Raw genomic sequence first — 57,671 nt, forward strand, 5'->3', positions numbered from 1 at the left:
TAATGGGCGGAATAACTGCAACGAGTATCATCAAAAAAAAATACCCACAAATAAAAATTCTCATGCTAACCACTTTCTCAGATGATGCCTATATTTTAGAAGCATTAAGAAATGGAGCAAGTGGTTATGTATTGAAGGATATGAATGTAGTGGATTTGGCTAAGGTTATCCATCAATGCAATAGTGGACAAATAATCATCCCGCAATCTATTCAGCCCATGCTTATGCAATTATTGCAAAAAACGGAAAGAAACGAAGATCCCTTGTCAGCAATCAGAGAAAAGCTACAATCGAGAAATATTCACCTTACGAAAGCGGAAGCAGATGTACTAAAAGAAATATTAAATGGTAAATCAAATAAGGAGATTTCAGATTCCTTGTTTCTTTCCATAGGAACGATCAAAAATTATACGAGTAAGCTTTATCGAAAGCTTGGAGTGTCGAGTCGTGCAGAGGCAATTATTTTAGTGAAAAACCTATAGCAACCTATACGCTTTAAGGGATTAACAACAACAAGGTTTATGGAATGGCAGCTATGTACTTAAAGCGTTCGTGCTTTTATGTTTTTGACTTCACCAGTGTTTCTTTTAATTGACTATATGTTTTCAGAAAAATGGCTACATCCTTTTTTGAAACTCCCTGAATTTTGGCTAAATAAATAAGCCTTAACCACTCTTGGTCGATTCGTTTTGACTCTAACGAAGGTTGTTTCGATTCCCTTTCCATTTTAACCACTCCATTACGAAAGATAAATTTCATCCTCATCATATCTTTTCTTTCCACTTTAAGAAAGATAACGAAAGTCATTTATTTTATAGAAAAGTCATCTATTCGTCATGAGACATTCGGTTTAATTGAGGAGTCAATTAATATCCAAAAGAACACCTCTTTATGCATATTCATGGATATTTATACAATTACTAAAGCGGATATAAAGAATAAAAAGCTGAAACGATAGCGAAATGATTAAATTTAATTAGGAGTATCTTATGGAAAGCTTTCGAATTTTTTATTCTTTTTTGGAAACATTATTGCATGAAAATACAAAATAGAGTATAATTATAAAATATCACATACGGAAAATTGTATAGGAGGATAACAATCGTGAATGTAGCAATTATTGGTGGAACAGGATATGGTGCGGTTGAATTAATTCGATTTTTATATAATCATCCCAATGTTACATTAACTACTATTATTTCGCATTCCAATAGTGGGACTTCCTTTTCTGAAGTATATCCACATTTATCTGATCTTGTAAATGTAGAGATGGAATCGTTTGATGAAGATCAACTAGCGAAAGAGGTGGATTTAGTCTTTTTTGCTACTCCATCCAATGTTAGCAAACACCAGATTCCTAAATTAATAGATAAAGGGATCAAATGTATTGATTTATCTGGAGACTTTCGCTTAGAAGACCATGAATTATACGAGCAATATTACGGAGAGGAAATGGCAGAAGCTAAATATATAGATCAAGCAGTTTATGGACTAAGTGAAATAAACAATGAGAGCATTAAAGGTGCTAGCTTAATTGCTAATCCTGGCTGTTATCCTACTGCTACGACGTTAGGTTTAATACCGGTTTTAGCAAATGATATGGTCGAACGGAAAAATATAATAATTGATGCCAAAACAGGCGTTTCAGGAGCAGGTAGAAGCTTATCATTGAATACTCATTTTTCAGAAATGAATGAAAATTTCAAAGCCTATAAGATTGGTAATCACAAACATATTCCCGAGATTGAACAAGTATTATCAAAAGCGGCCGAAGAGGAAATTCAAATCACCTTTACTCCTCATATTGTCCCGATGACTCGAGGAATCATGAGTACAATGTATGTTGATTTAAAGGAAAAACAATCGACTAATCAATTGATTGCATTATATGAAGATTTTTACAAGTATCATCCTTTTGTTCGGATAAGGAAAGAGGGAGTTTTTCCACAAACGAAAGAAGTTTATGGTAGCAATTATTGTGATATAGGATTATATGCTGATCAAAGGACAGGAAAGCTTATTATTGTATCTGTGATCGATAATTTAGTCAAAGGTGCATCAGGCCAAGCAATTCAAAATATGAACATAATGAACGGATGGGAAGAAACGACTGGATTAACTCAGTTGCCGATTTATCCATAAGGAGTGGAGAACGAATGTATAACGTACAACAGGAGAATTTTAAGGTATTAGAAAATGGAAATATAGCCACAGCTAAAGGATTTCATGCAGGCGGTTTGCACTGTGGTATACGGAAACAAAAGATCGATTTTGGATGGTTTTATTCTGATGTACCAGCCCAAGCAGCTGGTGTATATACGACCAATGTATTCCAGGCAGCACCGCTTAAAGTAACACAAGAAAGTATTGCAAAAGAAAATAAGCTACAAGCAGTTGTCGTGAATTCTGGAATTGCCAATGCTTGTACAGGTGAACAAGGTCTAACGGATGCCTATGATATGCGGAAGCTTTTCGCTGAAACAGTTGGTGTGGAAGAACATTTAGCAGCCGTCGCTTCTACAGGCTTAATCGGAGAGCTTTTGCCAATGGAGAAAATTCAAACGGGTATTAGTCAAATTCATACAGCCGAACATCAAGGTGCGGAAAAATTCGAAACAGCTATTCTAACAACGGATACACATGAAAAAGGAATCGCCATCGAATTAGAAATAGATGGAGAGAAAGTAGTTATCGGTGGTGCGGCAAAGGGTTCTGGTATGATACATCCAAATATGGCGACAATGCTAGGTTTTGTAACAACGGATGCAAACATTTCGTCAGAGCAATTATCGACTACACTAAAAAAGATTACTAATCAATCGTTTAATATGATCACAGTAGATGGAGATACAAGCACGAATGATATGGTTTTAGTTTTAGCCAATGGCAAAGCAGGTAATCAGCCATTAACAAACGCCCATTCAGATTGGGAGACTTTTTACTCCGGATTAAAGTTTGTTTGTGAGTATTTAGCAAAAGAAATTGCGAGAGATGGGGAAGGTGCGAGTAAGTTAGTCGAGGTAAACGTGGATGGCTCCTTCTCAGATGAATCTGCTCAGGCTATTGCAAAATCGATTATTTCTTCTAATCTTGTAAAAACCGCTCTACACGGTGCTGATGCTAATTGGGGGAGAATTATTACGGCTATAGGCTATAGTGGTCAGTCATTAAATCCTGATAAGGTAAGCATTTATTTAGGAGATATCCTAGTTGTAGAAAACGGTATTCCCCACCGGTTTGATGAAGAAGAGGCCAAAAATTATTTGCTAAAGGATGAGGTGAAAATCCTAGCAAAACTAGGAGACGGAAACGGTAAAGCAACTGCTTGGGGCTGTGATTTGTCCTATGAATATGTCAGAATTAATGCTTCTTATCGAACATAAGGAGGAAAGAAAACGTGAATAAAAAATACGTCGTGATTAAATGTGGTGGCAGTGTATTAGAAAAGCTGCCTCATTCTTTTTATCAAAATGTTGTCGATTTACAAAAGCAAGGCGAATGGCAGCCAATCATTGTTCACGGTGGAGGACCACTTATCTCTAAGCTACTAAAACAAACAGGTGTCCCTACTACATTTGTCAATGGTTTAAGGGTGACAACGCAAGAGGTGCTTGATGTAGTAGAAATGGCGCTGAGTGGTTCTATCAACAAACAGATTGTTAGAAAGCTAGTAGAAGCAGAGGGCAAGGCATTTGGCATCAGTGGTATCGATGGAGGACTGTTAACAGCAAAGCCGGTAGACAATAAGGAGGATATGGGCTTTGTTGGTGAGGTTACGAATGTGAATACCATGATCATCAAGGATTTAGTAGAAAAAGGATTTATACCAATTATTTCTCCGATTGGAATCGATGAGTCAGGTGAGCGTTTTAATATTAATGCCGATATGGCTGCATCTGCGGTTGCCCAGAGCTTAGGTGCAAAGCTTTGTTATATAAGTGATATTCCAGGAATCTACGAAGAAAAAAATGGACAAAAGCATATTTTTCATCAATTGGATCAAGTAAAAGCCAATCAACTCATAGACTTAGGGGTCATAGCAGGTGGCATGATTCCAAAAGTACAGTCAGCGATTAAGGCCTTACATCAACATGTCTTGGAAGTCTCTATTATAGATGGGATAGAACCAGATGGATTATGGCAGTTTATGCAAGGAAAAGAAATTGGTACTAGAATTCTATTAAATAAGGAGGGAAAGAGTCATGTCTGAGAAGGTAGAATTGAACCCAGTTATGAGTACATACGGCCGTTTTCCAATCACATTAGTGAAAGGGAAGGGGAGCTATGTATGGGATAAGGAAGGGAAAAAATATTTAGATTATTCATCAGGTATAGCGACATGTAACTTAGGACACGTTCCTGATGTAGTAGAAAAGGCTGTTCAAGAGCAATTAGGACACCTTTGGCACTGTTCTAATTTATACCATATTCCGTCACAAGACAAGCTCGCACAATTGCTTGTCGCAAATAGTTGTGGAGATCAAGTATTTTTTTGTAATAGTGGTGCAGAGGCAAATGAAGCAGCATTAAAAATTGCTAAAAAATATGCAAAGGATCAATTTCTTAAAGAGATACCACAGATTGTGACATTTAAAAATTCCTTCCATGGACGAACGATGGCCACGTTATCTGCAACAGGTCAGGAGAAAATACATCAAGGCTTTACTCCTTTAACACCAGGCTTTTCTTTCCTGCCTTTTAATGATTGGGATGCACTGGAGCAGTTAACATCGATGAACCCAGATGCTGTTCTCATAGAATTAGTTCAGGGAGAGGGTGGAGTTTTACCTGCCGATAAAGAATGGTTGAAGCAATTGGCAAAGGTATGCTATGATCAACAAATTCTACTTATGGTAGATGAAATTCAAACAGGAATGGGACGAACGGGTACTCTTTTTGCATATGAACAGTATGAAATCGAACCAGATGTGATTAGCTTAGCAAAAGGGCTTGGATCAGGTATTCCAATTGGGGCAATTATTGCCAAGGAGCATGTGGCGAAGGCCTTCAGTCCTGGAACTCATGGTAGTACATTTGGAGGAAATCCGATTGCTACAACGGCGGGAGTTGCAACAGTGACGGAGCTAACGACTACAAACGTTTTGAATGAGGCGAACGAAATGGCTCATGATATTTGGACAGGGTTAGAGAAAATCGCAGCTAAATCCAATACAATCAAACAATTACGTGGTATGGGATTACTAATTGGACTAGAACTAGACCAACCAGCAATTGATTATGTCAATAAAGCTCGGGAAGATTATCAATTACTAGTCATTGTAGCAGGACCGAATGTTTTACGTATTTTACCTCCATTAACGACAACGAGAGAAGAAGTGGATCAATTTTTAGCAATTATGAAGCAGCTGTTTATATAATATGGCATTGAAAAGGAACGCTATCGTAGCAGCATAAACTTAAGTGATAGCGTTCTAGGTGTAACAGAATGGATGAATTGCATGAAGGATAACGGCTCGGCAATTGCCGAGTTTTCTTTATTATGATAAAATAATTCAGAATTCTAAGAGCAAATGCGGTAGAATAGTAATAAATAAAGAATGAATGGAGTAAAGAGGGATCATTAATGAAGACATATATGAAAGAAAAAATAGACACTTTTCGTCAGGAACACAAAAATCGTGCAAGACTGTTAATTAATTGTCCTGATCAGCCAGGTATTGTGGCGGCAGTTTCACAATTTCTTTATGAGCACAATGCTAATATTATTGAGTCCAATCAATATTCGACAGACCCGGACCGTGGTGAATTCTTTATGCGGATCGAGTTTGAAATACCGGAGCTGAAAAGCCAAATAAAAAATTTGGAAGAAGAGTTTCAAGCAATTAGAAAGCAATTCGACATGGAAGCAACCTTTAAATATGTAGATCAATTAAAGAAGGTAGCTATTTTTGTTTCCAAAGAGCCCCATTGCTTATTAGAGCTTTTATGGGAATGGCAAAGTGGTGATATGATAGCGGATATTGGACTAGTCATCAGTAATCACGAGACATCTAGAGAAATTGTAGAATCTTTAGGCATACCGTATTACTATATTCCAGCAAACAAAGATATCCGTGAGCAAGTCGAGCAAAAACAAATTGAGCTACTGAGAGAATATAATGTGGACTTAATCATTCTCGCTCGATATATGCAAATTTTGACACCACATTTTGTTGGAACCTTTAAAAACCAAATTATTAACATCCACCATTCCTTTTTACCTGCTTTCATCGGTGCCAAACCGTATGAGAGAGCATATAATCGTGGAGTTAAATTAATTGGGGCGACTTCTCATTATGTAACCAATGATTTAGATGAAGGTCCAATAATCGAACAGGATATTAGTCGTGTAGATCATCGAGATAATGCAGAGGCAATGAAGAAAATAGGCCAATCAGTAGAGCGTAGCGTCTTAGCGAGAGCGGTCAAATGGCATTTGGATGATCGCATTATTGTATATGGAAACAAAACCATCGTATTTTAACAGGGAAAGCATGTGACTCTTATGTGAGCCATATGCTTTTCTTTTATGTTCTGTTACCGAAATATCCTCCTTGCATAGAATATGGTGGAGGTGTTTTCGGTGAATCGTTTTATGAATGTATTGAAAAAAGGTAACCAAGTTTACGTAGAGGCAATGTATCCTACTTGCTTTAAAATATATAAGGACCGTCAGTTTCTAATGGCTACAGATCAAAATCGCATCATCTCATTTGAAGTGGAGGATTATGTCAAGTCGATAACGATACTTGGCTATTATAATGATCTGATCGTCAGAGAGGATTACTTTCTATCAGATGATAGGGAGCTTGATCGAGATCGCGATTTTCGACCTGGAGATATATTAGTAGCAAGCGATAATGTCAAGAAGGAGTTATCAGGATATATGGGGCATAGTGCTCTCGTAGTGAATGAAAAAGAGGTCGTAGAAGCAGTAGGAGGACATCCAGCTATCACGAAAGATCCGATAAAAGACTTTTTACGGAAACACCCAATTCACGCACAATTTCGTCCTAAAAATAAAGAGGTCGGGGAGAAGGTGACCGAATTTGCTCTTCAATATTACGAAAAATACCAGGAAAATTTAGATCAAGGGATTAAAAAACCGATTTTTTCTTTTCAATTATCTCAAAATCTAGATGATTTATGGGAATTTACTTATTGTTCTAAGCTGATCTGGCTTTGCTATCATTATGGGGCAGGATACACATTTGAAAATGATGACTTATGGTTTTCTCCAGAGGATTTGTATCATAATTTAATAGATAATGAAGCATTTGAATTAGTTTACAGACATCCAGATCTTCAATTTTTAATCGATACTTAGTAGAGAATGACGCAGAAATTTGGGTTATTTCATGGTTAGACTCATAATAAAAATACTTCATTCCATTGATGTGTCCTTCAATGGAGTGAAGTAATCGGTATTTTTATACTATTTTCAACAAAATTAAACACCTATTTTTCAAAAATGTATTGCTTTAAAAATTCATTGCGAAACTTTCCGACTGGATCATACTTCCTAACTAGCTGTCTAAATGCTGGCAGTTGTTTATAACGTGTTTGCAGCTTTGTTGGGTCCATTGTGAACAGCTTCCCCCAATGTGGTCTTGGTTGGAATGGTTCGAGTACTGCTTCTATTTTCGGTAGTACTAGCTTCACTTCATTCCAAAGATCCTTCCATGTAAAATGGATCCCAATCGAATCCTGCTTATAGTTCATACTCATCCAAAGGTCGTCAGCTTTAATACTTCGAAGCTCTGAAACCAATAATAATGGGGCAATTTCATCACGCAGTCCATTCAGTTTTTTCATTGCATCACTTATATGATGACGTGATAATATATACTCACTTTGTAGTTCTTTACCACTACTTGGAGTAAAGTTCATTTTGAAATGTGCTAAACGGTCGTGCCATGGTCCTAGAACACCTAATTGCTCGGTACAATGCTCAGCCCCATGACCAGAGATTGGATGGAGATTCACGTTGGCGAGCTCTGCGCCATAGAAATCTGTATTTAACTCGACAGCATCTTGTTCAGTGATTGTCTGTTTAAGCCAGACTTGGTTAAATCGTTCCTCCTGCCAGTCAGTAAATAAACTAACACTGTAGGCGCTAGCATAAATTTCATCATAATATTGATAAAATTCGTGAAAGGATAGATTTTGATAGACCACTTGTCTCACTTGAAAATCTGGTATTAAATCAAGTGTAAGCTTTGTAATAATACCAAATGCACCAAGACTTACGGACAAGCCTCTCATCTCCTCTTCATGCTCTTCTCGTGTTAACGTAATGATTTCTCCATTTCCATTAACGAATTCAATACCAGATACAATTGTAGCGAGATTTCCATTTTTATCACCAGATCCATGGGTTGCTGTGGCACAAGCCCCCGCCACGGAAATGTGAGGCAATGAAGCAAGGTTATGTAATGCCAGCCCAGTTTCACCAAGATATTGACAGACATCACTATACTTCATTCCTGCTTCGACGGTTATTTTTTGCTTCTCTTTATCAAAATCTATCACCCTATTTAATTGTTCAAGTGAAACGATATGCTCGTTAGAATCCGCAATATGATTAAACGAGTGACGAGACCCTACTACTTTTAATCGGTTACATTTTTTTACTAACTGTTGTATTTCTTCGACACTTTCAGGTATATGCCAATTGTTTGCGTGATAGGTGTAATTACCTGCCCAATTGCGTTGTTTTGTCATTTTGTAAAGCTCCTTTTTCATACAATGCTTGTAGAATATTCAACTTGACCGTACAAAGTCGTCGCTAATAGAATAGCACAGAATGTAGAAAAAAAGTAGTGAAGGATGCCAGAGGGGCCGGGATCCCCCTGCACCCTAGTCTCTATAGATCTTTAATACCTGATCATTAGGTAGATGCAAGGTGACCTCTAATGGATTACTATCTGTTGGTATTGCATCATACGTTATTTCAAATGTCGTTCCTGTTATATTGGTACTGTAACCATTGCTTAACAAATTTATTTTTTCTCCGTTTACGATCAATTCCATTTGTTCAAAATTTAAGCTTTCTATCAGCTCCTTATCACCTTTTCCTTTAATGATCGTAGAAGTTGGGGAAGCTTCTATTGTTTGAAAAGTTAACAGTGCCTCATTTAGGATAACTTTCTCATTAATGGTTTGCTTAATCGTGTGTCCCATTGCTTTTTCTGGATTATAAGAGAAAGTGAGTGTTTCGGTTGTTTCGTGAAAATGTACGGTTAATTCCTTCGCAAAGCCGTTAGGAGTCTCAAAGCTATGTGTCCCTCTTATTACCTTTTCATCTTCACTGACTTCCCCCATACCACTTTCATGGGATGCGTTTGTCAAAAATCCTGTGATATTGATTGGCTGGTGATCATATTCGGTATTTTTTACGATAGAGCCGGGACTTTCTAATGTGTAGAACATAATTAATTGATTCTCATCAACGATAATACCATCTATGGTAAAAGTAGTACCATCTTCAAAAGTAATACTTTTATTAATGGTCTGCCCCATGCCTGAATCATTTAGTTGCTGTAATGTATTGGAAATAACAGGATCATAGCCAATGATTTTTTTACCGTAATAGGCAAGGCTTTGGTAATTATAGCCGATAAGAATACTTATAATAATAAGTGCTGCAAGCCTTCGCCAAATTTTACCTGAACGTCGTTGCTTTTGATTTGGAAGATGATCGAGTCTGTTACGCAAGCGTGATTCCAATTCCTTTGGTGCATGAACTTTTTGTAATTGCTCCTTTTCTCGCTCAAATTGTTGTTTCATTCTACCCATCTTGCTCACCTCGATATAAATGATGTAATTTCTTTAAACCATAATAAATTCTAGATTTCACCGTCCCTATGGATGTATTGGTTATCGAACCAATTGTTTTCAAATCCAGGTCATGCAAATACTTGAGTCGAATCACTTCTGCTTGCTGTGGAGTTAACTTTGCAAGCAGATGATCTAGGTCAATCTGGGTGTCTGTTAATTCAAATGCATGATGGGATGTTGCAAATTTGTCTAGTTCTTTATCATCTAAAAATTCCATTCTTTTTCTTTTTCGGAAAGTATCATAACAACACCTTACAAGGATGGTTTTACTCCAGCTATAGAAGGATTCGCGTTTTTGCAATGTATGAATTTTTTCATAAAGAATTACAATCATATCCTCCATCACATCAAGGGCGTCATGTTCATTTTTCATATAGGACCATGCAAGGCGGTAATAGTCGTCTTGTTTTGCTAGAATTAGTTGTAAAAGTGCTTCTTTATTGCCGTTTTGTGCTTTCTTCACAAGCTTGACTGTCAAGTTGTTGCCCCCTTTCTCTAGATAAGAGATCTGAATAGGGAAAAAAGTTCATATCATTTTTCCTGAAATTAGTTTACCATGTAAGGACACATTGAAATGGCCAGTTTTTCAATAAAATCATTGTAAAAAAAGAAAATCCTTTGGTGAATTCTTGATATCGTACACTTTTATCTGTGTTTTTTGAAAATATTACTCCATGATTGTCATCATGTTATGTAGTATAATTGGTATATCGAATATGTAAAAATTTACGGAAAGGAGAAGAAGTATTATGGAAAATAGTGAGGGTAAGATGATTATTCAGGCCATTAGGGAATTGTCAGTCAAAGTAGATCAAATTAGTGGCTTTAATCAACAATTAACAGAAAAAATGGACAAGACCCAAAAGTCCTTGGATCAACTAACAGAGCGAGTGGACGAGACCCAAAAATCATTGGATCAACTAACAGAGCGAGTAGATGATAACCAAAAGTCCTTGGATCAACTGACAGAGCGAGTAGATGATAACCAAAAGTCCTTGGATCAACTGACAGAGCGAGTGGATGATAATCAAAAGTCATTGGATCAACTGACAGAGCGAGTAGATGAGAATCAAAAGTCATTACAACAATTAACAGAGAAAGTTGACCAAAATCATACTGCATTATCAAAACGGATGGATAGTATGGAAGAGAAAATGGACTATATTCAACACAAACTGATCGAACATGATCAAGATATTTATACATTAAAGCGAAAGGTGAGATAGGGTATAAAAATAGAACTAGTCCGCAATGTGAAAATAGATGGCTGAATTAGTTATCAAACAACGAAACCCCCATCACTCGACATTTATTTACCTTTCATAACATCCTTCAGTTTGCTTTTATCTTTATTCGCAACAAACTCGTCAAAGGCAACTTAATCTTATCCAACCCTGATTTGAACTTTTACTTGAATGAAACCTTTTCCATTTTCATGACGTATAGAGAAGGGAGAGGAGCTTAAACCATATGAAAAAGACCATAATATTACTTGCATTTGTTTTTTCTATTTTTTTACTACCTCAGGATGTTTATGCTGTGGATTTTTCCATTACAAACACAGAGATTAACGCTTACTTACAGGAGAATGGTGATGTACAGGTCCAAGAGCAGCACACCTATCGTTTTGAAGGTGATTTTAATGGCATTACACGCTCCATAATTCCAAAAGAACAAACAAAAATAGAAGGCTTTCAAGCATTTGAAAATGGTAAGCCTTTAGAGGTTGAATTAGAAGAGAACGTTTATAAAGTCTATCGAAGTGGTTCCGATCAGAAGATTTTGATTGATCTCACTTATACGATAACTAATGGAGTGGAAGTGTACACAGACTTGGCACAATTTTACTGGCCATTTTTTGACACTAGCAATGAATCAACATATCAAAACATGGACATTTATATCCACCCGCCTCAAGCTTCGGAAGAGGTAATTGCATTGGGTTATGATGAGGCATATGCTACATCGGTTATAGCTTCAGATGGTGTGGTCCATTTTGCTATGGGTGAAGTAGAAAGTGGGACGAAAGGAGATATAAGAGTAGCATATGATCCTAATCTGTTCCCTGCTGCAAGCCTCTTAGCCGATAAAACGATTCGAGATGATATTCTAGCTGATCAGGCCGAACTTGAGCAAGAAAGACAGAACTATGAGAATAGGCAGGAGTTGTTAAATCGTATTTCTCCTTATATCATAGGTGGGTTATCTATCTATTTATTGTTACTTGTAGTAGTAGCATGGAGAAAGAAGAACAGTAGATTATTAGAAATAGAACGTGTCTCTTTATCATCGCAATACTTGCCAAATCAAGAAATGAGTTTACCAGCCACCATGCTATATATGAGAAATATGTCTCCTAGTAGTGAGCTCATCTCAGCTTCATTGATGGATCTAGTAAGAAAAGGATATGTCAAAAAAGATGGTGAAAGTAAATTTGTTATCGTAGATTCTAATACAGATTTTCCACATGAGAGCATATTGATCGAATGGTTATTCCATAAAATAGGCGAAAACGGGGTATTTACCTTATCCGATCTTTCTGCCTATACAAAGGTGAAAGGGAACCATTCCACTTACAGCAGTGACTTTGCCAAATGGATTCAAGCAGTAAAAGAAGAGGTTAAACAGAGCCACTTAGTTGAAAAGAAAAAAGGCTTAAGATGGACAATAGGTATAGTCAGTCTGTTAACAATGCTTTTTGCGATCATACTAGGTGTTCATTCGCTTTTTATGTGGATGTTTTTCTCGATCATCTTAGCATTCGCGTTGTTGCTCTTTGCGATCATTTATCAACCTAAAACCCTTCGAGGTCATCGGATTAGACAGCAATCGAAAAAAATCAGCCTCAATTACGACAATATCAGTGAAAAAGACTGGAATGACTGGATGACTGATGAGCAAATGCAATCATTTATTTACGCGATAGGTACAGGGAACAAGTCGATGCAGAAAAAATTTGAACAACTTAGCAAGAGCTTGTCTTTACCTTCTACTACGGATCACAGCATGCAATCACATGATGTGATGATGTTTATCCTCATTGCAAGCACCTTAACCAATCAATTTGACAAAGCGGATTCCACCGTTTCTGCCTCTACTAGCAGTGGGAGTGTTACTGGTGGAGGAACAGGCGTAGGTGGTGGCGGTGGAGGTTCAGGTGCTTTTTAATAGCAAAAAAGGTTTCAGTTGCTAATAGTTGAACTGCCCCCTGTCAAGTAGACAGGTAAATAAACAAAATATTTTGTGCCATGTATGGTTTCCATGCATGGCTTTTTTATGCTGGAATTCTTAACCCCATCTTCAACGTCACGCGCTTTGTATTATAAAATTCAATATAAGCCTCAATATCTTTTTCTAATTCCTCAAATGTGTTATGAGTGGTTAGTCGATACATCTCTTCCTTGATGATCCCCCAAAAGTTTTCCATCGGACCGTTATCAATGCATTTACCAACACGCGACATGCTTTGGGTAATCTGGTGTTCTTCCACAAAACGTTTAAATCCATGGGACGTATATTGAAAGCCGCGATCACTATGAAATAATGTTTTCGCTGGTATAATGGTATCTTTAATCTGAGTAATCGTATCTCGTACTAAGGCATTGTTATTATGTCGGGATAATTTATAGGCTACAATTTTATTTTCACCATAATCTAAGACGGCACTTAAATAAGCTTTCGAATGAACTCCGTACTTAAATTCAGTGACATCTGTTAATAAGACCTCCATCGCGTTATACTCTGCTTGAAATTCTCTATTTAGGACATTTTCAGCCACGTGTTGCGGTTTATGTGGTCTATAGTTGTAACGTTTCCGACGGATAACGGCTTTTAAGCCTACTAAGCGCATCAAGCGGTACACACATTTATGATTCACTTGAGCGTTAAGGAAGTGGTTGAGATAGATCGTGATTCGACGATAACCATAAATCCCTTTATGTTCGTCATATATCTTTTGAATGCAAGCGCTCAAGTGTCTTAAGCGCTTCTCTGTTTTTGTTGGTTTCCGATGGAACCACTTATAATAACCCGAGCGACTCACACCTAATGCTTCACAAAGTATGGTTATTTTGAATCCCTTTTTTTCGAGTTTTTTAATGGTTTGGTATTCGGCCTCATGCCGCGTTTGCGTAACATCAACTCTCTTTCCTCTTCTTCTAACTTTTTTAACGCAGTATTCTCTGTTTCAAGGTACTCATTTCGTGCTTTTAATGCCTCAATTTCCGTTCGTAACTTTTCTTCATCTGTTTGGATCTTGTCTGGCTTTCCGCGACCTCGTCCATCTACCAGCCCGTCAGGGCCATGCTCTTTGTACTTTTGAACCCATGAATAAACATTATTATAAGAAACTTGATATTTTTTAGCTGTTTCCTTATACAATAAACCAGTATTTAAACAATCTTTGACGATTTCAATTCTCTCTTCTTGTGTCGTTTTTCGACTCTTCATCGTATACACCTCGGGTTTGGGAGAATAACTCCTATTCTTTTCCCCTCTAGTATACTTGATGATCCAACTTCTTACAGTATCAGGATTTGGAATATTATATTTCCGAGCTAATTGTTTAAAGGGTATACATTCTACGAGGTACTCGTTAATAACGGACTGTTTAAACTCTTCACTGTAATGATTATTTCTTGATGTCGTTTGAATTCCTTTTAGACCATGATTTTGGTATCTCAGCACCTTTTGACGAAAGGCCGATTCACTTAATAATAAACCAAATGTTTCACGTAATTCTTTAATACTTATTCCATCTTTCAGATACATTTGAATATACCATTCCAACTCTTCAGCTGTATGCTTACTATTTAAACGCATAAAAATCCCCCTAAAGTAGTTTTACTTTTTTAAGTGTCTACTTTAGGGGGAGCATATGAAGTGGTGACTGAAACCTTTATTTATTGTTATTGGAAACAAACGGTCTAGTGACAAAAGGTGGCGAAGAATTACAATCACACCAACTAATTTTATAATTTTTTTCTGAAATTCGTATTTCTTTATTGAATGTACGTACGAATTATATTATCATAAAGATAAACCTTTTCACACATACGTACAAGAAAGAGAAAAAAGGAATAGATCAGATAAGGAAGGTGAAGGAATTTGCTAGAAGAGCTGAAACAACAGGTTTTAGAAGCGAATAAGGATTTACCTAAATATGGACTTGTTACCTTTACTTGGGGTAATGTAAGCGGTTTCGATAAGGATTCCGGTCTTATGGTGATCAAGCCTAGTGGAGTTGACTATGATGAATTGAAAGCAAATGACCTTGTCGTATTGGACTTGGATGGGAATATTGTCGAAGGCGAGTTGAATCCTTCTTCTGATACACCTACTCATCGATTGCTGTATCAAAAGTTTTCTGGAATCGGAGGAGTAGTTCATACTCATTCACCTTGGGCGACTAGTTGGTCTCAAGCTGGAAAGGGTATTCCTGCGTTAGGAACAACACAGGCTGATTACTTTTATGGGGAAATTCCATGTACAAGACGAATGACAGAACAGGAAGTCACAGGAGAGTATGAATGGGAGACAGGTAAGGTGATTGCCGAAACCTTTGAGAATATCAATCCATTGCAGGTTCCTGGTGTACTTGTGCACAGCCATGCTCCTTTTAGTTGGGGGAAAGACCCTTATGAGGCCATTCATAATGCAGTTGTTCTCGAGGAAGTAGCCAAAATGGCACTACACACCTATCAGATTAACCCAAATATTAGAGACATGGATTCATTTCTTTTAGATAAACATTATTTAAGAAAGCATGGAGCAAACGCCTACTATGGCCAGGATAAAAAATAACAAACATCAGTGACCATTCAATGAGTTTAGCTAAAGCTATTCAACAATAAGGAGGAATTTATGATGTTAGAAATTAGACCATATACCTTTTGGTTTGTGACAGGAAGTCAGCATTTATATGGAGAAGACGCGATTAAAGAGGTAGAAACAAACTCACGCAAAGTCGTGAAGGGTTTAAATACGGAAGGCAACCTTCCATTTGAAATAGAATTTAAAGAAGTGCTTACAACAGCGAATGATATTCATGCACTAATGCTAAAAGCAAACACTGATGAGAATTGCGCTGGCGTTATTACATGGATGCATACGTTCTCCCCTGCTAAAATGTGGATTGCAGGTTTAAAAACATTGCAAAAACCATTATTACATCTTCATACGCAATTCAATCGTGATATCCCATGGGAAACCATCGATATGGATTTCATGAACTTGAACCAAGCAGCACATGGGGATAGAGAGTATGGATTTATCGGTACGAGAATGGACGTATCACGTAAAGTAGTCGTTGGTCATTGGCAAAGCAAAGAAGTAGCGACAAAAGTTGCAGATTGGATGAAAACCGCAGCTGCGGTTGCAGAAGGTACAAATATACGTGTCGCTCGCTTTGGTGATAATATGCGTAATGTTGCGGTTACGGATGGAGATAAGGTCGAAGCACAAATTAAATTTGGCTGGGTCGTGGATTATTACGGCATTGGTGATCTTGTGGAGGAAATGGAGAAGGTTACAGATCAAGAGCTTGACACACTGTTCCAAGAATACGAAGAGCTCTATGAATTGCCGGAAGAAGCGAAAGAACCAGGCGCCGTTCGTGACTCTATTTTAGAGCAAGGAAAAATTGAGCTAGCATTAAAGTCTTTCTTAGCAAAAGGTAATTACACCGCATTTACAACAAACTTCGAGGATTTACATGGTATGAAGCAGCTACCTGGACTTGCAGCTCAACGTTTAATGGCAGAAGGGTACGGCTTTGCTGGAGAAGGTGACTGGCGTACAGCAGCACTTACTCGTTTCATGAAAATTATTGCAGATAATAAAGGTACTTCTTTTATGGAAGATTACACTTATCACTTAGAGCCTGGCAATGAAATGATTTTAGGTTCTCATATGCTGGAGGTTTGCCCAACCGTTTCTGCTACAAAGCCTCGTATTGTGGTGAACCCACTAGGAATTGGCGGTAAAGAGGATCCTGCTCGTCTCGTATTTGATGGTCGTGGTGGAGATGCAGTGAATGCTTCCTTAGTTGAAATGGGTGGCCGCTACCGTTTAGTGATAAATGAAGTGAAGGCAGAACAACCACAGAAGGAAACACCGAACCTACCAGTTGCCAAGGTATTATGGAAGCCACAGCCGTCCTTAAGTGAAGCAACAGAAGCTTGGATTTATGCTGGTGGCGCACACCATACAGTGCTTTCATTTGAGGTAACGACAGATCAGCTGTACGATTTCGCTAACATGGCGAAGATTGAATGTGTCGTTATAGATAAAGACACGAACTTAAGACAATTCAGAAATGAACTGAAATGGAATGAAGCCATTTATCGTTAAGGTTCGAACAGTTAGAGATCTACATTTAAGTAGATCTCTTCTGTTTATCAACAAGAAATGCTTGACAGCGTATATGGTTAGTTTATGCTTGTATGTAGAGTGCTTTTTTCGAGCTTCTATGAGGAAAACATAATTTCCACTCAAAGCTCAAAACTAAAACCCGATTCTAGAAGGGTTAATTCCATAAAAAAACACGTAAACCGTAATAAAGACAGGTTCAATGAGGTGTAATTGATGCAAACAAAATATAATATTGTCAAGCAAGCTATTAAGTCTCAAATATTAGATGGTACCTATCAGCCACATCAAAAAATAAGCTCTGAAAGCGAATTAATGAAGCAATTCGGTGTAAGTCGTCATACGGTAAGACTAGCGATTGGGGATTTAGTCAACCAGGGATGGCTTTATCGAGAACAAGGTGCTGGAACTTTTTGTGCAGATCGTTCCAGAGAGGATGCCATTGGACGTAATCAACAAAAAAATATAGCTATTATAACTACCCATATTTCTGATTATATCTTTCCGTCTATTATCAGAGGAGCAGAATCCTATTTAAGTCAGCAGGGCTATCAAGTTAGTCTCTTTAGCACAAATAACAATCATGAAAACGAACGGAAGTTTTTGGAAAAAATATTAACCCAACATTTTGATGGGGTCATTATCGAGCCAACAAAGAGTGCTGTGACGAATCCGAATATAAATTATTACTTAAATCTAGAAAGACAAAATATTCCTTATTTAATGATTAATGCTTTTTATGACGAGCTAGAGCCTTTTCATATTGTCATGGATGATGAAAAGGGTGGGTTTTTACAAACAGAACATTTAATCGAATTAGGTCATGAGAATATCATTGGATTTTTCAAAAACGATGATACACAAGGCACAAAGAGAATGAAGGGTTATCTAAAAGCACATCGAAAGTACAATATTGAAATTTTACCAAATAATATTGTCACTTATAGCACGGAGGAAAAGTCGACAAAGCCAATGGAAGTACTGAAAAAGCTTCTGGAGGAAAAGGACGAAAAACGGCCAACTGCTATCGTGTGTTATAATGATGAGTTAGCTATTAAGCTACTAGATGTCATTAGAGAATCAGAGCTTCAAGTGCCAGAGGATATATCTTTAATCGGGTTTGATGACTCGTTTATGGCAGAAGTAACCGAGGTGAAGCTAACAACGATCGCACATCCTCAAAGTGAGATGGGTGAATTGGCTGCGAAGGTTATATTGGATATGGTGAAGCAATCGAAGGGGACAAAGAAGCAATCGACAACAGAAAATGACTTAATTCGTTTCGATCCAAGGCTAGTAATCAGGAATTCGACAGCACCGTTAAAAAAGAAAAAATAATGATAGAAGCATACAATTGGTATGCTTTTTTTATACTTTCTTAACGTATAAAATTTTTGCAGGAAGTAATGTGATGAAGCGAAAATCCTAAAGTCTAACGAAGAAGAAAAGCTGACGCATCGAGTTAAAGACGAGCGAATGCGAGTTTTACTAATGTGCAAAAACTAGAAAAACAATCAAAAATATTACCAACGTATTGTATTAAAAACAATATTTGTTATACTAGTAGTACGTACAAATTTATCTTTATGCTTATGGAAACGCTATCAGTTATCTGTTACATTCTTAGTTAATTGATTGAATAAAGTAATAATGTGAGGGGGCTTTTATGTGGAGGCGAAATATAAAAAAATAAAACGATCGATTAAATCAAAAATTTTGGAAGGGCTGATTATGCCTCATGAGAAGATCAGTTCAGAAAGTGAATTGATGCGTCAATTTAATGTGAGCAGACATACAGTGAGACTTGCATTAGGAGAGTTAGTAAGTGAGGGATGGCTATACAGGGAACAGGGTGCTGGTACGTTTTGTACGGATCGGACGAATCGGGATCAGTATCAATCACAGGAAAATCCAACGAAAAATATTGCGATAGTTACGACCTATATATCGGAATATATCTTTCCCTCCATCATAAGAGGTGCAGAGGCACATTTAAGTAAAGAAGGCTATCATGTTAGTATTTTTAATACAAATAATAAATATGACCAAGAGAAGCAAATTTTAAGTAAGATCTTAGCAGGGAACTATGATGGGATTATTATCGAGCCAACTAATAGTGCTTCTTCTAATCCAAATTTACGCTATTATTTGAATTTAGAAAGAGAGAATATACCATATGTTATGATTAATGCCAGCTATGAAGAACTAGAACCAGTAAGCTTTATGATGGATGATGTGAAAGGTGGCTATCTTCAAACAAAGCATTTAATCGAATTAGGTCATCAACATATTGCTTGTATTTACAAAACAGACGATGCGCAAGGACAAAAGCGTCTCAAGGGATATATCAAGGCACATCGGGATTTAGATATTTTATTAAACCCGAAAAATATAATAACTTATCAAACAGAAAATGAATTAAGTACCCCTATAACAGGGTTGAAAAAACTGCTAAATAATAAACTTGATCGTCCAACTGCTGTCGTGTGCTATAATGACCAATTAGTGCTACGGTTGATGGATTATTTAAGAGAGGAAGGGCTAAAAATACCAGAGGACTTATCCTTTGTAGGCTATGATGACTCCTTACTCTCCGCGATATCTGAGGTTAAACTCACCTCTGTCATCCATCCTAAAAGTAGACTAGGTCTGGATGCTGCCAAAGCGATTATTAGTATGATAAAGAAGAATGATGGGATTCGTTCTAATAGGGGCATATCCAAATTGTACGAACCAGAGCTACAGATACGTCAATCGACGATCAGACTTAATAAAAATCTAGCAAAGGTAGAATAGTTCTTGAGTTACAATTGTCTTTTCCAAAAAAAGAAGGACTTATATTTATTAGCTATTTCAAATAGAACATGCACTCAAGCGATGAGTGCATGTTTTTATGTTGAAAACTATTAGTTACCTCTCATCAACAAAATGTAAACGCAAACAAAAAAACAAAAAATAGGATATGAAATCTAAAAATAATTTATTCACACCAAAATCATATTATGGGAAAATGATTAATAAGTTAGGATGAGCGGATTCTTAACTTGTTCGTTCATATAGAGGTGAGTACACCCTACTTATTAGTAAGTGCTTCTTCAAAGAGAAAAGGGAAGGGGAGATTTGCCGAGGTCTAGTTATTTATAGATTAATTGAAAGCGCTATCTTTATTTTTATTCAGTAATGAGGGGGTAAAAGGATGAAAAAATTAATTAATGTATTTTTACTGAGTGCACTCATGATATTACTTCTTGCTGCGTGTAGTAATGACGAAGCATCCAAGGAAAAACAAGAGACAGAGGATGGGAAAGTAGTCTTATCTGGTCTTATTACAAAACATCCTTTGACTAAAGATTTGGCAGATATGGAGTGGTTACAGGAAGTAGAGGATAGAGCGGGAGTGGAAATCAAATGGGAGGAGGTCACTGCTGACTGGGATCAAAAAAAGGGGGCAATGTTAGCGGGTGGTGACATTCCAGATATACTAATAGGGCCGAATGTTATAACAGATGCCGATTTTGCTAAATTTACAGGTTTATTTGAGGATTTGGCTCCTTTAATCGAAGATCATGGCCCGAATATACAAGCAATGTTTGAACAGCAACCAGATACAAAGGTACTAGCAACACAGGATGATGGGGCGATTTTTGGTTTGCCAAAATATCAACGATTCTGGCCACAAACTGCGACTATGCAATTTATAAATAAACAATGGCTTGATAATTTAGGTTTAGAAGTCCCGACAAATTGGGATGAGCTATTCGAAGTGTTAATGGCATTCAAGGAAGAGGATGCAAATGGAAATGGTGATCCAAACGATGAAATACCAATGGACTTTTCTCCAGTAGGAACAGGTGGATTCGGATTCTTCCAACCAAGTGTATTATTGGGGAGCACTGGAATAACGATCACTGGAGGTGGTGGGCAAGGTTATTTTCTTGAGGATGGAGAAGTGAAAAACTTCTTTGTGGATGAACGCTATAAAGAGGTTGTCGCCTTTTTAAATAAATTATATTCCAATGGTTTAATCAATCAAGAAGTCTTCACACAAGATTATACGAAATATCAATCAGTTGCTCGAGGTAGTGGAAAAGATGCAACAGTCGGCTATACGTATGGCTGGGAAAGCATGGACAGATTCGGTCTGAATGTGTCCGATCAATATGTAAGCTTTGCTCCAATGAAAAAGTCCGCAGATTACAATGGTGAGATTTCTTGGTCATATGATTATAATAGCTTGAATTATGGTGTGAACATGGTAGCACTATCTTCAGGGGCAAGTGATAAAGAAGCTGCTATGAAATTTATTAATGAGCTATACAATCCGGAGGTAAGCTTACAAGTATTATTTGGTTCACTTGGACCTAATATTGAAAAGGCGGATGATGGCTCTTATAAGATTCTTCCACCAAAGGATGAGGAGATGGATCCAGGAACATGGAAATGGACATCTACCTGGGCAGATAATGGCCCGATGTTTATATCCGATGAGTTACAAGTGGAATTAGGAACAGATATGCAGGCAGTCGGTGCACAACAAGAGCCGTTTGATAAAGCTTTTGAGACATTGGATAAAGAAAATGATGTATTCCCTGGTATGTTCTTGAAATATTCAGATGCCGATAATAATCAGATGAGTCTCATCAACACAGACTTTATGAATCTAGCAATGGCAAAGTTCTCAGAATGGGTAACAGAAGGCGGAATTGAAGAACAATGGGGTGGCTATGTAAAGGAAGTAGAAGCTATTGGCCTGCAAACAAACCTAGATATTATTCAAGGCTATTATGATGATTATAAAAGTAACCAATAGATAATCATGCATCCAAATTAAGAGTCTGGGACATAACAAAATAGGAAGATGGAGATACTCATACTTTCCTACCCTATTGTCCCGGCTCTTTGCACTACGAGGGGGGAGAATAGATGGCTGTTTCAGAAATGAATAGTTCTTTATCAGAACAAAAATCCAAATCTACTTATAAAAAGCCGAATATTTTTAATACATTTAAGCGGGATCATCAGCTTTGGATTATGATACTACCTGCGATAATTTGTGTGATTATTTTTAACTATATTCCCATGTATGGCATTCAGTTAGCCTTTCGAGAGTATGATTTCACCGCTGGCCTAACTGGTGGGGAATGGGTAGGATTGCAGTACTTTGAACAATTTATTAAAAGTCATATGTTTACAGATCTCATTAGAAATACTTTAGTGATCAGTATTACTACGATTGTTGTAGGGTTTCCTGCTCCTATTATTCTTGCGTTATTAGTAAACCAAATTCGTTGGAAAAGAGGTAAACGAATATTACAAACAACCGTTTATCTTCCACATTTCATATCGATTGTTGTTTTAGTTGGTTTACTGAATGTCTTGCTTTCTCCTAATACTGGATTAATTGGTCTGCTCATCGCAAAAATGGGCTTTGAAGGTACTAATCTGCTAGCATCCACAACAGCATTTGTACCTGTATATGTTCTTTCAGATATTTGGCAGCATGTTGGTTGGAACAGTATTATCTATCTTGCGGCATTATCGAGTGTGGATCCACAGCTGTACGATGCTGCTAAGATTGATGGGGCTAATCGGTGGCAGATCATTCGAAATGTGGAAATACCTGCGATTATTCCAACCATCATCATTTTATTAATTTTAAATATGGGAACCGTTATTAGTACAGGCTTTGAAAAAATATTCCTTATGCAAAATTCATTAAATTTACCAATTTCTGAAGTGATTGAAACATATGTGTACAAAATCGGGATTATTTCTAATCAGTTTAGTTATGCAGCAGCCATTGGATTGTTTAATACATTAATAAACTTTACCCTATTAGTTATTGTCAACTCCATTGCAAAACGCGTAGCTAAAATTAGCCTTTGGTAACGGAAAACATATTAGGAGGAGGAAATGCCATGACATCGATTACGATGAATCGTATTAAAAATAAAAAAGCCTCAGATCTCATCTTTGATGCATTTGTTTTCGGGTTATGTATCATCATATTTTTTGTTATTGCTTATCCTTTATATTTTATTGTGATCGCATCAGTAAGTGACCCGACCTTAGTATCAACTGGAAAAGTATTTCTCTTCCCGCAAGGGTTTAGCTTTTTTGGATATGAAGAGATATTTAAGGATGCAAGGATATGGATTGGTTACCGAAATACATTGTTTTATGCTGTTGTAGGTACCTTTATTAATTTATTATTTACACTTCCTGCAGCCTATGTCTTATCTCGTCAAGAATTTCGCGCTAGAAGATTTCTTATGTTTTTCTTTGTCTTTACGATGTTTTTCAATGGTGGGTTAATCCCAACATATTTACTCATGAAGGATTTAAGTTTAATAGATACACCCTGGGTCTTCATATTTAATCCACTTACGGTTAATGTTTTTAATCTCATCATTACACGTACCTTTTTTGAAAGTAACATTCCGAATGAGATGTACGAAGCTGCAACGATTGATGGCTGCTCCCATTTCAAGTTTTTTAGCAAAATTGTATTACCACTATCTAAGGCCGTTATCTCGGTTATCGGTTTATATTACTTAGTATGGCACTGGAACGACTTCTTTACTGGCTTAATTTATATTCGTAACTATGATTTACAGCCACTACAGATTGTTTTGCGAGATATATTATTATCAAATCAAGTGTTTGCGGAAGGTGCAGGAAGTGGTGGTACAGGTGGAGGATATGCACAGAGGTATGCCGATCAAATTAAATATGGAGTGATCATTGTCTCCTCCTTACCAATTCTTATCCTCTATCCATTCATTCAAAAATACTTTGAAAAAGGTGTTTTAATAGGCTCTGTAAAAGGATAGAAGCAATTAAGAAGGACCTGACTAACGATAGTCAGGTCCTTTTTAAATGGGATAAGGACATATATGGATCGATTCCTTATGCTTCTTTTTGTGTGGTGAAAAATGTAAGAGAATATTTCATGATTGGGTATGCAATACTGCTTACACCTAGAAAAGGTAATAAAACCGGAAATCGATAGAATATATAGAAAATTACAAGTATACAGACAACAAGTGCAATGGTTTGTAATGGTTTACCAATTAATAAAATGAAAGCATATTTTACATAGGTAATAGGCTTTAACTGAAAATGAACATACACGGGTAAAAAATACATAGCCACAAGTAGAAATAGAATCAGTAATCCATAGGTTAAGATCATGAGTACGGAATTAAGTAATGATGTTTCTAGTTGCCCAATTATCCGTATATTGAGAAACAGAATGCTACCTATTAATGTCATCCCATAACCATACAGATTTGCTTTGACCAATTCTTTCTTGAAGTAATAGAAAAAGGTCTGGAATAATTTTATATCACCGGAAGCTTGAAAGTCCTTTCGAAATGTTGCATAAATCGCAACAGTTGCTGGAAATACCCCTAAAAAGATAAACCCCGATAAAGAAAGAAGTATCCAACATATATTGAGGATAAATAATTTATACATCCACTCACCGAAAGAAAAATACCACGTGCTTAAATGAGACATTATTTCACCAACCTTTCATTAGGATCAATCCTTGTTACACAAAAGGTAACCGTTTGCAATGGATTTCTTAACTAATATATTACACAAAAGTAAAAGACACGTAAATAACTTTTCCAATAATAGAAAAAAAGGATATACAATCAAAAGGAAAGATAGATAACTATTTTTATATAGTTTACTAGCTGTTGTTCGTCGTTTAATAAATACGAGCTATAATTAAGTCTGTCAATCAAGATTATACGCATCGAATGATTAACATATTTGTTAATCATATCTAAAAGTTGTTGCAAAAATTAATAAAAATATATTGAAATCGAAATAGAAGTTGTATATAATTAGTGTACGTTATCTCATACGTACAAATTTTACGTTTTATAAAAGTTGTTCGTATTAAGTGTGTTTTATGATATACCAATTATAAATATAATTAGCAAGAAGGAGATGATTTACAAAGAACTGTAAGCGTTTTTTATTTGTCGTTTAAACAGGATAAAAGTCAGTAGTGAAAATACTGAAAACGGTAGAGGCCAATTAGTGATTTACTTTGAAACTAAAAATAAAATTATTTGGGGGTTTAATTAATGAAAAAGTTCCTATCAGCAATGTTACTTTTGTTAGTGTTTACATTAGTAGGATGTAGTAGTGATAAAAATACCATCCAATTTTGGACACCATTAACTGGTGAAGATGGTGCTTATATGGATGAATTAGTAGATAAGTATAATGAAACAGATCCAGAGTTTAAAGTAGAGCATGTCGTTACTTCGGATATGTACACGAAAATGTACACTGTATTGAATTCTGGAAACGGTATCCCTGACTTGTCCATTATTCACGCAGATAGAGTACCTAGCTTTGTCAAGCAGGACTTATTGGAACCGATGACAAAGGTCATGGAAGCGCAACCAGAAATTAAGGCAGAGAATTTCTTAGAAGAAGCTTGGAACGCAGGGAATGTGGAAGGTACTCAATATACGGTTCCATTAGATATCCATTCTAATGCGATGTATTTTAATAAGGATTTAATGAAGAAATATGGTGTGGAAAATTGGTTAGATGATAATGTTGTCACATTTGATGAAATGCTTTCCTTACAAGGTAAGCTAGAGGAAGGCGACTATGTTCTAAATGATGCTTTAATTAGCTGGGTAATCCTAGCTCAGATCCAAAACTTGGGTGGCTCCATTGAAGAAGGTGGAAAACCAGCTGTCAATACTCCAGAAATGAAACAAGCAATTGAAGCGGTGAAGCAACTATCAGATGCAGGCTTAATGACACCTTACGGGGAAGATGGTTATTTAATGTTCCAATCTGGTAATGTACTATTCTCTACAGATGGTACTTGGAGCTCAACTGGACATGCGCAAGTAGAAGGATTAAATTTTGGTGTAACCAATATTTATGCTTTCGAACCAAGCACTTTCCATAACCGTGCATCTTCTCATTTATTCTCTATGCTAACAAATGAAGAGAGAACAGATGAAAAAGAACAAGGTATCGCTGATTTCTTGGAATTTATTCGTCAAAATTCTATTAAATGGGCAGAGGCTGGCCAAATCGTAGCAAGTAAAGAAGTAGTAGAGAGTCCAGAATATGATGAATATATGCAGTCATTCTTCACATCTACTCCGGAAGAAGAGGAATCACTATATATTTATACGTATGAGCACTATCCATACATTCAAGAAGCGTTAGATACCTATGTGGCAGATATGATCCATGGTGAAATAGATGTGGATACAGGATTAGCGGAGATGCAAAAATTCGTGGAAGATAAGGTTTCAGAAGGTTCATTAGATATTGAAAATGCTGAGACCGAGGAAGCAACGGAAGAGTAATGATTTGTAAGAAGCAATGTGCCATGTCTCATTGGCACATTGCTTTTGAACAAGGAGGTAGTACGGTTGAACAATAAAAGAAACTTCGCACCGATATTTTTTGTGGGCCCACATATTATCTTATTTATTGTGTTCATATTGATCCCTTCTATTTATGGTATATATGCGTCATTTACCAATTGGAATTTAATCAGTGATCCTGTATGGGTAGGTTTAGATAATTATAAAACCATTTTAACAGACGCAGATTCTACCTTTTATGCTCAATTTTTTAATGGCTTAGTAAATACATTGCTTTTTGTCGTGTTTACCGTTCCGTTGATGATCATTATCCCGTTGATGATCGCCGTTGCCTTAGAACATAAAGAAGTAAAATTCACGAGTTTATTTCAAACACTACTTTATGTGCCTGGTTTAATATCCATTTCTGCAGCAGCCTTAATCTGGTCACTTATTTTCAATAAGCAGCTAGGTGTTGTGAACAATTTATTTGGTTCAGAGCATGTGTGGGCAGCAACTCAGCCTTATGCTTGGCTAACGATCATTGTCATCACTGTATGGGCAGGTATTGGTGGTAATATGATTATTTATCGTGCAGGTATTAATGGTGTATCAAAGGACTTATATGAATCAGCGGAAATAGATGGGGCAGGTCCAGTAAGGAAATTCTTTAGTATCACACTTCCGTCTATTAAGTTTCCATTAATTTATACAATGGTCATGACAACAGCAGGGGCGTTTAACGTTTTTGCACAGCCTTTAATGATGACAAGTGGTGGACCGAAGCAAGGAACGACAGTACTCATGATGTATATACGCGATTTAGCTTTTAGTCATGGTGAATCCATTGCCGGGATCGCATCAGCGATGGCGGTATTACTAGGTTTAGTCATTCTCGTGATATCTGCTATCCAATATTACGTAATGAGTCGCAATGCTGCCTAATAGCATCATATTGAAATGACAAGAGTAGAGGTGAAAAAATGCTTAAAAAAATTAAACTATCAAAATATTTATCATACCTGTTTTTAATCGTTGTCAGTGCAATATGGGTGATTCCTGTTCTCTTCGGTATTGTTACATCTTTTCGTTCTCAAACAGAGGTTGTAAATGAAGGATTTAGGTTATTACCTGTCAATTGGATTGTAGAGAATTATGTTGCTATTTTAGAAAACACCTCTTCTGCACCAATTTTACAATGGTTGTGGAATTCGGTTTTTATTGCAACATTACACACACTCTTAGTTGTTGTAGTGATTTCTATAACAGGTTATGGTTATTCGCGGATGAAATTTAAAGGAAGGGATTTCTTATTCTTCACATTACTAGGTATCTCTTTCTTCCCAAATGTAGTAAACTTAATTCCATCGTATAAAATTATTGATATTCTAGGATGGGTGAACACACCTTGGGCGATGATCGTTCCTGGTCTTGCTGGGATGGGGAATATCTTCCTTGTAAGGCAATTTATGAAGGGAATACCGATGGAGCTAGATGAGTCGGCTCGAGTAGATGGTGCAAGTGATTTCACGATTTACTCAAAAATTATTCTTCCACTAATTAGACCGGTATTAATTGTTTGTGCATTGTTCTCGTTTACGGGATCATGGAATGATTTTCTCTGGCCAGTTATTGTTTATACAGATGTAGATAAGATGCCAGTCACAGCAGGGCTATTGCTATTACAAGACATTTATGGAAACTACCGAATGATAGGTCAGTTAATGGGATCAGCTATTCTGGCGATTATTCCAACATTACTCCTATTCTTCTTTGCACAAAAATACTTTGTTTCTGCGATTAATTTAAACTCAGGAATTAAAGGTTAATCGTTATTGTCATGATGTTTGTGGAAATCAACTATATAAGAGACTAGATAAAGACGGACGAATCAAAGCTTTTCTAGCGGAAGTGGGGGAGCGTAAATGAAAAGAGGCTTTGAAAGAAAACTTATTATGATAGGTGCCTTATGGAATTTAGTAACTTCGCTTTTAACAATTTTCAGTTATAATTCCTGGTTTACGTCACAAGGTGAAAAACAGCTACAAAACCTAGATACCAATACGATGATTGCGGGATCGCAAATGGTGAACAATGTTTCCAAGATTATATTTATATTTGGTCTATTTGTCTTAATTGGAGCAATCGTAAACTTTCTAGTTGCTACGAAAATAAAAGATAATGAAATCCAATATAAACTGATAATTTGGATTGGAGTTTGGGCGATTTTACAAATATTGTCTATGGATGTCATAGGATTTGTTCTATACATGCTAGCATTTGTCTTGTATATGGCAAAAAATAAAGCGATCAAGCTATCAGCACAGAAGCTTCAAAACGCATAAATAATTCAGGTAGAGATAATGAGTATCTCTACTCTTTTTTTGTTATTCATGATAAGAAATAACTGGAGAAGAAGAATAGAAAAAATGTTTTTCAATTGGGTTATTTCTCTTGACATATTTCAGTTTTTTTCTTAGTCTTAATATACGTACCATTTTATTATTTTTTAGAATTTAAAGCAAACCCATACGTTCAAGTTAATCCAATGGAAGCAATGATTTATTTTTTTGTAGTTTTGTGAAAGCGTTATAAATCATTATGGTGAGAGGATGGATAATATGGCAACAGAATCAGTAAAAGCAAAAATGGTTGTAGACAAAGAGTTTCAAATCTCTGAAATTGACCCTCGTGTTTATGGATCATTTATTGAGCATCTAGGGCGAGCGGTGTACGGCGGCATTTATGAGCCAGAGCACCCTACTGCTGATCAGCATGGATTTAGACAGGATGTTTTAGATTTAGTCAAAGAACTTCAGGTCCCTATCGTTCGTTATCCAGGAGGAAACATGGTCTCTGCTTATAATTGGGAGGATGGTGTAGGACCGAAAGGAGATCGCCCTAAACGTCTAGAGCTTGCTTGGCGAGTAATAGAAACCAATCAGGTTGGAACAAATGAATTCGTTGACTGGGCAAAGGCAGCGAATACAGATGTGATGATGGCCGTTAACCTCGGAACTAGGGGTGTAGATGCCGCGAGAAACCTATTAGAATATTGTAATCATCCCGGAGGTACTTACTGGAGTGATTTAAGAAAATCGCACGGTTATGAAAACCCTCACAATATTAAAGTGTGGTGCCTAGGTAACGAAATGGATGGCCCATGGCAGGTTGGACAAAAAACCGCACAAGAATACGGAAGGCTTGCTTATGAGACCGCTAAAGCCATGAGACTGGTGGATCCATCTATTGAGCTTGTAACATGTGGAAGCTCAAATTCTAACATGCCTACATTCCCTTCATGGGAAGCAGAAACACTGGAACATACGTATGACGTAGCCGACTATATTTCACTTCACCAATATTATGGTAATAGAAGTGGCGATACAGCTAACTTTTTAGCGAAATCGATGGATATGGAAAACTTTATTCAAACGGTTATTTCAACCTGTGATTACATTAAAGCAAAGAAACGTAGCAAGAAAAAAATGTATTTAAGCTTTGATGAATGGAATGTTTGGTTCCACTCTAATCAACAAGACAAGGAAATAGAGCCATGGACAGTTGCCCCTCCTCAATTAGAGGATGTGTATACATTTGAGGATGCTCTATTAGTAGGTAGTATGCTAAATACTATGCTTCGCCACTCTGATCGTGTGAAAATTGCTTGTATGGCGCAGCTTGTTAATGTGATTGCACCAATCATGACAGAAAATGGTGGTGCAGCATGGAAGCAAACAATCTTTTATCCATATTTTTATACTTCTGTCTTTGGACGCGGAGTCGCTTTGAATCCTGTTGTTAGTTCACCGAAATATGATAGTAAGGACTTCACAGATGTTCCATATTTAGATCCATCTGTTGTATATAATGAAGAAAAAGAAGAGTTGGTAATTTTTGCTACAAACCGTCACCTAGAAAAAGACTTAGAAGTAGACATTGATGTTCGTTCATTTGAAGGCTATAGCGTAATCGAGCATGTAGTATTGGAAAATGAAAACGCAAAAGCAATTAATACAGCAACAGAAGAAAATGTAAAACCACATACAAATGGTGAATCCTATTTGGATGATGGGAAATTAGTAGGTATTTTCCCTAAATTCTCATGGAATATGGTGCGTTTACAAAAGAAAAATTAGTTCGTTCGTTTGTCAATCAGTATGGATACTAGGGAGGATGTAATTTTAATGAAACATCATCATGAAGCCCTAACACCTCCAATGGGCTGGAATAGCTGGGATTGTTATGGTGCTACAGTAACCGAAGAGGAAGTAAAAGGAAACGCTGATTATATGGCCGAACATCTAAAGGATTATGGATGGGAATATATAGTCGTAGATATTCAATGGTCAGAGCCTGGGGCTGTTTCTTCTGCCTATCGGCCATTTGTTCCATTAGAGATGGATGCGTATTCTCGTCTCATCCCTGCTGTCAATCGATTTCCTTCAGCCAGAAATGGCAAAGGCTTTCAGTCTCTTGCCAGTTATGTGCACCAGCTTGGATTGAAATTTGGTATCCATATTATGAGAGGGATTCCAAGACAAGCCGTTCATCAGAATACTAAAATATTGGGGACAGATGTTAGAGCCCGAGATATTGCGAAGCCGAATTCTATCTGTCCTTGGAATACGGATATGTATGGTGTAGACCATACAAAAGATGGGGCCAGGCAGTATTATGATTCTCTCTTTCAGCTTTATGCGGAATGGGGAGTCGATTTTGTCAAGGTAGATGACATTGCAGATTCCAAGCTTTATGGCATTCATGTAGAAGAAATTAAGATGATTCGTAGAGCGATTGATAACTGTGGTAGACCGATGGTGTTAAGCTTATCACCAGGTCCAGCTCCTTTGGAATATGCTAGTCTGCTAGAAGAAAATGCCAATATGTGGCGGATGACTGATGACTTTTGGGATTTATGGCCATTGCTTTATGACATGTTCGATCGCTGTTATAAATGGAGTAAAAACGTCGGACCAGGCTATTGGCCTGATGCCGACATGCTTCCTTTAGGACATATTGGTATACGTTCTGTTGATGGTGGTGCAAGTGATCGTTATACCAGATTTACGAAAGACGAGCAATTGACCATGATGACATTGTGGTCGATCTTCAAATCACCACTAATGTTTGGTGGTGAATTAAGGGACAATGATGATTGGACCTTATCGTTAATTACTAACGAGGAAGTGTTAGATGTACATCGAAATGGTGTAGGTGCTCGTCAAGTTTATCGAGATCTTGATAAAGTCGTATGGACATCCTATGGGGATGATCATACCATCTATGTTGCTTTGTTTAATCTTAATGATCAGAGGGAGCGAGTAACCGTAACCTTTGAGCAGTTAGGTATAGGTGGCGATAAAGTAGAAATGCGTGACCTTTGGGAGAAAGCAGATTTAGGTTTGGCTACAGACATAATAGACTTTGAACTTCCGCCACACGGTACAAAGTTTATTCAATTAACTAATGTATCTGTACAATATTGCCAGCGTGTAACAAAATTGAACTTATAATAAATAATGAGGTGAATATTATGGGGAATAAAGCAGTCATTAATGCAGATGTAGGTCAAGGTACGATTAATAAAAATATCTATGGTCATTTTGCAGAACATTTAGGTCGTTGTATCTATGAAGGAATTTGGGTAGGAGAAGATTCTTCCATACCAAATACAAATGGCATTCGAAAGGATGTGGTAGAGGCATTAAAGAATATTAAAATTCCTGTACTACGTTGGCCAGGAGGATGCTTTGCAGATGAATATCATTGGAAGGATGGAATTGGTCCACGCGAAAATCGTAAACGTATGGTGAACACACACTGGGGCGGAGTAATTGAGAATAACCACTTTGGTACTCATGAGTTTATGATGTTGTGTGACATGCTGGAGACAGAGCCCTACATTTGTGGAAATGTAGGGAGTGGAACAGTTCAAGAAATGTCCGAATGGGTGGAATACATGACATTTGACGGCGAGTCCCCAATGGCCAATCTTCGTAAAGAAAACGGAAAAGACGAGCCGTGGCCACTTAAATATTTTGGTGTTGGAAATGAAAACTGGGGTTGTGGAGGTAATATGCGTCCACAATACTATGCAGATCTTTACCGTCGTTTTCAAACCTATGTAAGAAATTATGGGGACAATAAGATTTATCGTATTGCAGGTGGTCCGAACGTCGATGACTACAATTGGACAGAGGTACTCATGCGTGAAGCGGCAAATATGATGGATGGACTTAGCCTACACTACTATACGATGCCAGGTGAATTTTGGACGGGTAAAGGTTCTGCAACCAACTTCCCTGAAGCGGAGTGGGACATTACATTACAAAGAGCGTACCATATAAAAGAATTGATTGAAAAACATAGTACCATTATGGATAAATATGATCCAGAGAAACGAGTTGGGTTAATTATTGATGAATGGGGAGCTTGGTATGATGTAGAAGAAGGTACGAATCCAGGATTCCTTTATCAACAAAATACGATCCGTGACGCCCTTGTTGCAGGGATTTCATTAAATATATTTAATGATCACAATGATCGTGTCCAAATGACTAATATTGCCCAAACGATTAACGTATTGCAAGCAATGATTTTAACAGATAAGGAAAAAATGATTCTTACACCTACTTATCATGTGTTTGAAATGTATAAAGTTCACCAGGATGCAGAGAAATTGGCTTTAGCTATCCAAACAGATGTGAAAAAAGTCGATGACAAAGACTTGCCGCAAATTACTGCATCTGCTTCCAGAGCTAAAGATGGAACAATTAATATTACGTTATGTAATGTAGACAAAGATAAGGAGACAGATCTTGAAATAGATTTAAGGGGTGTAGATGTTCAAAATGTCTCCGGACGTGTGTTAACAGCAAATGAATTAGATGCCCATAACACCTTCGACAATCCGGATAACGTAAAACCGGTTGAATTTACAGATTTTCAAGTGAACGGCACTGTCTTAACGGTAAAACTACCTTCCAAATCTGTTACCGCAATATCTGTTAAGTAAGGAAAGAAAGAGGAAAAGGTCGATAAGTAAAACTTGTCGGCTTTTTTTAATCGAAAGATATAAAAATGTACAGGGATGTGAGCCAATTGCATTTTCAAGATGAGTTAAATAAGTTAATAAAAGAGCTGGAATGTAATGACATAAATCTTCCGGCTATTTATATAGAAAAAGAAGTGATAAAGCGAATTCCAGAATTTGCAAACAAACATCAATTTAGACATATTGTTATTGTGACAGACGATAACACGAAAAAGGTGGTAGGAGATGAATTAACACTTTTTTTGGAAAAGGAAGGTCTCATTACTCAACTAGTTATTCTAACGCCAACAGAACATAATCAAGTGATCGCAAATGAAGAGACGCTTGTAGAGCTAATGCTAGCCACTTCTCCAGAAACCACATTACTAATCGCCGCAGGATCTGGCACTATTCACGATATTGTTCGTTTTGTTGGCCATAAAATGGATATTCCGTTTATTTCTGTACCAACAGCTGCTTCTGTTGATGGATTCACTTCCAAAGGAGCACCATTAATCTTAAGAGGAAAAAAACAAACCATTCAAACGGCCTCTCCCATTGCGGTTTTTGCGGATATAAATATATTAGTACGGGCCCCTAGGGAGCTGACTGCTGCAGGGTTTGGCGATATTTTAGGTAAGTATACCTCCCTAGTCGATTGGGAAATCTCTCGTCTAATCGCAAATGAACCATATCAAGCACGGGCGGCAGCAATGACGCGATATGCTCTAGATACTTGTATCAATAATATAGAAAAAATAGCTCAACGTGACGAGGAAGGTATAAAAATATTAATACAAGCATTGATTGAATCAGGACTGGTGATGCTTGTATTAGATTACTCGAGACCAGCATCAGGTGGAGAGCATCATCTGTCTCATTTTTTAGAAATGGATATGCTACAAAAAAATCAAAAACAACATTTGCATGGAGCAAAGGTTGGAGTAACAACAGCTATTATTGCTGAGCTATACAAGAAGTTTGTAACAGAATCCTCCTTAGAAGATATAAAAAATGGAACAGTGAAAAAGCATTGGAGGACTATAAAAGAATTGATCCTATCGATACCTGAAGCCGAGCAATTAAGAAGCTATTTAAGAAAAGTCGGTGGACCTGATTCAATACAAGCATTAAAAATAGAGGATAAGGTTGTCCGTGCTAGCTTAAATCAAGCGCATAACTTGAGAGATCGATGTACTGGCCTGCTTTTAATCAATCAAATCAAAAAAACAGAATTGCCTTATCCATTTAATTCAAGTCCTTTGCCAATGTGAAATAAAAACAAATAAGAAGTATCCTTTCCTATTTGAAAAGGATACTTCTTAAAGAAAAGGTTATTCATTAAAGATTTCTAAAAAACCATTGAAAAAAGTTATCCAGTTATATATAATAGAAACAACTCATACTTATACGTACCATTTAAAAGAGTTATGAGTGATTATGGAGATTTGTATCAAAAATGATATAGAAATTATTTATTCGCTAAGTGGAAGCGCATACAAATCTTAGGTGATTTTGGTTGAAGCAGTTATATAGAATTGGAGGGGTAAATATGGCAATTAGTCAAACGTCCAACACGGTCGAAAGGAAACAGAGTTCATTTATGAAGTTTCTCAATTCCAAGAAGGTAGTACCATATATTTTTGTGTCACCATTTCTAATTTCGTTTTTAATTTTAACTGTCTATCCAGCAATTCAAGGTATTATTATGAGCTTCCAAAGCGTTTTGCCTGGTCAAGTGAACTTTATCGGCTTAGCTAATTATGAAAGGGTATTCAACCCTACATTTTATAGGGCTCTAACCAATACAACCATCTATGTTGTTTTAACCGTCACTATTTTAACCATACTTCCCATTATTTTAGCAATTATTTTGGATTCAAAATTTATTAAGTTAAAGACATTATTTCGAGCATCCTTGTTTATGCCAGCCTTGGCATCTACCATTGTTGCTGGTATGATCTTTCGCTTAATGTTCGGGGAAACAGATTCCGGTGCGGCGAATCAAATTCTAAATTGGCTAGGCTTTGACTCCGTAGATTGGATGTTTAATGCATGGTCAGGAATGATGCTAATGGTGATGTTATGTGTGTGGAAGTGGCTAGGGGTTAATATTTTATACTTCTTGGCAGCCTTACAAAATGTCCCGGAGGAATTATATGAAGCGTCAGAAATTGATGGTGCGACGATTATGCAAAAATTCTGGTATGTCACCTTACCATTTTTGAAACCGGTTACTATTTTTGTTGTCACCATTTCTATTATCAATGGTTTTAGAATGTTTGAAGAAAGTTATGTATTCTGGCCATCAGGATCGCCTGGAAATATTGGTTTAACCGTTGTTAGCTATATTTATCAACAAGGTATTCAACAAAATGATATGGGATTTGGTGCTGCGATAGGGGTTATTTTAATGATCATTATCTTTATCGTTAGTTTTATTCAATTAATTCTTACTGGTGCATTTAAGCGAGGTGATGAGTAATGAATAATGCAAAAAGCAGAACATTTAAATGGATTGCAAATGTGGGGATGGGAATTATTTGTTTCATCGCTTTGTTCCCAGTATTAATCTTGCTCCTATCGTCTTTTCGGCCATCATCTGAGTTAATGCGTTCAGGTATTAGTCTCACATTTGATTGGAGTAAGCTAAACATTGATAACTATTTATATATTTTTACTCAAGCGGATGGCTACTGGCAATGGTATATAAATAGTTTAATCATTTCAGTTATTACGATTGTTTTATCCTTATTTTTCTCGTCCATGGTTGGTTATGCGCTCGCTGTTTATGATTTTAAAGGGAAAAATTTATTCTTTGGTTTTGTTGTATTCATTTTAATGGTGCCATTTGAAATCTTAATGTTACCGCTATTCCAGATGATGATAACTTCGGGACTTGTGAATACGTATGCAGGTGTTGTTCTACCAATGATTGTAGCACCTATTGCTGTTTTCTTTTTTAGGCAGTATGCATTGGGATTACCGTTGCAATTGATGGATGCTGCAAGAATCGATGGATCCACGGAATACGGAATCTTCTTTAAAATTATGCTACCATTAATGACTCCATCCTTAGGTGCTATGGCTATTTTACAAGGACTAGGTAGTTGGAATAATTTCTTATGGCCATTAATTGTTTTAAGATCTAATGATATGTTTACATTGCCAATAGGATTAGCGACACTGTTAACTCCTTATGGAAATAATTATGATGTGCTTATAGCGGGATCTGTAATGACAGTAATTCCAATTATCATATTATTTATATTCTTCCAGAGATACTTCGTGGCAGGGCTAACAGTTGGTGGAGTAAAGGGTTAATCATTTTAGAGAGTTAGGGAGTGATGAAAGATGTTTGGACAACAAATAGTGAGTTCATTAGATAAATTTCTAAAAGGTATCCTGAACATTGCTTGGTTAAATCTACTATGGATCTTTTCCTCCCTACTTGGCTTATTCATTGCCGGGGTATTCCCGGCAACTGTTGCTAGTTTAGCAGTTGCAAGAAAATGGGTGCGAAAAGAAGAGATGACCTCGGTTTTACAATATTTTAGAAAGGTATATAAAGAAGAATTTGTGAGATCAAATATTATTGGCTGGATATTGATGGCTATTGGACTTATTCTCTTTGTCAATTACCGTGCTATGATAGAATTAGGAAATCAAATACCGATTTTTGTTGTCTTTGCTTATTATTTAGTCCTTTTCTTTTATAGTTTAGTATTAGTATGGATTTTCCCGTTAATTACACACTACCATACAACAATTAAGCAGTATTTTAAAAATGCATTTATTATTGGAATGTCCAAATTACCTTTTTCCGTTGCTATTTTCGCCGTAATATTTCTAATTTGTTATGTATCATTAGAGCTTCCATCCATGTTTGTATTTATTACCTTTGGCCTCACCGCAATTACGATGATGTTCTTCGTGATGCAGGTGTTCAATAAGATTGACGAGCATAGTTATCGTTAGATTATACGGTTGAATAATAAAATTGTTGAAAATAAAACAGACAACTAAATGTATGTATCGAAAAACTTATTGACAAATTATAAGTTGAATGTTAAGATCAAAGTAATAGAATGGAAGTTACACGAATCTATTTCATGAGTTTGATGTTCAATAAAGTTACGTACAAGTCGAACAAAACTTTGATTAATAAGATTCGTTTTTTTAACAACCATTTTGTAAGCGGTTTCTATTAATGGTAGAACCAAAATATAATATTCATTGGGGGTTGGAAAATGAAAAGCAGAAGAAGTTTGCTCATATTACTTTTTGGATTTGTTGCCATGCTTTTAGTCGCTTGTGGTGGTGGAGATAGCTCAGAGGAAGCTACCGAAACAGTAACAGCTGGTGATGATATCGAAGATGCCACAGAATTAAAGCTTTGGACCTTTGTAGAGTTGCATAACGATTTTTATATGGATGCTGCTGAAAGATGGAATGAGGAAAATCCAGATAGACCAATTAAACTGACAGCTGAGACCTATCCGTACGATAATATGCATAACAATCTCTTGCTTTCATTACAATCAGGAAAAGGAGCACCAGACATAGCAGATATTGAAATTGGTCGTTTTCCTAACTTCCTAGAGGGTGAACCACAATTATTAGCCATGAACGATTATGTAGAACCAGAAATAGATAACTTTGTCAAATCTCGCTTTGAGATCTATGCAAAGGATGGTAACTATTATGGAATGCCAACACACGTAGGGGCATCTGTTATGTACTACAATACTGAGATATTAGAAGCTGCAGGAGTTAACGCAGATGATATCAAAACATGGGATGACTTTGTAGAAGCGGGTAAAAAGGTTGTAGAAAATACAGATGCAATGATGTTTAATACATTCACAGGCGATTATCTTCCATACTTCCAAATGGTATCACAACAAGACTCTGATTTCATTGATGAAAACGGAAACATTACCATTAATAGAGAAGAAAATATACGAGCACTAGAATTATTGAAGCAAATGCAGGATGAAGGAATTGCGGAAGTGGGCCCAGGCGGTGAACCACATGCAGAGGAATTTTATGCTTATATGAATGATGGAGGAGCAGCTGCGATTAGTATGCCAATCTGGTATATGGGTCGTTTCACAGATTATATGACAGATTTAGAAGGAAAAATGGTAGTCCGTCCAATGCCGGCATTCGAAGAAGGTGGCAAGCGGTCTGCCGGTATGGGTGGAACGGGTACTGTTGTAACGAATCAAACAGAACATCCAGAGTTAGCGAAGGAATTCCTTGCTTATGCAAAACTTTCCAAAGAGGCGAATATCAAGTTATGGACAGTACTAGGCTTCGATCCTCCACGTCATGATGTGTGGGATGATCCAGCTATCCTAGAAGATAATAAGTTCTTCCAATTCTTTGGTGATGATATCTTTGACACATTGAATGATATAAAAGATGAAATTAATGCATTGAATATTACGGAAGATACACCAACAATTGCAACAGAGCTAAATACAAATACGTTAAATAGTGTATTAAGGGACGGATCGCAAACCGCTGAAGAAGCACTTAATAAGGCACAAGAAGCCGTTGAATCGCAAACAGGCAGTGAATAAGAAAAATGGGGCTATTCCATATTGTATGGGATAGCCCTTGCTATTTAATGTAAACCAAAATTGTTCCACGGAAGGTTAGTAAAACATGATTGAAAAAGCTTACAAACAAGTCTATGATAATATAGTAGAAAGAGGTGATTGGAAATGAGAACATTATATATCGATTGCTTTTCAGGGATAAGTGGTGACATGACAATCGGTGCATTATTGGATACTGGAATTTCGATAAAATTTTTAGAGGAAGAATTATTCAAGCTAGGTATACACCAAGAATATGAGTTGAAGACAGAACGAGTGAATAAAAATGGAATCTCAAGCTTAAAGTTTGATGTGTTATTTGATGATCATCATGAGCATGGGCACCATCATCACCATCACGATCATAATCATGTTCAAGAACACGATCATGATCATGGGCATCATCATAAGCATGGCCATCATCATGAGCACGAGCATAACCACCAACATGACCATCATCACATCCATGATCACCACCATCATCGTACATATAAAGATATCGTCGAATTAATTGCCAATTCTGAGTTAAGTGATTCTGTCAAAGAAATATCCCAAAAGATATTTCGCGTAATTGGCGAGGCAGAAGCGAAGATACATGGGATGGATTTAGAGAAAGTACATTTCCATGAAGTCGGAGCAATTGATTCGATTATTGATATTGTTGGAACAGCAATTCTTATCGATAAGTTAGCGGTGAATCAAATTATTGCATCACCCGTTCCAACCGGCTCAGGAAGAATTAAGATTGATCACGGTATTTATCCAGTCCCGGCACCAGCTACACTTGAGATTTTAAAAAATGTCCCACTTCAAAATATCGATGTAACAGCAGAGTTAACAACTCCTACCGGTGCAGCCATCATAAAGGTGTTAGTTGACGAATTCAGTCAATCGGTACCAAGTATGAAGATCAACCAAACCGGATATGGTGCGGGTACGAAGACCTTTAGAGAACATCCAAATGTTCTTCGAGTAATGCTAGGTGATTTCTAGTTGTTTATATTAAACTGCAAGATATTAAAGTTGACATGACAAAAAGAGGAGGGAGAAAATGGGGGGAGAAGGAAGGGAAAGAGAATATAATACTCAAAGAACGGTAGGGGTATGGTTAGTTTATGTTGGAGTTATTATTATTGTTTCGGCGATAATGGGTGGAGACTTATTTATTCATCCGTTTATTATGGGGTTTGGTTATTTTATTGGTTTTTTCTTAATTCTTGTTCTTCCTTTTCTTAATAACAAGCTATCATATGGTAAGAATTCTAAGTTTCAAGATAGAATGGACAATATTTCGGTTGTTGTAACTATTGTTCTCTGTACGATTTGTGGGTTAATTATTGGCTCTGATGATTTAAGATTGCTTTGGCTATGTATTTTTACCATTATAGGTATTCATTTCTTTGGTTTTTATTTTTCTCAAGGTAAAATAATTCTCTTGTTAGGGGTATTGACGACAGTGAACTCAATAATGGGAATCCTTTTAGTTAGTGTTCCTTTTCTTTTGTTCGCAATGATTGACGGTATTTTAAAAGTAATTTATGGGTTCAAAATGCTCCTTATGAAACGTCAAACGAAAAATTCAAATATGGGTGATGAAGCATTAAACAACTTCAACTAAAGGGAGCGCTAGTTCAATAAGGGAAGAAAAAAGGAGTAAAAACGCGCAAATTTGAATTGCACCCCAATTGTTGGACACAATCTAACAATTGGAGGTGCAGTTTTTGTATGCTAATTGTAATGTTACTCGTTTGGAATTGAAATGCTAAAAGGGCTGTTATTTTGTTTGTTAATTAACATTTTCCTTCCCAAGACCTGTACCCGTTACTTTATGAAGTGGGTTTTTTTTCTTTACATATTTTTTGTTAAAATACCTTGCATTATTAAGTAATTTATATTAGAATACTTAATGTTATTAAGTAATATAGGGAGGTAAACAGATTGAATAAGGAAATGCTGAAAGGTACAATTGATCTTCTAATACTATCCCTATTATTAAATGAAGATAGCTACGGCTACCAGATATCTAGAAAAATAAAAGAAAGAACGAGCGGCTCATTCGAACTACAGGAAGCCACCTTATACTTATCACTTAAACGCCTAGAGAAAAATGAGGCCATTACTTCTTATTGGGGCAAGGAAAGTCAAGGTGGAAGGAGGAAATATTACAGAATAACCGATATTGGCAAAAAGCAGTACATACAATATAGTGAAGATTGGAAACAGATGGTCCAGATGATGAACGCTTTTATATAAGACAAGAAAAGGAGAAGAGAATATGGATTTTAGTGCAGAGCTTCTAACATTAATTAAGTATTTTATATTAGGTCTTGTCCAAGGGATTACAGAACCAATCCCCATTTCCTCAAGTGGACATTTAATCATTTTTAGAGAACTATTTGGAGTGAAGGCAAACGGATTGTCCTTTGAGATTTTTGTCAATTTTGCTTCTTTACTTGCTGTTTTAGTCATTTATCGAAACGATATTATTCGATTAGTGACAAATGGTACAAGGTATATCGTGAAAAAAGAAAAGGAAGAGTCTGATCGCAAGGACTTTCAATTTATTATCTATCTAATTATTGCTACCATTCCAGTTGGGGTTTTTGGTGTGCTATTTGGTGATGCTATTGGCGATGCATTGAGTAACACTAAGATTGTAGGGTTTACGTTACTTATTACAGCTGTGGCTCTATGGCTTATTCGTAACTTAAGAGGTCGTAAGAATGATGGAGATTTAACAACAAAGGATGCTATTATTGTGGGTCTTGCCCAAATGGTTGCCCTAACCCCTGGAATTAGCCGATCAGGAGCTACCATCGTTGGATCAATGCTAGTTGGAATGAAACAAGAAACAGCACTTCGTTTTGCTTTTCTACTTTATATTCCAGTAAGTTTAGGTACAGGGATATTAGAAATACCGGAAATTCTGAAGGACCCAAATATAAATTCTCTACTAATCCCATATATTATTGCCTTTATTACCACCTTTATTGCAACCTATTTCGCTTTAAAATGGTTTATGGATATTATGGCAAAAGGAAATTTAAAATATTTCTCTTACTATTGTGTAATTGTAGGGATTCTCGTAATTTTGTTCCTATAATTTTCTGAAATGGAGGTATAAGCTATGCGCAATTGGATAATCAAGATTACTAGTTTCAATGATTTGAAAAACAAATGGTTATTATGCCTCTCTGTGATCATTTTTGCTACCACACTTTATATAGATTATAAGGATCATCCTAGCTATACTCCTTTTGCTATACTCCTTTGCTATGGCTTTGCTATTGTTATAGCTGGGATGTGGTCGATAATTAATTACATTAATCATATAAAAATCCACGCTATGTATAGAAAAGATCATGATCTTGCCTCTTTTGTTGAAAGACTAGCAATGGATAAGGATGAAAAGGCAGAATTACTAGCATACATGGAGGATTTTAAAGCAGACTTAATTGAACAGGGGAAATCATCAGAGGAGGCAGCTAAAATTGCCCTTCATCATTTCACCATGCAGGAATTCGAAAAACTAGCCAAGGATTCTACCATTTTTAAGCTTCCTGCCCATTATTATTTGTGGGGTTATACGGCATTATTAGCTGTTGTGTTTATCTTCACACTAATTCTCGTGAATCTCTGGACGAGTCCTGTGATCATGGTGGTCATCGAAGCCACTTCCTTTGCTTATGCATTTGGGTTTGCTACTGTCTTTTTCATGTATAAAGTAATTGATATGATGATATATAAAAAGCTATAAAAAATAGGACGACTCCACTCGTAGATTGAGTGGAGTTTATTTATACGTGGGACGTAAAAACATATAAGATAAAAGAATATATCTTGTTGAAAGGGATTGGAGCAGCTGAGATCACCAAGATAAAGAAATATATCTTGGCGAAAGCGATTAGAGAAGCTGAGATCACCAAGATAAAAGAATATATCTTCTCAAAAACGATTAGAGGAATCAAGATAACCAAGATAAAGGATATATCTTGGGGAAAACGACTAGACGAGACAAGATTACCAAGATAAAAAATAAGCCCTCCAGAAAACTAGGAGGACTTTACTCAGTCAAAAACCTAAGCTTCTTTGCTTTTATAGCGTAAGCGGTATTTCCCTGGAGTAATACCTTCCATTTTACGGAAGGATCTAATGAAGTTTTGTGAATTATTGTATTGTAATTCCTCGGCAATGTCTTTTACAGATTTATCCGTTGTGGTTAACCAATCCTTCGCTTTATTCAAGCGGTAGCGGAGTAAATACTCACTAAAAGAGAATTTCGTTTCTTTTTGAAAAATACTGCTCAAATAGTTTGGATTATAGTGTAGTTCCGCTGCAATAATATCAAGAGAGATATCTTTATTAAAGTTTTCGTGTATAATGCGAATCATCTTGTCAGAGATTCTTTTGTTTTTACTTTCATCCTTTGCATCTAGATTCGTAATAAGTGGCTGAACGATTCGATGGACAACCCATTCTTTCATTTCTTCTAATGAATGTAGATTTTGATAATGAGTAATCATTTCCGTCGAATCAAAATCCTCTACACTGATCCCGAGCAATTCCTTTAATTCAAATAATTCATAGAAAAATCTTGATAAAATAATTTCTAATTGCTGATGATGAATATCATTCTGATCGATATAGTCAAAAAACTTATCGATCTCCTCTGTTGCCTGATCTTTCTCACTCAATTTTATCGCATCAAAAATCTGGTTTTTGATAGCAACAGGATATGGAGCGATACTCGAATATCTTCGGTTTAAGTTTTTATAATAAATAATGGAGGATTCACCCATTTTTAAACGATATTTTAATGCTTCCTTACTTTCCTTAAATGCTTTATTAGAATCACAAAGATTAACATAACGTAAACTAATTCCGATACTGACACTTAAATGAAGGAGCTCTTTCACCTTTTGTTGAATTAACTCGACTTGCTGGTTTATGAGGTGGGTATAATCAGAATCCTTCTCACAGTCAGTTATTAAAATGGTTGTTTGAGTATCATTAAGTACAACTGGTGTAAACCGTTGTTCACTAGGAATGATATCCTCCATTAAATTATTAATAGCAAATAATATTAGGTCTTGGTCATTTTTATTAAACTTATTTTGGTCGATGGCATCTACCTTCAATGAAAAGACAGTCAACCAGGACCAGCTTTCTACGTAATGAAAATTCTTTATTTTAGTGTGTAACTCACTTTCACTTACCTTGCCTTGTAATAAACGCATCATAAATAATTGCTTTAATTGGGTAACTTGGTTCTGGACACGTTGTTCTAGCTGATTATTCTGACTTAATAGACTTTCAATATGTGTTTCTATCAATTCAAACTCATTTCGATTACTACTAGCAGCTGTTGTTGGATGGATAGCATTTTTCAATCGTTTAATCGGTTTGTACAAGACCTTACTACCAATAACAGCGAAAATAACCGAGATAATTAATAAAATACTAATAATTAATAAGGTAATCCAACCAATCGAAGATGATTTGACATGCAAATCACTTAGTTTTACAAAGGATAAATAAGTCCAATTATTATAAAGGGATGTTTCGTAGCTTATCTTAAATTCGGTACCATTAAAAGTGTAATTAAATTGGCCCTTCGTTGCTTCTCGGTCAATTTTGTTAAAGAGAGAGGTAGGAATATACCCATCCTCGCCAATATAGCTCGGATTACTTTGGGAGATCGTTTGATTATTTTCATCTAATATTAAAAAAGATTCACTATCATTACTTTCCGCCATAATTTCTGTTAATTCACAGGCAGGAATCAAAACACTGATAATTCCTGTTGGATCACTGGATAAAATCGGTAGCTTTTTAACTAAATTGATGTAATGGGAACAACTATTCTTGGTTGCGTTTGGAAACTGAATATCACTTGATTTTTCTAGGATCCAAGAGGTTTTTTTTGGTGTGTTCATATAGCCTTCATGTATTTGCTCATTGGTCGTTGCATCAAGGTTGACAAGACCATTATTATTGATCAGCCAATCTTCCTTAAAACTAACAAAAACAATATCCTCAATCCCTGTTTCGAGTGTTTGTAAATGATTCAAATCTCTTCTTAATTTGTGAAAATCTTCAAAAGCAAGCGCATTCATATTTTCGTTTAAAAATTGCTTTGTCTGTGTAGAACGAACAAAATAAGTAGTAGAAAGATCTACATACCTTAGAGCCTGTTCGATATTTGTCTTAATTTGAAAAATATTTTGCTTTTTTTCATCATTGGAGTAATCAATGATGGCTTTGGAAGATTGCCAATAAGAAAGACTACCAGTAATAATAACAGGGACGGTACTTAATATAATAAGGAAAGCAATTAACTTAAAGTAATGCTTGGTAGATAATTTTTTCATAGGCATAACTTCCTTATCAAAAATTTATTTCTCACGTTAATTTGTCGTAACAGAATGATCGATTTGCTCTTGTTGAACTTGGAGTAATTGCTGAAAACCTAGATGTGCAAAAAACATAATGATGTAGGCACTAAAGCTAAAACTAAAAAATAGTCCAACACCTGGAAATTTAAAGGATAAAAAATACACTCCAGCTAATATCGTTACCATACATATAGAGTAGTGTAATTTAATAGCTCCGATCGTTACAGCATATCGAATATACTGCCAAAAGGATAATTCAAAATGGACATATACCGGCACGACATATAACACTAACATGAGATAAAAGAAAGTAGCCATAACAAAAATACCTAATAAAACGGAGTGAAAGCTAGTATCACTCATTAAGCCAGCATATTTTAGGAAAACAGACAAGAAATATCCTAATCCATAAAGGACAACGCCGAATAAATTCGCATTCCAAAAATGAGATTTATAAGCGTCGACAAAGGTTGATAGAATAGGTGTATCTGTTTCTTTTTGAATCCACTTTCTTACAATAGTAAACATGGCGATCGTAGCAGGCATTAATCCAAATAAGATAAGGCCAATTAAAGTGCCGAGTAACCAAATTAAATTTAACCAGGCAAATCTTGTTACCCATGTGCATACCTTATAGAGACTTGCCCAAATACCTGTTAATTCCATCATAAACTCACCTAATTTCACTTTCATTATTACTATATAGAATACATATAAATCAAGAAGAAGTAAACCAGAAAAATGAAACGCTTACATTCGATAATCATTATATGAGATAGTTCTAATCCTTATGACATAACGATTGTAATGATTTTGTAACATAAAATAATCATTATTTCATCACTTCATAATCAATAAGGAAAAATGATTATTTCAGAAAAAAATCTCTAATTAAAAGCTTTTTGCAGTAAACGTTTTATTAGCTGTGAAAAAGTGATTATATACAAGATGGTATCTATTGCTTACTATGGTAGATGTACAACGATTCAGTTGTAACAAATTAAATAGATATTTGGAGGGTGGTTAATTTGAGTAACTGGAAAAAGATAATGGGGTTAATGCTACTTGCCGTCTTATTACTCGTGACAGCTGCTTGTAGTGACAGTTCTTCAGAAAGTAGTGGAGATAATGAAGGATCTGAAGAAGGATCAGATGGAACTTTTTCTTTTTCAATGATGGCAAACTTACACACACCAGAGGTTCCTGATGAAAAAGTATTAAATAAGATAGAAGAAGTAACAAGCACAGATATTGAGATTCAATGGGTACCAGATAACAACTATGAAGACAGATTAAATACAGCTTTTGCAACAAACTCATTACCAGATGCTGTTTTCTTAAAAAACCAAGCTACCTTTATACAATTCCGTGAAGCAATACAAGATGGGCAGTTTTGGGAAGTTGGACAGTATTTAGACGAGTTCGAGAACTTATCTAAATTGAAACAGAACGTATTAGACAATACGAAGATTGATGGGGAATTATATACTTTATACCAAGGACGCCCATTATCACGTCAAGGTATTATCTATCGTAAAGACTGGGCGGAGAATTTAGGCTTAGAAGCACCCACGACAACCGATGAATTTATGGAAATGGTACGAGCTTTCACAGAGGATGACCCAGATGGAAATGGTAAAGATGATACTTTCGGCTTAACAGATCGAAGTGATTTAATCTATGGAGCATTTAAAACGGTTTCCTCTTGGTTTGGAACACCTAACTATTGGGGAGAAAAGGATGGTCAGCTATTACCAGAATTTATGTTTGATGAATACGTACAAACAATGGACTTCTTTAAAGAAATGCATGAGAACGGATACATTAATCAAGACTTTCCTGTAACAAGTAAACCGGACCAACAAGAATTTATTAAAAACGGCACAGCAGGTGTTTATGTAGGTGCGATGAGTGATGTAGGAAGCTTACATGATGATGCAATTGCGATCAATCCTGACGCACAATTTGATGTACACAATTATGTAGAAGGGCCAAGTGGTGAGTTTGGTGTATGGTCGATTCCTGGCTATGGTAACTTAGTAATGTTCCCTAAGAGCTCTGTTGAATCAGAAGAGGAATTGAAGAAAATCTTAGGCTTCTTTGACCAAATGATGTCTCCAGAAGTAGCTAATTACGCTTACTGGGGCTTTGAAGGAGAGCATTATGAATTAGTAGATGGTGCTGCTAAAGTATTAGATTCCGATAAAAATGAACGCGAGGTAAAACCATATCAAGCAATTGAAATCGGAGAGCCTGAAACAAATGGTCGTTACTTAGGTTATTTTGATTATGAACCAAAGGCAAAATCGGAAGAATTATTCCTTGAAAATGAAGAACACCTTATTAATGATCCAACAGTGCCACTTTATTCGGAAACATACGTAAAAGAAGGTGGTACACTGCAACAAATCATTACAGATGCTACGTATAATTACATTCTAGGTCAAATCGACAAAGATGGATTTGATAAAGCCATTGAAGAATGGAAGTCACAAGGTGGAGATAAGATTATAGAAGAATACAATGCATCCTATGAGGAATCAAAATAATCATGCTCAGGGCTCTTAGATCATTTTAAGAGCCCTGAAATTTAACTGCACTACTATTGTCTGTTACTAAGAAGTTCCTATAATGAGGAGATGATCATTATGTTATGTTAGTTACTTTTATGAACAGCAACTCTTAAGAATAAGCTTATGGCAGTAGTGAAAGGTAACTCGTAAGATAATGATTATTTACGTTATATGAATTCTCACGTACGATTTGGATAAGCAGATGCATAGGTAGTGATATTCAGAGGAAAGGAAAATGTCTATGGAAACAACAATTTCTCCGAAACAAGAAAAAAGAAATTACAAAAAAATGAGGAAATCAGAGTTATGGAAAAGAATTAAAAAGAATAAATTGATTTATTTAATGATTCTGCCAGGTCTTCTCTATTTTTTCATTTACAAGTATTTACCGATGTATGGGTTAATTATTTCATTTCAAGAGTATAAGCCTTACTTAGGTATTTCGGGAAGTGAATGGGTAGGATTGGAGCATTTTAAACGATTGTTTGCAAGTCCTGATTTTTGGATGATTTTTAAAAATACATTAATATTGTTCGGTTTGCAAATATTTGTTTATTTCCCGATTCCGATTATTCTATCGTTAATGTTAAATGAAGTGCGACATAGCTTCTTTAAAAAGGGTGTTCAAACACTTGTGTATATTCCGCACTTTATGTCATGGGTAGTTATTGTATCTATTTCGTATGTCATGCTCACACTTGATGGTGGTATTGTAAACGCAATCATAGAGTCGCTAGGATTTGAGAAGGTTAATTTCTTACTGAATGAAGACTGGTTCCGACCAATGTATATTTTACAAGTTATTTGGCGTGAGGCTGGCTGGGGTACGATTATCTTCTTAGCAGCCATTACTGCGGTAGATCCTCAATTATATGAAGCAGCAAGAATGGATGGAGCAGGTCGATTCCGTCAGATGTGGCATATAACCCTACCTGCGATTCGAAATGTAATCATCGTTTTATTAATTTTAAAGATTGGGGATGTATTAGAGCTAGGTTTTGAACATGTGTACCTATTATTAAATTCCTCTAACCGTAATGTTGCCGAAATATTTGATACGTATGTTTACGTAGCTGGTTTACAGCAAGGGCAATTCAGCTATAGTACGGCTGTTGGCTTCTTCAAGGGTGCCGTTGGATTGATTATGGTTGTCTTTGCGAACTGGCTAGCGAAGAAATTCAATGAAGAAGGAATCTACTAAGATTAGGCGAGGTGAAGATAATGGCCAAAAAGAAAAGAATAACAATGGGGAGCAGAATGTTTGATTTCTTTAATTACTTTTTGCTTGCATTGATTGCGCTAATTACCGTTTTACCATTTATCCACGTTGTAGGTAGTTCATTTGCTACAAGTGCAGAGGTGGCGAATACGAAATTTTTACTCTTTCCAACTAAATTCACGCTAGATGCATATGAGTACATCTTTTCCACAGATACGATTTTTAAAGGCTTAGGTGTTTCCGTTATTGTGACACTAGGTGGTACGTTATGGAGTATGTTTTTTTCTACCTTAACTGCTTATGGATTAGCAAGAAAAGATTTGGTCGGTCGTCGTGTGATCAATTTCTTGATTGTTTTTACATTACTATTTAATGGAGGAATGATCCCTACCTTCTTAGTTGTTCAACAGACTGGATTACTAAACTCCTTATGGGCCTTAATCATTCCAGTAACTATTAATGCTTTTAATATGATCATCCTCAGAAGCTTTTTCGTTAATATTCCGGAAAGCCTAGAGGAATCAGCTAAGATCGATGGTGCCAATGACTTTAGTATACTCTTTAGAATTGTACTTCCGATTTCATTGCCAGCTATTGCGACGATTTCCTTGTTCTATGCGGTTACTTATTGGAATACGTACATGCATGCCATCCTTTATTTAAGTGATGCAGGCAAATGGCCAATCCAAGTTCTACTGCGACAAATCGTTGTTCTTGCCAGTGGTTTGACATATGATGGGGCAGCCTATACGGATGTTCCACCACCAGAAACAACGATAAAGATGGCAACGATTGTTGTAGCTACAGTACCAATTCTATTAGTCTATCCGTTTTTGCAAAAATACTTTGCGAAAGGTGCTTTACTAGGCTCTGTAAAAGGTTAAGACAATTAATGAGAGGAAGCATAACACAATGGACTGGCGGGAAGAGAAATTACAGCAATTAGATCAATTATACGAGGGAATGTTCGACTGGTTAATGAAACAATATGACCCTGAAACAGGTGGCTTCTATTATGCAAGAAGCTCGGTAGAAAACGAAGACTTCACTCCAGATATAGAATCTAGTGCACAAGCATTGAATATACTAATTCGGCATCATCTATTAGATCAGATGCCGAATCCCATAAAAGGAAAAATGGTACAATTCTTTCAATCGAAGCAAGACGTAAAAACTGGATACTTCTATGATCCACATCCAAGAATGAAAGAGGATGAAGTAATGGTTCACCGAGCGCTGAATTATTCACTAAACTCCTTAAAAAGGTTAGGGGCATCGAATCGATATCCTCTTCCTCTTTCTTTACGAGAAGCTCCTGCTTATACTACTTCTGTAGAAGCATATCGCGAGAAATGGGAGAGTATTGATTTGAGAAATAGTTGGAGAGGCTGCGATTTATTAGCCTCCTCTACCGTTTATATAAGAGAGATGCCAAAGGAAACGCAAAGAAAATTTGTCGATGCCTTTGCAGCCTATTTAGCAGGTCTTCAAGATAGGCAAACGGGTTTGTGGGGAGAAGGATCTGTTTATGAAAGAATATCTGGAACTTTTAAGTTGCACACCTTTTACCGAAGCTATCAGATTCCAATGCCTAATAAGGAAAGAATTTATCAAAGTATTCTTAGATGTCTACGGCAGGAAGAGGCTATCGATATGTGTTATATCCGAAATCCTATTGATCTCTTATCCTATTTAGCCTTAGATATTCCAGAGGAAGAGCTTAAGGAGATTACATCAATTACGATCGAGAATATGTCAAGGCTTAAGAGAGCAGATGGTGCTTTTTCAAGAGAACTTGCCCATTCACCAAAGGCGCCGAATGTGGCTCAAGTGAAAGAGGGAGATTACTATCCTAACATGCCAGAACCTGTCCAGCTCGGAATGGGATTAGTGGAGGGTGATATGAATGCTACTACCCAAGCAACTCTTATACGTATCCAACTTCATAAATTGTTAGGAGTAGATTCAAAAGCCATCATAGCTAACAGTGAATTTTGGAATAATTAAAATAGTGGAAAGAAGTGTTACCGTTCATGCAACAAGACAGAATCGAGAAGGAAAAGCATTTATCTAAGCATGCTATTAATATTCTCATCAACCATGCGATCTTTCAGTTTGGTGGTTCCCTTTCCATTATTTTTGTCAATTTATATTTATGGCGATTGACGAATAGCTTATGGGTGAATGGAATCTATAATTTAGTAGCCATTTTATCACAGGCTGGAACTACTTTTTTTATAGGCAAAATGTCAAAAAGAAAAGGCAGAACAACTATTTATCGCTATGGCATCGTGATGACTGCCTTATTTTATTTATTCATTGTTATTGTCCAAGAGCAAATTGTCACTTATTATTATTGGTTTGCTTTGTTGAGAGGGATCGCACAAGGCTTGTATTGGGTTGCGTACTTTACGATCGTTCATGAGGTATCCTCTGATCATAATCGACATCGATATTTAGGCTGGAATCAAATGGTCATGGGAACAACGAATTTGATAGCGCCAGCATTAGCCGGATTTGTGATTGAATTATTTACAGGCTTGACTGGATATGTGATCATCTTTTCGATTGCATTTTTGATGTTTTTTATTGTGACATTAAGAAGCTTCCAAATGGTAAGAGAATCTATACGCCATCGCAATTATTATATGAAATATTTAGGACTTATCGTAAAACGAGAGCGGAGGTTTATAAGTGCCTTAGCAGGATGGTTGGTCATCGGTTTTCCACAAGGGATATTGATGTACATGACACCAATCTTGATTTATAGCATTTTTGAAGATGAAGCGGTAGTTGGATATTTAAATGCAGGATTTCTAGCAGTGTCTATTTTCGTAAGTTTTATCTTTTCTCGTTTTGCTAATATTCAAGATACGAAGCGTTATCTTTGGATAGCAGCGATAGGCTTTTTATTAGCTGGAAGCTTTTTAACCTGGGAAATCGCGATGTGGAGTGTGATCTTCTTTATGATTACGCAAAATATGGTGAAGCCCATTCAAGCAAATGCTTATGCAGCTTATTATTTTCAGTGGATCAATAGAATTCCATTGAAAACAGAGTTTCGAGTGGAGTCGATAGTATTAAGAGAAACTATCATTAATCTAGGTCGTGGATTGGGTATTATCCTATTTATGATCTTTTCCAGTGGCATAGATACAAAGACTGTTGCCTTTGTCATTATTGGCTCAATGGCCATTCAATTATTTTTACCAATGTTAATCACAGATAAGGAGGATGCATAATGAGTGTCATTAATCAATGGGAGCAAGCGGAACCAGGGGTGAAGCGAAAAATTCATCGTCCTGGAAACAAGGTGATGATGATGGAGGTTGTCTTTGAAAAAGGTGCGGAAGGTTCTAGTCATCATCATCCACATGAGCAATTAACCTATTGCCTTGAAGGGAAATTAGCTTTTCAAGTGGATGAAAAGGAAATAGTTATTGAAAAAGGTGAAACCATACATATACCGTCCAATGCGGTCCATGGAGTGAAGGCATTAGAACCTAGTAAGCTATTAGATGTATTTACCCCATTAAGAGAAGATTTACTGAAGGAGTGATGACATGGGTTTTTATGATATTACAGAATTCGGTGCATTGCCTGATGGTAGTGATGTTAGTACGAATGCTATCCATCAAGCAATTCAAGCATGTACAAAAGCGGGTGGAGGAACGGTTTATGTTCCAGCAGGTAAGTTCATAACAGGCCCAATCCAATTAGCGAGCAATCTAACCTTATATTTAGATGCAGGTGCAGTCCTGTCCTTTATCGATGATTTCGATCAATTTCCAGTGGTGAAAACGAGATGGTCTGGCTATGTATGTCATGGGTTTATGCCGCTTGTTTTTGCACAAAATGCGGAAAATGTAACGATTAAGGGTGAGGGTGTGTTGGATGGAAATGGGCAAGCCTGGTGGGAGATCAATGGCAAGCTGAGAAAAGGAGAGCATTATGAATCGCTAAAAACAAAGGAAATTGCAAAAGCGAATGCCCTCTTTACAGAGCCAGCAGATACAAATCTTGTAGAATGGCCATCACAATTCTTGCGACCGCCATTGATTCAATTTTATCAGGTGAAAAATGCAAGCATCAGTGGAATTACGGTTACTAACTCTCCTTTTTGGAATACACATCTTGTCTTCTGTCAAAACATATCGGTGCATAATGTTCATTTCTTAAACCCTTCTGATACACCGAATGGAGATGGATTGGATATTGAATCATGTCTTAATGTACGAGTTTCTGACTGTCATTTTGATGTTGGCGATGATTGCGTTGTACTCAAATCAGGTATTAATGAAGATGGTCGCCAATACAATGTACCGACGAAAAATGTAACCGTAACGAATTGTACGATGCACCATGGCCATGGTGGGGTGGTGTTTGGTAGTGAAAATTCAGGTGGTATCGAAAATGTAGCGATATCTAATTGTGTATTTAATGGAACAGATCGTGGAATACGAATGAAAACGAATCGAGAGCGTGGTGGTTTTATTCGTAATGTTTTAGTGAATAACGTCTTGATGGAAGATGTATTGTGTCCTTTCACGATTAACTCCTTCTATCGTCACGGAGTAAATAGAAGTAACCCAGAATTATTGGATGCTAAAGCTATTCCAATCAGTGAAAAAACGCCTATAGTAGAGCAGGTTCGAATTAGCCATGTGACAGCGAAAAATTGTCGAGCAGCAGCGGGATTCCTTTATGGGCTTCCAGAAATGCCGGTAAAGGAAGTGAGCCTAGAGCATGTCACCATTGAGATGACTCAGGATTACCATGTTCCTGGAGGAGAACCAGATATGGTTAGAGAGGTTATCGAAATGGCTGGGGAAGGTATGTTTGCGAAATATATTAACGACCTTCAGCTTCACCATGTTCGAATTCTAACAAGAAAAGGTCCTGGGCTAGTAATAGAGGAATCAAATGATATTATGCTTGAACAGTTTGCTTTAAAAAATAAAGAGATGGGTACTCCAGTGGTTGTATCTAAGAACACAGAGAGTATTCATGTAAACGGAATACAAAGAGATCAGCTAGGCGATGATTATTTGAAAAGAGTGGAAAGTGAGGTTACTCCATAATGAAAACCTACCAAAATCCGATTATTCCCGGTTTTTATCCAGATCCATCCATTTGTCGAGTAGGAGAAGACTATTACCTTGTGACATCAAGCTTTGAATATTTCCCAGGTGTGCCAATATTCCATAGTAAGGATTTAGTCAATTGGCGTCAGATTGGTCATGTATTAGATCGACCGGAACAATTGAATTTAGATCAGACTCCTAATTCTAGAGGGATTTATGCACCAACGATTCGTTATCATGATGGCATTTTTTATATGATTACAACATTTGTCGTTAGTCAAACAGGTGCTAGACGTAATTTTTACGTAACGGCAACAGATCCCGCTGGTCCGTGGTCTAAGCCTAATTGGCTTGAGGATGCACCAGGAATTGATCCCTCCTTATTATTTGATGATGATGGAAAGGTCTACTATACAGGTAATCGCAAGCCACCATCAGGTCCGAAATATAAAAAACACAATGAGATTTGGCTTCAGGAATTAGATCTAGAGAAAAAGCAATTAGTCGGACCTAAATATAGTCTGTGGGATGGTGCGCTAAAGAATGCTCATGCGCAAGAAGCTCCGCACTTATATAAAATAAATGGTTGGTATTATTTAATGATTGCAGAAGGTGGAACAGGACATACACACGCTGTGACCATTGCACGTAGTAAAAATGTAACGGGACCATATGAAATGACGGAGACGAATCCTATTCTTACACATCGACATTTAGGAAAAAATCACCCAATCGTCAATATCGGTCATGCCGACATTGTGGAGACACAGGATGGTGACTGGTGGATGGTTTGTCTAGGATCACGTCCATATGGAGGCTATTATCGAAATTTAGGACGAGAAACCTTTTTAGTACCGTTTATTTGGGAGGACGGCTGGCCCATTGTTAATCCGGGAAAAGGCTTTGTAGAAGAAGAGATGCCTTTTCCGAAGTTATCGGAGCACAAATGGCCTGCTTTACCACAAGCTGATTCATTTGATGCAGATACACTAGATGATCAATGGAATTTCTTAAGGACACCACGTGGAGATTTTTGGTCATTGTCAGAAAGGTCCGGATTTTTAAGATTAAAAGCGAAAAAAGAAACCATTATGGAAGAGGAAAATCCTTCTTTTGTAGGAAGAAGGCAACAGCATATCGACTTTTTCGCACAAACTGTAATGGAATTTAGTCCAACACAGGATAATGAAACAGCTGGTATTGTCTTATTGCAGAATCAGGACTTTCAATTCCGAATGGAGGTAGTGCTTGAAAAAGGCGAGCGTAATATTCAATTAATAAGAAGAGAAGCAGGTGTGGATAAGCAAGTAGCTAAAAAGCCGATTAATAGTAGCAAATTATATTTGAAAGTAGAGGCTAATGGCCAAAGCTATCAGTTCTATTTTGCGGAAAAAGCTCTAGATTGGGTAGCATTGGCATGTGACGTGGATGGCACGATATTAAGTACAGATAAAGCGGGTGGCTTTGTTGGTGCTTATATCGGGATGTATTGTTCAGCAAATGGGGAAGACAGCAGCAATTATGCAGATTTTGATTTGTTTGAATATCACGGAATTTCTTAAATAGAGAGGGGTCAATGAAATGGTAGTAAAACAAAAAACAGCACTAGATTGGGCAAGGCTTGCTTGTGATACTTTAATGAATCAATACGAGCCCGTCAAACTTCCTCCAGCAGATCGCTGGCATTATCATCAAGGTGTCTTTTTGTGTGGAATGCATGACGTATGGAAATTAACGGGTGAACCAAGATATTTTCATTATTTTAAGGAATATGTAGATAAGTTGATCGATGAAGAAGGGAACTTCTATTTCGCTAGAAGTGAGCTTGATGCGATTCAACCAGGTTTATTATTACTACCTCTTTATCAAGAGACAAAGGAGAATCGTTACAAGGTTGCTGCAGCTAAGCTACGCCATTTATTAGATACATTGAACCAAACAAAAGAAGGTGGTTTCTGGCATAAGGACAAATATCCTTATCAAATGTGGCTAGATGGCTTATATATGGCGGGACCTTTTACAATTCAATATGGCCAAATGTTTGATGAACCAGAGCTTATCGATCTAGTAATGGAACAAGAAAGACTAATGCGAAAGAACACCAAAAAGGAAAATGGCTTATATTACCACGGTTATGATGAAAGCAAAAAAACCCCATGGTCCACAGCAAAAGGCCACGCTCCAGAGGTGTGGGGACGAGCGCTTGGCTGGTATAGCATGGTGACAGCAAACTTTATCGAGATGCTTCCAGAAGGTCATCAGAAACGAGCGGAATTAAAGCACGTCGTGAAGGAATTAATCGATGCACTGATCGAATTTCAGGATGAAAAGACCGGATTATGGTATCAAGTGGTGGATAAAGCGGACGAACAGGATAACTATTTAGAAAGCTCCTGCTCCTGTTTGTTTACTTATGCGATTGCAAAAGCAGTCAACAAAGGCTATATTGACCGTAGTTATTGGGCTAATGCGGAAAAGGCATATCAAGGACTTCTGGAGAACAAAGTACAATTGGATGAGCAAGGAAACTTTCTTTTACATGATATTTGCATAGGAACATCGATTGGCACGTATGATTATTATGTACACCGTGATACAAGTACGAATGATCTACATGGAGTAGGTGCATTTATTTTAGCGAGTATTCAATTAGCTATTGGGAATGAGCAAGGCCAATGAAAAAGATACAGCTATTTATAGCCGGAGACTCAACGATGGCGGATTATGAGGATAGTCACTATCCACAGATGGGATGGGGACAAGTATTGCCTTATTTTTTCACCGATGAAATAAAGGTGCAAAATCATGCCGCTTCTGGAAGAAGTACAAAATCATTCCTCTCTGAAAATAGATGGACTGAAATGGAACGACAATTTCAATCAGGGGATTATGTGCTTATTCAATTTGGACATAATGATCAAAAATTAGATAAAGAACGAGCCACAGATCCTTTTACTACTTATCAAGAGAATTTGCGTTTTATGATAGTAAGTGCTAGAGGCCATGGAGTAACCCCGATTCTACTAACCTCAATCGCTAGAAGACATTTTGATGAAAAAGGCTTCTTAAAAGACACCCATGGTCATTATCCAGATGCAGTTCGCCAGCTCGCACTTTTAGAAAAGGTGGTTTGTATCGATATGCTCCAAAAAACGTCAGAGGCGATAGAAAGGTTAGGGCTCAATGAATCA

The 57,671-nt window shown here is 36.7% G+C and carries 52 protein-coding genes and 1 pseudogene (2 of these 53 only partly in view); 44 read left to right on the forward strand and 9 right to left on the reverse strand.

The annotated features are described in order from the left end of the window. Positions 1–482 carry the 3' portion of a response regulator transcription factor gene (locus tag ACZ5N5_RS07525; protein WP_109983103.1) on the forward strand. 187 nt of this gene lie to the left of the window's left edge, so 482 of the gene's 669 nt are visible here — the last part of the coding sequence; the start codon falls outside the window, past its left edge; it ends in the stop codon at positions 480–482. Positions 483–558: 76 nt separating this feature from the next. Here the strand turns inward: ACZ5N5_RS07525 and ACZ5N5_RS07530 are convergent, their stop codons facing one another. Continuing rightward, positions 559–759, reverse strand: coding sequence for a hypothetical protein (locus ACZ5N5_RS07530; protein WP_464373575.1), 201 nt, complete (start codon positions 757–759; stop codon positions 559–561). A 345-nt stretch (positions 760–1,104) separates the two neighbouring features. Between ACZ5N5_RS07530 and argC the strand changes: the two genes are divergently transcribed. From argC to ACZ5N5_RS07560, 6 genes are all read left to right on the forward strand, one after another. After that, complete coding sequence (gene argC / locus ACZ5N5_RS07535; protein ID WP_109983102.1) at positions 1,105–2,142, forward strand: N-acetyl-gamma-glutamyl-phosphate reductase; 1,038 nt, start codon at positions 1,105–1,107, stop codon at positions 2,140–2,142. 14 nt (positions 2,143–2,156) lie between these two features. Then, entirely contained in the window at positions 2,157–3,383 is a 1,227-nt protein-coding gene (argJ, locus tag ACZ5N5_RS07540; RefSeq protein WP_109983101.1) for a bifunctional ornithine acetyltransferase/N-acetylglutamate synthase, read from the forward strand. Between the two features lie 14 nt (positions 3,384–3,397). Further along, positions 3,398–4,210, forward strand: a complete 813-nt coding sequence (gene argB / locus ACZ5N5_RS07545) for an acetylglutamate kinase (protein WP_109983100.1) — start codon at positions 3,398–3,400, stop codon at positions 4,208–4,210. Further along, complete coding sequence (locus ACZ5N5_RS07550) at positions 4,203–5,378, forward strand: acetylornithine/succinylornithine family transaminase (RefSeq protein WP_464373576.1); 1,176 nt, start codon at positions 4,203–4,205, stop codon at positions 5,376–5,378. Before argB ends, ACZ5N5_RS07550 begins: the two co-directional genes overlap by 8 nt. Before the next feature lie 206 nt (positions 5,379–5,584). Further along, positions 5,585–6,484: a formyltetrahydrofolate deformylase gene (gene purU / locus ACZ5N5_RS07555; protein WP_109983098.1), complete on the forward strand. Its 900-nt coding sequence runs from the start codon at positions 5,585–5,587 to the stop codon at positions 6,482–6,484. A gap of 99 nt (positions 6,485–6,583) precedes the next feature. After that, a complete protein-coding gene (locus ACZ5N5_RS07560; RefSeq protein ID WP_109983097.1) occupies positions 6,584–7,327 on the forward strand; it encodes a C40 family peptidase in 744 nt (247 codons plus the stop codon). A gap of 131 nt (positions 7,328–7,458) precedes the next feature. Here ACZ5N5_RS07560 and ACZ5N5_RS07565 read toward each other — a convergent pair whose 3' ends face one another. From ACZ5N5_RS07565 to ACZ5N5_RS07575, 3 genes are all read right to left on the reverse strand, one after another. Beyond that, complete coding sequence (locus ACZ5N5_RS07565; RefSeq protein WP_464373577.1) at positions 7,459–8,724, reverse strand: FAD-binding protein; 1,266 nt, start codon at positions 8,722–8,724, stop codon at positions 7,459–7,461. 135 nt (positions 8,725–8,859) lie between these two features. Beyond that, positions 8,860–9,798: a DUF4179 domain-containing protein gene (locus ACZ5N5_RS07570; RefSeq protein ID WP_464373578.1), complete on the reverse strand. Its 939-nt coding sequence runs from the start codon at positions 9,796–9,798 to the stop codon at positions 8,860–8,862. Then, complete coding sequence (locus ACZ5N5_RS07575; protein WP_054860182.1) at positions 9,791–10,318, reverse strand: RNA polymerase sigma factor; 528 nt, start codon at positions 10,316–10,318, stop codon at positions 9,791–9,793. Before ACZ5N5_RS07575 ends, ACZ5N5_RS07570 begins: the two co-directional genes overlap by 8 nt. A 271-nt stretch (positions 10,319–10,589) precedes the next feature. Here ACZ5N5_RS07575 and ACZ5N5_RS07580 point away from each other — a divergent pair, with 271 nt between their 5' ends. Both ACZ5N5_RS07580 and ACZ5N5_RS07585 read left to right on the forward strand, forming a co-directional pair. Next, the gene (locus ACZ5N5_RS07580; protein ID WP_109983094.1) at positions 10,590–11,066 is read left to right on the forward strand and encodes a coiled-coil domain-containing protein; all 477 of its coding nucleotides are present in this window, start codon (positions 10,590–10,592) and stop codon (positions 11,064–11,066) included. 244 nt (positions 11,067–11,310) lie between these two features. Next, a complete protein-coding gene (locus ACZ5N5_RS07585) occupies positions 11,311–13,008 on the forward strand; it encodes a DUF2207 domain-containing protein (RefSeq protein ID WP_277678012.1) in 1,698 nt (565 codons plus the stop codon). 106 nt (positions 13,009–13,114) lie between these two features. Here the strand turns inward: ACZ5N5_RS07585 and ACZ5N5_RS07590 are convergent. Both ACZ5N5_RS07590 and ACZ5N5_RS07595 read right to left on the reverse strand, forming a co-directional pair. Beyond that, positions 13,115–13,948 (reverse strand): annotated as a pseudogene (locus ACZ5N5_RS07590) (IS3 family transposase); the annotation flags it as partial. Then, positions 13,906–14,661, reverse strand: coding sequence for a transposase (locus tag ACZ5N5_RS07595; protein WP_464367501.1), 756 nt, complete (start codon positions 14,659–14,661; stop codon positions 13,906–13,908). The gene ACZ5N5_RS07595 and the pseudogene ACZ5N5_RS07590, both read right to left, overlap by 43 nt. 285 nt (positions 14,662–14,946) lie before the next feature. Here ACZ5N5_RS07595 and araD point away from each other — a divergent pair, with 285 nt between their 5' ends. The 7 genes from araD (at position 14,947) to ACZ5N5_RS07630 (ending at position 24,041) form a co-directional block, all read left to right on the forward strand. After that, entirely contained in the window at positions 14,947–15,642 is a 696-nt protein-coding gene (araD, locus tag ACZ5N5_RS07600; RefSeq protein WP_109984671.1) for an L-ribulose-5-phosphate 4-epimerase, read from the forward strand. Between the two features lie 63 nt (positions 15,643–15,705). Beyond that, the gene (gene araA, locus ACZ5N5_RS07605; protein WP_054788455.1) at positions 15,706–17,190 is read left to right on the forward strand and encodes an L-arabinose isomerase; all 1,485 of its coding nucleotides are present in this window, start codon (positions 15,706–15,708) and stop codon (positions 17,188–17,190) included. Between the two features lie 234 nt (positions 17,191–17,424). Beyond that, positions 17,425–18,546 (forward strand): GntR family transcriptional regulator, encoded by a 1,122-nt coding sequence (locus ACZ5N5_RS07610; RefSeq protein WP_109984672.1) that lies wholly within the window; start codon positions 17,425–17,427, stop codon positions 18,544–18,546. A 330-nt stretch (positions 18,547–18,876) separates the two neighbouring features. After that, positions 18,877–20,004 carry a GntR family transcriptional regulator gene (locus ACZ5N5_RS07615; protein WP_277678009.1) on the forward strand — a complete coding sequence of 376 codons (1,128 nt, stop codon included), beginning with the start codon at positions 18,877–18,879 and terminating at the stop codon, positions 20,002–20,004. A 400-nt stretch (positions 20,005–20,404) separates the two neighbouring features. Beyond that, on the forward strand, positions 20,405–22,018 hold the full coding sequence (locus tag ACZ5N5_RS07620) for an extracellular solute-binding protein (RefSeq protein ID WP_464373579.1): 1,614 nt from the start codon (positions 20,405–20,407) through the stop codon (positions 22,016–22,018). 221 nt (positions 22,019–22,239) lie between these two features. Next, entirely contained in the window at positions 22,240–23,097 is an 858-nt protein-coding gene (locus ACZ5N5_RS07625) for an ABC transporter permease (RefSeq protein ID WP_245902338.1), read from the forward strand. 29 nt (positions 23,098–23,126) lie between these two features. Continuing rightward, the gene (locus ACZ5N5_RS07630; RefSeq protein WP_109984676.1) at positions 23,127–24,041 is read left to right on the forward strand and encodes a carbohydrate ABC transporter permease; all 915 of its coding nucleotides are present in this window, start codon (positions 23,127–23,129) and stop codon (positions 24,039–24,041) included. Positions 24,042–24,117: 76 nt separating this feature from the next. On the opposite strand, the gene ACZ5N5_RS07635 is transcribed toward ACZ5N5_RS07630, so the two are convergent. Then, positions 24,118–24,729 carry a YesL family protein gene (locus tag ACZ5N5_RS07635; protein ID WP_109984677.1) on the reverse strand — a complete coding sequence of 204 codons (612 nt, stop codon included), beginning with the start codon at positions 24,727–24,729 and terminating at the stop codon, positions 24,118–24,120. A 581-nt stretch (positions 24,730–25,310) separates the two neighbouring features. On the opposite strand from ACZ5N5_RS07635, the gene ACZ5N5_RS07640 reads away from it, so the two are divergent. The 18 genes from ACZ5N5_RS07640 (at position 25,311) to ACZ5N5_RS07725 (ending at position 43,241) form a co-directional block, all read left to right on the forward strand. Further along, positions 25,311–26,567 carry an extracellular solute-binding protein gene (locus ACZ5N5_RS07640; protein WP_054788457.1) on the forward strand — a complete coding sequence of 419 codons (1,257 nt, stop codon included), beginning with the start codon at positions 25,311–25,313 and terminating at the stop codon, positions 26,565–26,567. A 66-nt stretch (positions 26,568–26,633) separates the two neighbouring features. Next, a complete protein-coding gene (locus ACZ5N5_RS07645) occupies positions 26,634–27,512 on the forward strand; it encodes a carbohydrate ABC transporter permease (RefSeq protein WP_109984678.1) in 879 nt (292 codons plus the stop codon). A gap of 38 nt (positions 27,513–27,550) precedes the next feature. Next, complete coding sequence (locus ACZ5N5_RS07650; protein ID WP_054788458.1) at positions 27,551–28,396, forward strand: carbohydrate ABC transporter permease; 846 nt, start codon at positions 27,551–27,553, stop codon at positions 28,394–28,396. Positions 28,397–28,492: 96 nt separating this feature from the next. Continuing rightward, positions 28,493–28,912 carry a DUF4064 domain-containing protein gene (locus tag ACZ5N5_RS07655; protein ID WP_054860743.1) on the forward strand — a complete coding sequence of 140 codons (420 nt, stop codon included), beginning with the start codon at positions 28,493–28,495 and terminating at the stop codon, positions 28,910–28,912. 276 nt (positions 28,913–29,188) lie between these two features. Further along, the gene (gene arfA, locus ACZ5N5_RS07660; RefSeq protein WP_277678006.1) at positions 29,189–30,706 is read left to right on the forward strand and encodes an arabinosylfuranosidase ArfA; all 1,518 of its coding nucleotides are present in this window, start codon (positions 29,189–29,191) and stop codon (positions 30,704–30,706) included. A 48-nt stretch (positions 30,707–30,754) separates the two neighbouring features. Further along, positions 30,755–32,083 carry a glycoside hydrolase family 27 protein gene (locus ACZ5N5_RS07665; protein ID WP_054788459.1) on the forward strand — a complete coding sequence of 443 codons (1,329 nt, stop codon included), beginning with the start codon at positions 30,755–30,757 and terminating at the stop codon, positions 32,081–32,083. Between the two features lie 20 nt (positions 32,084–32,103). After that, positions 32,104–33,585, forward strand: coding sequence for an alpha-N-arabinofuranosidase (locus ACZ5N5_RS07670; protein ID WP_109984681.1), 1,482 nt, complete (start codon positions 32,104–32,106; stop codon positions 33,583–33,585). 86 nt (positions 33,586–33,671) lie between these two features. Further along, positions 33,672–34,877, forward strand: coding sequence for an iron-containing alcohol dehydrogenase (locus ACZ5N5_RS07675; RefSeq protein ID WP_054860741.1), 1,206 nt, complete (start codon positions 33,672–33,674; stop codon positions 34,875–34,877). A gap of 278 nt (positions 34,878–35,155) precedes the next feature. Further along, a complete protein-coding gene (locus ACZ5N5_RS07680; protein ID WP_464373580.1) occupies positions 35,156–36,088 on the forward strand; it encodes a carbohydrate ABC transporter permease in 933 nt (310 codons plus the stop codon). Further along, positions 36,088–36,927 (forward strand): carbohydrate ABC transporter permease, encoded by an 840-nt coding sequence (locus tag ACZ5N5_RS07685; protein WP_109984684.1) that lies wholly within the window; start codon positions 36,088–36,090, stop codon positions 36,925–36,927. Before ACZ5N5_RS07680 ends, ACZ5N5_RS07685 begins: the two co-directional genes overlap by 1 nt. A 30-nt stretch (positions 36,928–36,957) precedes the next feature. Continuing rightward, the gene (locus ACZ5N5_RS07690; RefSeq protein WP_054788463.1) at positions 36,958–37,581 is read left to right on the forward strand and encodes a YesL family protein; all 624 of its coding nucleotides are present in this window, start codon (positions 36,958–36,960) and stop codon (positions 37,579–37,581) included. A 272-nt stretch (positions 37,582–37,853) separates the two neighbouring features. Continuing rightward, positions 37,854–39,191 carry an ABC transporter substrate-binding protein gene (locus tag ACZ5N5_RS07695; RefSeq protein WP_054788464.1) on the forward strand — a complete coding sequence of 446 codons (1,338 nt, stop codon included), beginning with the start codon at positions 37,854–37,856 and terminating at the stop codon, positions 39,189–39,191. 144 nt (positions 39,192–39,335) lie between these two features. Beyond that, positions 39,336–40,202, forward strand: coding sequence for a nickel pincer cofactor biosynthesis protein LarC (gene larC / locus ACZ5N5_RS07700; protein ID WP_109984686.1), 867 nt, complete (start codon positions 39,336–39,338; stop codon positions 40,200–40,202). A gap of 58 nt (positions 40,203–40,260) precedes the next feature. Further along, a complete protein-coding gene (locus ACZ5N5_RS07705) occupies positions 40,261–40,827 on the forward strand; it encodes a DUF6609 family protein (protein ID WP_464368457.1) in 567 nt (188 codons plus the stop codon). A 320-nt stretch (positions 40,828–41,147) separates the two neighbouring features. Then, positions 41,148–41,462, forward strand: a complete 315-nt coding sequence (locus tag ACZ5N5_RS07710; protein ID WP_245902330.1) for a PadR family transcriptional regulator — start codon at positions 41,148–41,150, stop codon at positions 41,460–41,462. A 22-nt stretch (positions 41,463–41,484) separates the two neighbouring features. After that, the gene (locus ACZ5N5_RS07715; protein ID WP_054788466.1) at positions 41,485–42,312 is read left to right on the forward strand and encodes an undecaprenyl-diphosphate phosphatase; all 828 of its coding nucleotides are present in this window, start codon (positions 41,485–41,487) and stop codon (positions 42,310–42,312) included. A 24-nt stretch (positions 42,313–42,336) separates the two neighbouring features. Beyond that, on the forward strand, positions 42,337–42,966 hold the full coding sequence (locus tag ACZ5N5_RS07720; protein WP_054788467.1) for a hypothetical protein: 630 nt from the start codon (positions 42,337–42,339) through the stop codon (positions 42,964–42,966). Positions 42,967–42,995: 29 nt separating this feature from the next. Next, positions 42,996–43,241 carry a hypothetical protein gene (locus tag ACZ5N5_RS07725; RefSeq protein ID WP_054788468.1) on the forward strand — a complete coding sequence of 82 codons (246 nt, stop codon included), beginning with the start codon at positions 42,996–42,998 and terminating at the stop codon, positions 43,239–43,241. 47 nt (positions 43,242–43,288) lie between these two features. Here the strand turns inward: ACZ5N5_RS07725 and ACZ5N5_RS07730 are convergent, their stop codons facing one another. After that, entirely contained in the window at positions 43,289–45,580 is a 2,292-nt protein-coding gene (locus ACZ5N5_RS07730) for an AraC family transcriptional regulator (RefSeq protein ID WP_464373581.1), read from the reverse strand. 36 nt (positions 45,581–45,616) lie between these two features. Then, complete coding sequence (locus ACZ5N5_RS07735; RefSeq protein WP_464373582.1) at positions 45,617–46,270, reverse strand: YesL family protein; 654 nt, start codon at positions 46,268–46,270, stop codon at positions 45,617–45,619. A 383-nt stretch (positions 46,271–46,653) separates the two neighbouring features. Between ACZ5N5_RS07735 and ACZ5N5_RS07740 the strand changes: the two genes are divergently transcribed. The 10 genes from ACZ5N5_RS07740 to ACZ5N5_RS07785 form a co-directional block, all read left to right on the forward strand. Beyond that, positions 46,654–48,153, forward strand: coding sequence for an extracellular solute-binding protein (locus ACZ5N5_RS07740; RefSeq protein WP_464368485.1), 1,500 nt, complete (start codon positions 46,654–46,656; stop codon positions 48,151–48,153). A 265-nt stretch (positions 48,154–48,418) separates the two neighbouring features. Beyond that, the gene (locus tag ACZ5N5_RS07745) at positions 48,419–49,378 is read left to right on the forward strand and encodes an ABC transporter permease subunit (protein WP_054860752.1); all 960 of its coding nucleotides are present in this window, start codon (positions 48,419–48,421) and stop codon (positions 49,376–49,378) included. Between the two features lie 20 nt (positions 49,379–49,398). Beyond that, positions 49,399–50,280, forward strand: a complete 882-nt coding sequence (locus ACZ5N5_RS07750) for a carbohydrate ABC transporter permease (protein WP_109984691.1) — start codon at positions 49,399–49,401, stop codon at positions 50,278–50,280. Positions 50,281–50,308: 28 nt separating this feature from the next. Continuing rightward, the gene (locus ACZ5N5_RS07755) at positions 50,309–51,403 is read left to right on the forward strand and encodes a hypothetical protein (protein ID WP_054788471.1); all 1,095 of its coding nucleotides are present in this window, start codon (positions 50,309–50,311) and stop codon (positions 51,401–51,403) included. A 26-nt stretch (positions 51,404–51,429) separates the two neighbouring features. Next, complete coding sequence (locus tag ACZ5N5_RS07760) at positions 51,430–52,638, forward strand: MFS transporter (RefSeq protein WP_464373583.1); 1,209 nt, start codon at positions 51,430–51,432, stop codon at positions 52,636–52,638. Beyond that, entirely contained in the window at positions 52,638–52,955 is a 318-nt protein-coding gene (locus tag ACZ5N5_RS07765) for a cupin domain-containing protein (protein WP_054788472.1), read from the forward strand. Before ACZ5N5_RS07760 ends, ACZ5N5_RS07765 begins: the two co-directional genes overlap by 1 nt. Positions 52,956–52,959: 4 nt before the next feature. Further along, a complete protein-coding gene (locus ACZ5N5_RS07770; protein WP_464373584.1) occupies positions 52,960–54,477 on the forward strand; it encodes a glycoside hydrolase family 28 protein in 1,518 nt (505 codons plus the stop codon). Continuing rightward, complete coding sequence (locus tag ACZ5N5_RS07775) at positions 54,477–56,042, forward strand: glycoside hydrolase family 43 protein (RefSeq protein WP_109984696.1); 1,566 nt, start codon at positions 54,477–54,479, stop codon at positions 56,040–56,042. The genes ACZ5N5_RS07770 and ACZ5N5_RS07775 overlap by 1 nt, the downstream gene beginning before the upstream one ends. Before the next feature lie 19 nt (positions 56,043–56,061). After that, positions 56,062–57,159: a glycoside hydrolase family 88/105 protein gene (locus ACZ5N5_RS07780; protein WP_464373585.1), complete on the forward strand. Its 1,098-nt coding sequence runs from the start codon at positions 56,062–56,064 to the stop codon at positions 57,157–57,159. Further along, positions 57,156–57,671: the 5' portion of a rhamnogalacturonan acetylesterase gene (locus tag ACZ5N5_RS07785; protein WP_464368454.1), read on the forward strand. Its footprint extends 180 nt past the window's final position; only the first 516 of its 696 coding nucleotides appear in the window; its start codon is at positions 57,156–57,158; its stop codon lies beyond the right edge, outside the window. Before ACZ5N5_RS07780 ends, ACZ5N5_RS07785 begins: the two co-directional genes overlap by 4 nt.

Source organism: Gracilibacillus sp. JCM 18966, assembly GCF_055392695.1.

What these genes read in the sequence shown, in the direction of transcription:
- ACZ5N5_RS07670 (WP_109984681.1), top strand. Translation starts at nt 32,104, where the DNA reads ATGGGGAATAAAGCAGTCATTAATGCAGATGTAGGTCAAGGTACGATT.
- purU (WP_109983098.1), top strand. Translation starts at nt 5,585, where the DNA reads ATGAAGACATATATGAAAGAAAAAATAGACACTTTTCGTCAGGAACAC.
- ACZ5N5_RS07580 (WP_109983094.1), top strand. Translation starts at nt 10,590, where the DNA reads ATGGAAAATAGTGAGGGTAAGATGATTATTCAGGCCATTAGGGAATTG.
- arfA (WP_277678006.1), top strand. Translation starts at nt 29,189, where the DNA reads ATGGCAACAGAATCAGTAAAAGCAAAAATGGTTGTAGACAAAGAGTTT.
- larC (WP_109984686.1), top strand. Translation starts at nt 39,336, where the DNA reads ATGAGAACATTATATATCGATTGCTTTTCAGGGATAAGTGGTGACATG.
- ACZ5N5_RS07690 (WP_054788463.1), top strand. Translation starts at nt 36,958, where the DNA reads ATGTTTGGACAACAAATAGTGAGTTCATTAGATAAATTTCTAAAAGGT.
- ACZ5N5_RS07705 (WP_464368457.1), top strand. Translation starts at nt 40,261, where the DNA reads ATGGGGGGAGAAGGAAGGGAAAGAGAATATAATACTCAAAGAACGGTA.
- ACZ5N5_RS07715 (WP_054788466.1), top strand. Translation starts at nt 41,485, where the DNA reads ATGGATTTTAGTGCAGAGCTTCTAACATTAATTAAGTATTTTATATTA.
- ACZ5N5_RS07735 (WP_464373582.1), bottom strand. Translation starts at nt 46,270, where the DNA reads ATGGAATTAACAGGTATTTGGGCAAGTCTCTATAAGGTATGCACATGG.
- ACZ5N5_RS07585 (WP_277678012.1), top strand. Translation starts at nt 11,311, where the DNA reads ATGAAAAAGACCATAATATTACTTGCATTTGTTTTTTCTATTTTTTTA.
- ACZ5N5_RS07745 (WP_054860752.1), top strand. Translation starts at nt 48,419, where the DNA reads ATGGAAACAACAATTTCTCCGAAACAAGAAAAAAGAAATTACAAAAAA.
- ACZ5N5_RS07655 (WP_054860743.1), top strand. Translation starts at nt 28,493, where the DNA reads ATGAAAAGAGGCTTTGAAAGAAAACTTATTATGATAGGTGCCTTATGG.
- ACZ5N5_RS07640 (WP_054788457.1), top strand. Translation starts at nt 25,311, where the DNA reads ATGAAAAAGTTCCTATCAGCAATGTTACTTTTGTTAGTGTTTACATTA.
- ACZ5N5_RS07635 (WP_109984677.1), bottom strand. Translation starts at nt 24,729, where the DNA reads ATGTCTCATTTAAGCACGTGGTATTTTTCTTTCGGTGAGTGGATGTAT.
- ACZ5N5_RS07775 (WP_109984696.1), top strand. Translation starts at nt 54,477, where the DNA reads ATGAAAACCTACCAAAATCCGATTATTCCCGGTTTTTATCCAGATCCA.
- ACZ5N5_RS07650 (WP_054788458.1), top strand. Translation starts at nt 27,551, where the DNA reads ATGCTTAAAAAAATTAAACTATCAAAATATTTATCATACCTGTTTTTA.
- ACZ5N5_RS07730 (WP_464373581.1), bottom strand. Translation starts at nt 45,580, where the DNA reads ATGAAAAAATTATCTACCAAGCATTACTTTAAGTTAATTGCTTTCCTT.
- ACZ5N5_RS07750 (WP_109984691.1), top strand. Translation starts at nt 49,399, where the DNA reads ATGGCCAAAAAGAAAAGAATAACAATGGGGAGCAGAATGTTTGATTTC.
- ACZ5N5_RS07780 (WP_464373585.1), top strand. Translation starts at nt 56,062, where the DNA reads ATGGTAGTAAAACAAAAAACAGCACTAGATTGGGCAAGGCTTGCTTGT.
- ACZ5N5_RS07610 (WP_109984672.1), top strand. Translation starts at nt 17,425, where the DNA reads ATGCAAACAAAATATAATATTGTCAAGCAAGCTATTAAGTCTCAAATA.
- ACZ5N5_RS07625 (WP_245902338.1), top strand. Translation starts at nt 22,240, where the DNA reads ATGATACTACCTGCGATAATTTGTGTGATTATTTTTAACTATATTCCC.
- ACZ5N5_RS07755 (WP_054788471.1), top strand. Translation starts at nt 50,309, where the DNA reads ATGGACTGGCGGGAAGAGAAATTACAGCAATTAGATCAATTATACGAG.
- ACZ5N5_RS07550 (WP_464373576.1), top strand. Translation starts at nt 4,203, where the DNA reads ATGTCTGAGAAGGTAGAATTGAACCCAGTTATGAGTACATACGGCCGT.
- argJ (WP_109983101.1), top strand. Translation starts at nt 2,157, where the DNA reads ATGTATAACGTACAACAGGAGAATTTTAAGGTATTAGAAAATGGAAAT.
- ACZ5N5_RS07685 (WP_109984684.1), top strand. Translation starts at nt 36,088, where the DNA reads ATGAATAATGCAAAAAGCAGAACATTTAAATGGATTGCAAATGTGGGG.
- ACZ5N5_RS07740 (WP_464368485.1), top strand. Translation starts at nt 46,654, where the DNA reads ATGGGGTTAATGCTACTTGCCGTCTTATTACTCGTGACAGCTGCTTGT.
- ACZ5N5_RS07695 (WP_054788464.1), top strand. Translation starts at nt 37,854, where the DNA reads ATGAAAAGCAGAAGAAGTTTGCTCATATTACTTTTTGGATTTGTTGCC.
- ACZ5N5_RS07665 (WP_054788459.1), top strand. Translation starts at nt 30,755, where the DNA reads ATGAAACATCATCATGAAGCCCTAACACCTCCAATGGGCTGGAATAGC.
- ACZ5N5_RS07595 (WP_464367501.1), bottom strand. Translation starts at nt 14,661, where the DNA reads ATGCGTTTAAATAGTAAGCATACAGCTGAAGAGTTGGAATGGTATATT.
- ACZ5N5_RS07770 (WP_464373584.1), top strand. Translation starts at nt 52,960, where the DNA reads ATGGGTTTTTATGATATTACAGAATTCGGTGCATTGCCTGATGGTAGT.
- araA (WP_054788455.1), top strand. Translation starts at nt 15,706, where the DNA reads ATGTTAGAAATTAGACCATATACCTTTTGGTTTGTGACAGGAAGTCAG.
- ACZ5N5_RS07620 (WP_464373579.1), top strand. Translation starts at nt 20,405, where the DNA reads ATGAAAAAATTAATTAATGTATTTTTACTGAGTGCACTCATGATATTA.
- ACZ5N5_RS07530 (WP_464373575.1), bottom strand. Translation starts at nt 759, where the DNA reads ATGAAATTTATCTTTCGTAATGGAGTGGTTAAAATGGAAAGGGAATCG.
- ACZ5N5_RS07680 (WP_464373580.1), top strand. Translation starts at nt 35,156, where the DNA reads ATGGCAATTAGTCAAACGTCCAACACGGTCGAAAGGAAACAGAGTTCA.
- ACZ5N5_RS07630 (WP_109984676.1), top strand. Translation starts at nt 23,127, where the DNA reads ATGACATCGATTACGATGAATCGTATTAAAAATAAAAAAGCCTCAGAT.
- ACZ5N5_RS07565 (WP_464373577.1), bottom strand. Translation starts at nt 8,724, where the DNA reads ATGACAAAACAACGCAATTGGGCAGGTAATTACACCTATCACGCAAAC.
- ACZ5N5_RS07570 (WP_464373578.1), bottom strand. Translation starts at nt 9,798, where the DNA reads ATGGGTAGAATGAAACAACAATTTGAGCGAGAAAAGGAGCAATTACAA.
- ACZ5N5_RS07760 (WP_464373583.1), top strand. Translation starts at nt 51,430, where the DNA reads ATGCAACAAGACAGAATCGAGAAGGAAAAGCATTTATCTAAGCATGCT.
- ACZ5N5_RS07720 (WP_054788467.1), top strand. Translation starts at nt 42,337, where the DNA reads ATGCGCAATTGGATAATCAAGATTACTAGTTTCAATGATTTGAAAAAC.
- ACZ5N5_RS07765 (WP_054788472.1), top strand. Translation starts at nt 52,638, where the DNA reads ATGAGTGTCATTAATCAATGGGAGCAAGCGGAACCAGGGGTGAAGCGA.